Source organism: Enterobacter sp. CPE_E1241, from assembly GCF_045618265.1.
GTDB lineage: Bacteria > Pseudomonadota > Gammaproteobacteria > Enterobacterales > Enterobacteriaceae > Enterobacter > Enterobacter adelaidei.
Genome location: NZ_JBIWYV010000001.1, coordinates 1540448 through 1598118 on the forward strand (window position 1 = coordinate 1540448; position 57671 = coordinate 1598118).

A 57671-nucleotide genomic window follows, 5' to 3' on the forward strand; every position below is an offset into this window, starting at 1 on the left:
GTCTGCGCGTCAAAATTGAAAAAGATGCTGCAGAGCCAGATATCATCCTGACGGTGTGGGGGAAAGGGTACAAATTTGCCGTCGAAAAAGCGGAGCCCCACGCATGATAAGCCACTTAACCTTGAGCCAGCGCCTGTCACTTCTTTTTAGCGCCACGCTTGTTTTATGCATGTTTGTGGCATGTGGCGTGCAGCTTTATAGCAGTAAGCAGTACGGCGATGCCATGGTGCAACGTCTGTCAGCGGGGTTGGCGCAGCAGATAGTGAACAGTGAACCGCTTCTGGATAACCAGGGTAAAGCAAACACTGAGAATCTCAAATCGCTGTTCGATCGTCTGATGACGCTTAATCCCAGCGTTGAACTCTATGTGGTGTCGCCTCAGGGACATATTGTGGCAGATGCGGCCCCGATCGGGCACATGAAGCGTCAAACGATCGACCTTACCCCGTTAAACAACTATTTATCCGGGGCTGCTTTCCCTGTGTATGGCGATGATCCACGAAGTCTGGATCAACGTAAGGTGTTCAGCGTGGCGCCGATCCTCCTGAACGGCAATCTGCACTCCTACTTGTATATTATTCTCCAGGGCGAAGACCTGAATGCACTGGCGAACACCGCGTGGCACAAGGCCCTGACCGACGCTATCATAGGATCGCTTTTACTGGCATTACTCTTTGGCGCGCTGGCCTGGTGGTTGGTCAAAAAATGGGTTACCCGTCCAGTGGAACAGTTAACCAGCGAGGTAAATGACCTTGAGCAGGACAGCATCAGCGCCATAAAAAGTCTGGCCGCCCGGCCGGTCAATCTGGCTCCTGAAAACGAAGTTGAACTGCTTCGTAACACGTTTATCGAATTATCGCGCAAGATTGCCTCACAATGGGATCAACTGGCTGACGGTGACCGCCAGCGCAGGGAGTTTATCGCCAATATCTCTCACGATCTTCGCACGCCGCTGACTTCGCTGCTGGGGTATCTCGAAACCCTCTCGCTTAAGTCCGCCACGTTGAGTGCCGAGGAGCAGAATCAATACCTGGCTATCGCACTGCGTCAGGGACAGAAAGTGCGCCATCTCTCTCAACAGCTGTTTGAACTGGCGCGCCTTGAGCATGGGGGGATTAAACCGCAGCGCGAACGTTTTGCCATGGCTGAATTGATTTCAGATGTGGCGCAAAAATTCGAGCTGACCACACAGACAAGGCAGTTGCGAATGCATATAGACGTCCCTGGCCCGCTGCCGCTGGTGTATGCCGATGTGTCGATGATTGAGCGGGTGGTCACGAATTTGCTGGATAATGCCGTTCGCCATACCCCGGCAGGAGGCGAGATTTTGCTTAAGGTCTGGCAGGAGAATGGGCTTCTGCAGGTTGAGGTGGCGGACAGTGGCTCAGGTATCGAGCGTGCATTGCGTGACGATCTGTTTCAGCGTCCTTCTGCGTTAAACCCGCAGGCATCGCGGGAGAATCGCGGCGGATTAGGCTTGCTGATTGTGAAGCGAATGCTGGAGCTGCATGGGGGAGGGATCAGGCTGATGGATTCGGTGAGCGGGGCACGTTTCCGGTTCTTTGTGCCGTTGTAAGAAATTGCCGGGTAAGGCGAAACCATCACCCGGCAACAATACTTACTGCGGGAACCACTGATCGCTGATTTTCTGATAGGTGCCGTCCGCTTTAATTGCTTTCAGGGCGCCGTTCAGTTTTTCCAGCAACGCTTTGTTATCCGGACGTACTGCAATGCCCAGACCGGTACCGAAGTACTGTGGATCGGTCACTTTCTCGGTTGCGGTACCCAGCTGCGGGTTAGTTTTCAGCCACTCGTTCACCACGGCAGTGTCACCAAACACGCCATCAATACGGCCATTTTTCAGGTCGATAATCGCGTTCTGGTAGCTGTCGTAGGCCACGGTTTTCACTTCAGGATGTTTGTCCTGCAGGTATTTCTGGTGCGTGGTGCCGTTTTCCATCCCAATGCGTTTGCCTTTCAGCTCGTCAAAGGATTTATAAGCACCTTTCTTCGCAATCACCACCGCCGAGTTGGCGTAGTACGGGTCGGTGAACGCGACCTGCTTGCTGCGTTCAGGCGTGATGTCCATCCCGGAGATCACCGCGTCGTATTTTTTGAACTTCAGCGACGGGATCAGGCTGTCAAAAGCATGGTTAGTAAAGGTGCAGTCGGCCTGCATTTGTTTGCACAGCGCTTTTGCCAGATCGATATCGAAACCGACGATCTGGTTGCTGGCATCCAGCGATTCAAACGGCGGATAGGTGGCGGACACGCCGAAATTGATTTTATCCGCAGCGGATGCGCCAGCGGCGAAGGTTGCGAGTAATGCGGCCAGAACTAACTTTTTCATTGTAATGCTCCCGTCTGTCTTATTTATGCGCCGTGTCTGCGGCCTGGATGTACAATGCCAGTTAATGAATTTGTATGCAATAAAAATGATTAAATATTATTTCTGTTGTAAAAAAAAGCGGATAACCCATCAGGTTACCCGCTCCATGAATACCGTTTTATGCATTCGCGTGGTTAATTTCTGCGCTCAAATGCCAGCGCTTTACGCTCAATCAGACGCATCATCAGCGTCAACAGACCGTTAACCACCAGATACACCACGCCTGCGGCACCAAATACCATCACGTCATAAGTGCGTCCGTACAACAACTGTCCATGACCCATCACTTCCATCAGGGTGATGGTGTAGGCCAGAGAGGTACTCTTGAACACCAGCACCACTTCGTTGGAGTAGGAGGAGAGCGCGCGCTTAAAGGCGTACGGCAGCAAAATCGCCAGCGTGTCTTTCTTGCTCATGCCCAGCGCCCCGCACGACTGCCATTGCCCTTCAGGAATAGCGCGGATAGCCCCGTAGAACAGTTGGGTGGTGTAGGCAGCACTGTTCAGCGAAAGAGCAATCAGGGCACACAGCCACGGCTCAGAGAGCAGGTGCCAGATAACCGGATAGTTCTGCAGCGACGGGAACTGGCCGGGCCCGTAGTAAATCAGGAAGATCTGCACCAGCAGCGGCGTACCGGTAAACAGGGTGATGTAGCCGCGCACAATCCACACCAGCACCGGCGTTTTCAGCGTCAGGATGATGGTGAAGATAAGGGCCAGGATCAGCGCCACGATGATGGACGCCACGGTCAGCGTCAGGCTGGTGTGCAGCCCTTTCATCAACTCGGGAAAATATTCAAGCATCAGCCTGGTCTCCGTTCAAAGCGCGTCGCACGCAGGTCAATACGCTTGAGGATGTACTGACTGAGCAACGTAATCACCAGGTAGATAGCTGCCGCCACAATGTACCAGGTAAACGGCTCCTGAGTACGGGTGGCGATGCTTTTGGTTTGCAACATCAAATCATTTACGCTTATCAGGCTCACCAGAGCGGTATCTTTCAGCAGCACCAGCCACTGGTTACCGAGCCCCGGCAGGGCATGACGCCACATTTGCGGCATCACCAGACGGAAGAAGATGGCTGACTTCGACAAGCCTAACGCCTGACCGGATTCCCATTGCCCCTGCGGTACCGCTTTCAGCGCACCGCGCAGCGTTTGCGACGCGTAGGCGGAGTAGAGCAGAGAGAGGGCAATGACGCCGCACAGGAACGGGCTAACGTCAAAATTCTCAATTTGCATCTGCACCGGGATCTGCGCAACGCCAAGATTAATGGTGAAGCCGTCCGACAGCATTAACAGCAGCTGTGAGGAACCGAAATAGATAAAGAGGACCACCAGGATTTCCGGTAGTCCACGCAGCACGGTGACCAACGCGGAGCCTGCCCAGGCGACGGGGAACCATTTTGCTGATTCCCACACAGCGAAGAACATCGCCAGCACAAGGCCGATAATCAGTGCGCAAACGGCAAGGCCGACGGTCATCCCGGCGGCGCTTGCTAAAGGAAAAATTTCATTCATCAGGAATTACTTCTGGAACCATTTTTTGTAGATGGTTTCGTAGGTGCCGTCTTTCTTCACTTTTTCCAGCGCAGCGTTAAATTTCTGCTGCAGCTCAGTGTTGCCCTGACGAACGGCAATCCCCAGACCGGTGCCGAAGTAATCCTTATCGGTCACTTTGTCGCCCACTGGTGCCAGCTTGTCGTTGGCTTTCAGCCACTCGGTCACGACAGCGGTATCACCGAAGACGCCGTCAATACGGCCATTCTGCAGATCCAGCTTCGCGTTCTGGTAGCTGTCATACGGAACAGTGGTGATTTCCGGATGTTTATCCATGATGAATTTCTGGTGCGTGGTGCCGTTCTGTACACCGACTTTCTTGCCTTTCAGCTGATCAACAGAGGTGAACTTCCCTTTCTGACCAATGAACAGGGCGGAGTTGTCGTAGTAAGGGGTGGTAAACAGCACCTGTTTTTCACGCTCAGGGGTGATGTCCATACCGGCCATGACGGCGTCGATACGGCGGAACTTCAGGCTTGGGATCAGGCTGTCGAACGCCTGGTTGCTGAAGGTACAGGTTGCGTCGATCTCTTTACACAGGGCGTTTGCCAGATCCACATCGAAGCCCACAATCTTGTTGCTGGCATCCATGGACTCAAACGGAGGGTAGGAGGCTTCCGTGGCGAAACGAATGGTCTGGGCTGCGGTAGCGGAAAGGGTAACGCCAGCAAGCAGCACGGCAAGTAATACTTTTTTCATTATATTTCCCCTGACACAATCAATGAGATAAATAGTTTTTGAAGGCATCGGTTTGCGGGTTAGAGAAACAGCTCGCATCACCTTGCTCAACGATATAACCGTTTTCCATGTACACCACGCGGCTGGCGGTTTTGCGCGCCACTTCCACTTCGTGGGTTACGATGACCTGAGTAATATTGGTTTCCGCCAGCTCACGAATGATGCTGACGATCTGGGCGGTGATTTCCGGGTCCAGCGCCGCCGTCGGCTCATCAAACAGCAGTACCGCAGGCTCCATCATCAGCGCACGAGCAATCGCCACACGCTGTTGTTGCCCACCAGAAAGGTGCAGCGGATAGCGGTCGCTGTATGGCTTAAGACGCAGACGCTCCAGCAGTTTTTCGGCACGCGCAATCGCCTGATCTTTGCTTAACCCCAGCACACGGCACGGGGCTTCAATCAGGTTTTGCAGCACGGTCAGATGCGGCCAGAGATTGTATTGCTGGAAGACCATGCCGACGTTTTGACGCAGCTCGCGAATCGCTTTATCTGACGGGGTCTTCGCGAAATCAAAATGGTTACCGGCGATTGCCAGCGTACCTGAACGTGGCATTTCAAGCAGATTAAGGACACGCAGAAGGGAGCTTTTACCTGCACCGCTTGGGCCAAGCAAAACCAGCGTTTCGCCTTCCGGGCAGTTCAGCGTGATGTCAAACAGCGCCTGGTGTGCGCCGTAGAAGCAGTTAATGCCGTTTAGTTTAATACTCATCGGGGCAGTCTTTACTCATCCAGGCAATCTATAGCAATTGAGGCCGCAGATAGTACCGTTGACAGAATAGTTATGCAATATTTCTGCGTTAAAAGTTAAATATAACCCGTATTTCCTCTTAAACATAGCACAAAATAGCGAACGGCAAGGTCGGCGAGTATAAATGTCGGCATTCCGAATGAAATGCCGCACATTTTTCGGGGGTTACAATTTTGTATCGGATGGTTTAACGGTTTTCAATCGACTGACGCAGCGTGCCTGCCGGGGCATGAACGCTGCCGCCGACGTAGCGTACGTCGTCCACCGCCCAGCATTGACCCTCACGGATCATCAGCACTTCATCCTGCCAGGTCTGAGTACCCTGAGTCAGCTTCACGCGCAGCGGAATGTTTCGCGCATCCGTGTTCGGAATAGTTGACGCGCTGGCCACTTCGGCGCTGTCAGGCAGCGTGGCGCGGCTGGAGAACGGATCGGATTTCAACAGCGCGTTGTGCTGCGGATCGCGGGTGGCGTCGTTCAGCAATTTTGCCAGCCCATCGCTCAGATACGGGCGCAGGCCGGTGAGATCGTTGCTGCGGTGCTGAATGCGATAATCATAGAACTGCTGCGCCACGGTGTCCGGGCCGCCATCAATACAGGGGCCGCTGCGGGTACCGATATCCTTAAAGGCTGGCGTGACCGTGGTGGTACAGGCGCTGAGCACCAGCGCGCAGGGCACGAAAAGTGTTAAAGCAGAATAGCGCATGTTGATTTCCTTATTTATTAACTATCCTTTCAATCATAGCGTAACGAACCGATAATGCTGTGCCTAAGGCATTGAACGCTAAAGAAGGAGATAAAATATGCAGTTTTCAACAACGCCAACCCTGGAAGGGCAGACCATTACCGAGTACTGCGGTGTGGTCACCGGTGAAGCGATTCTCGGTGCCAACATCTTCCGTGACTTTTTTGCCGGCATCCGCGATATCGTAGGTGGACGCTCTGGCGCATACGAAAAAGAGCTGCGCAAAGCGCGCGAGATCGCCTTTAAAGAGCTCGGCGAGCAGGCGGAAGCCCTCGGCGCGGATGCGGTCGTGGGGATTGATATCGACTACGAAACGGTCGGTAAAGATGCCAGCATGCTGATGGTGAGCGTAAGCGGTACGGCGGTGAAAACTCTTCGATGACGCGTTCGCTTACGGCGCTCCTGCTGGCGCTGTTGCTGGCAGGGTGCTCCGCTGAAAAAGGGATTATTGATAAAGGTGCCTACGAGCTGGATACCCGGCATCAGGCGCAGGCGGCTTACCCGCGCATCAAGGTGCTGGTGATCCACTACACCGCGGATGATTTTGACAGCTCGCTCGCCACGCTAACGGATAAAAACGTCAGCTCTCACTATTTGATCCCTGCAAAGCCACCGGCACCGGAAGGAAAACCGCGCATCTGGCAACTGGTGCCCGAGAGCGAGCTGGCCTGGCATGCAGGCATTAGCTTCTGGCGGGGTACTAACCGTATCAATGATACATCTGTCGGCATTGAGCTGGAAAACCGTGGCTGGCAAAAGAGGTCTGGCGTTAAGCACTTTACTCCTTTTGAACCTGCGCAGATCGCGGCGCTGGTGCCGCTCGCCAAAGACATTATTGCCCGCTACAACATCAGACCTGAAAATGTCGTGGCCCATTCGGATATCGCGCCGCAGCGTAAAGATGACCCCGGTCCGTTGTTTCCGTGGCGGCAACTGGCTCAGCAAGGCATCGGCGCATGGCCCGATCCCGCACGTGTTGCGTTCTATATGAACGGGCGTCCGCGCTATCAACAGGTGGATACTCCCGCGTTACTCGATCTCCTTGCGCGTTATGGCTATGAAGTACCGGCAGACAGTACGCCGGCGCAGCAAAAACGCATCATCATGGTCTTCCAGATGCATTTCCGACCCGATCTGTGGAACGGAGTCGCGGATATCGAAACGATGGCCATTGCAGAAGCACTTTTAGAGAAATACGGGCAGGGGTAATCCTTCGGATTGCCCCCGAATGCGCCTGTTTATGCTGAATTGCTTGAGATTAATCTTAAGTACAAACTTAATTCATTTTTAGTTAATTGACTTAAAATTATCCGGATTTAAGATAGACACATAGCTTGCTAAGTAATGCAGCAAATAAATATAACGTACTCGCCCTTTATTTTCTCCTTGAGAATATCATCAGGAAAATATTAAAAGGTTAAGGTTTTATACCTTAGTCTTGCTTTTTAAATTTCACATCTTAAATCGGGTATAATAATGTTAAGCATCTATGCGAAAAAATTACGTCCGCAGCATGAAATGGAAACCATTATCTCTGCAACGTCAGGTTTTGAAGAAAGAACCTTAAAGAAATGGCAAAAAATATCGACCTCTGATTCACAGTATATTCATATTATCGTCAGCGGCGAAGTTGAGTTCCGCCGTGAATCCGACGAGCTGTGTATGTTCACTGTGACGGGCCAGTGCATTTTTGGTCTCTCTGCCATGTACTACAACGCAACGCACATGTATGGCCTCGTTCGTGCCAATACCGTGGTGCGCTCAATTAAAAAAGAGGTTTTCGCCCAGCTAATGACTGAAAACAATTTATGGCCGGAACTGACTAAAGTCCTCTCCTGGTACATTTGTATGCTGAGCAAACGAGACGATGTGTTGGTTGCCCGCAGTGCCTATTCAGTCGTACGCGAATTCCTGTACGAAATTAATGAACTGATTATTCATCATCAACGTGATATTAATGTTTATGATTATATTCAGGAGTACACCAATCTGGCGCGTAGTACCATCATTAAAATCCTCTCCGACCTGAAAAAAGGTCAGTATATTGTCGTGGAAAAGGGGCGTCTCCTTAATATGGCAACATTGCCTGAGAAATATTAATTATTCCAGCCGATCGCCTTTCTGACTCAAAGGCGATCGGATGTCTGCTTTATGTAATACACCAGACTGTGAATTCTCCTGCGTTTCGTCAACTGGCGGCGCGGGAATTTTTCCGTGCGAGTAATCCTGTTCTTGTTCTTTTAACGCCTGCTTAAACAACTCGGTTAACGATGAATTATTTGTGTCTGTGCTGGCGGGCGAAACATCGTGAGCTTCAGTTCCGGGTAACGTATCCCGCGACGTATCGTGCGGTTCCGTACCCTGAGGTGCCTGCTGCCAGTCGGCATCATCGCTGTTAATGGGAAGATCCTGCATGGCAGGAATATCATGGTGTACTGGCGCAGGTTTCGGCTCCGGATGCGGGAACGGTTTACTCACATACACATAGTGCATATCTGAAATCTGCGTCTCGGGTTTTACGACGCTGACTTTTTTTGCCAGTTCCGCTGCGGGATGACGCAGGTTCCAGTAGGTATGCGTGTACAGTCCCGCCATCAGCATGGCACACAGACTCACCATCCATACGACGGTGTTGGTGAATATTGTTCTCAGGTGGGGGAAACGATACGAAAACCAGACCGCCTCCCCGGTTGTGTAGCTGCGCTGAGCCGCAAGACAGATGGTAGACATCAGGAACGCCCCTCCTGCGTTTGAGTGGTCTGAATCAATACGCTCGGCGTGGTATTGGTTACGCGCATCAACTGCATCAACGTCTCTTCCCCGGGAATACCATCCACATGCAGATGCATTTTTTGCTGGAACTCGCGGGTGCGTTTCATCATTTCCGCCGTCCAGGTTTGAGAGTGGGTTTCCGGTTGGGCAAGGGCCTGACTCAACTGCTGGTCAAGCCAGGTCATATCTTTACTGTCGCTGGCGGCGCCGATCGCGTCTTTACCTTCCGGCGTCAGGCTGTGCAGTTGGGTGTAGTTTCCGGTCGCGTGTTGGTTAAACCAGTTGCGGCTCACCTGCCAGGTGCGGTTGTTCATCAGCAGGTCGATTGAGGTCTCTCCGACGCGGGCGACCACAGCATAGTTAAGGTGGTTACCCGTTTTCAGTTCACTGATCCACGGATAGCCCTCCTGTGCCAGCACCTCCGGTGAGGCATTTCCCTGTTTACACATCAGGTTCACCTTCGCGGCGTTTTGACACAGAGCATCGTCCGCCGAGGCGTCATAACCCCACATCAGGTAGAGCTGATGCATGGCATCTGACGGGGTGATCATTTCGTTATCGATAACCGGCACGACAGGCGTCTGAACTTTTGGTGTCTGATGCTGCCAGCTCACCGGAACCGGCAGTTGAACCGGAAGGCGTGCCGTCATCGCTGAGCTGAAATACCAGCCGCAGGCAGCGAACAGCACAGACGCGAATAATCCCACGGTAGCCAGGTACTTACCGCATTTTTTCCCTGGCAGGACTTCTCCCGCGGCCAGGCGTAAATGACGTGGGCTGACCTGGCTTGCACGCTCGGTCCAGGCGGCAAGCATCGCGAGGTGCGCCAGTTCATTCAGCTTGCTGATATTCCCTTTGGTCAGGGCATGCATTTTACGCACGCGGGCCGGGGTTAACGGTGAGTTCTCGCATCCCTGTTCGTCACACTGCGCCTGCACGTAGTTGAGATATTCCCGGCAGGTGAGGGAGCGCAACGTGTGATGGGTGTGCGTATATTCCCGCAACACAGATTGCTGCATCAGGACAGCTTCCTGAGCTGCTGCGCCCATCAGCACGATGGAAAGAGCAAACTCCAGCTCCTGGGCGCGCGTGAGCAACAGAGCCAGCACCTCCCGGCAGGTGTCTTTCATGGCTTCGGTGTGGGTGAGCACCAGCACTTTCGACCTGGTTTTACCGCCTTGCCACTGGTGCAACACCGCATCCACCGCCTGAACCCTGTTCTTGTTCTCTTTCGTTCCCGGGTTGAGCTTATACAGCAGGCTACTGGCACTCAGTTTTGGGAACGCGTTGATGGCAAGAACATTAGGGTTAGCAGATTTCAGGGCATCGCTGAACTGGCCCAGCAGCGGGAGATCGTCAGAAAAGAGCCCCGTAATTCCCGCCAGCTGGGTTTTCTCTTTCAGCAGGTTGAAAACGTCCTGATGATAAGGCACCAGAAAATCCCCGGATAAACGAGTGATCTTCCGAAAGGGCGGATTTTTAAAATTAAAGTGGCTCTGATACATAACGACTTACCGTCTCTGATTGAATAGCAACAGGACGAGAAAGTAAAGCAACGCCACCGAGGGGGCAATTTATACACAGGGTAAAAATATCCTGCTGTCGATACCTAACATCTGAAATTTATACGGTCAATATGTTTTTTCATGAAAGTTAGCGGCAAAGCCAGTGGTCGTATTTATCGCGAGGTATTACGCTTTCCACACATATTAGTGCAGCGTGATGCTGCTTATTTTCGCTTTGCTAAAGGCCAGATGAAAAATGAGGTTCTCATATCTGTCTCGGTGGATAACGCCTTGCATTATGTTTGTGCTGTTAATTTTTTGCGGCCAGCAAGGGTATCGGACGTTTAAAGATTATAAAAAAGTGACGAATAAGTTGGTTAATTCTGATGTGCAGCCAGCGAAAAATCCTCGTGAAGAAAAGACATTCACACTTTTCGCCGCTGCTGTACGTCAGGATAACTTACCTGCGGCAGTCAAAGCCCCTCTGGCTGCGGAAATTGAAGGCATCGTACGCAGTGATGATACCTGGCTTTCCTTCGCCGTCATCAAAACACCCGGTGGTCAAAAGAGTTACCGCGAAGGTGAGCCACTGGCCGGATTTAACGATGCCTATATTCAGGAAATTAACAAAGATAATGTGGTGGTTAATTACGAAGGTGCTACGCAGGTACTGGCTTTAAATAAACCTGATTATTTTAAGGGCGGCGTTGACAACGGCCCGGTAACCCATTCGACGAAAGATGCAGGTGCGGACAATGTGCATCTGGATGATTATCTGGTGTTAAAACCAATAATCGAAAAGGGGCAACTGGAAGGCTATAACATTAATCCAAAGGATGCTTCCACCTTCTACAGCCATTCAGGGTTGAAAAAAGGGGATGTGGCAGTAGAAGTGAACTCAGTCGATATGACCGATCAAGCAAAGGCAAAAAGTATTATTGCCAGTTGGTCGAAAATGAAAGAAGCGGAGGTCGTCGTCAGACGTCACGCTCACCTTGAAAATATTCGGGTTAATGTTCTAAACAATTAACAAGTGTACAGACATGAAGAAATTTCCCTGGGCGTGCGTGGCGCTGACCGCATTGTCGTTATATTCGAGTTCGCTGCTTGCAGCCAACTTTAGCGCGAGCTTTAAAAATACCGATATCCGCGAGTTTATTGATACGGTTGGCCGCAATCTTAATAAAACCATTCTCGTCGACCCGTCCGTTCAGGGCACGGTGTCGGTCAGAACCTACAACGTGCTGACGGAAGATGAGTATTACCAGTTCTTTCTGAGCGTGCTGGATTTGTACGGGCTGTCGGTGATCCCGATGGACAACGGCATGGTCAAAGTGGTGCGTTCAAGCGTAGCCCGCACCGCCGGTGCACCGCTGGCAGACAGCAAAAATCCGGGCAAGGGTGATGAGATCATCACTCGCGTGGTGCGCATGGAAAATGTGCCAGTACGTGAACTGGCTCCGCTGCTGCGTCAGCTCAACGATGCCACCGGCATCGGGAACGTGGTCCATTTCGAGCCCTCCAACGTGCTGCTGTTAACCGGTAAAGCCTCTGTGGTGAACCGCCTGGTGGATCTGGTTCAGCGCGTGGATAAAGACGGGGTTCAGCGTCGTGAGATTGTGCCGCTGCGCTTTGCGTCCGCGAAGGAGCTCTCAGACATGTTGAACAATCTCAACAACGAAGAGCAGAAAGGGCAAAACGCGCCGCAACTGGCTACCAAAGTGGTGGCGGATGACGAAACGAATAGTCTGGTGATCAGCGGTTCGGAAGATGCGCGGATGCGTACCCGTTCCCTCATTCATCAACTGGATCGCGAGCAGAACAACGAGGGCAACACCCGCGTCTTCTATCTCAAGTATGCCAGTGCCACGAAAGTGGTTCCGGTGCTTACCGGTATTGGCGAACAGCTGAAAGATAAAGCGGGCACGCCTAAGGCGAAAACCGCTACTGCGAAAAGCGATCTGAATATTACCGCTGATGAGGCAACCAACTCGCTGGTGATCACCGCGCAGCCTAACGTGATGAACTCTCTGGAGAAGGTGATCGACAAGCTCGACATCCGCCGTCCGCAGGTACTGGTAGAAGCGATCATTGCTGAGGTGCAGGACGGTAACGGACTGGACCTCGGCGTGCAGTGGACCAGTAAGCACGGTGGTGTGCAGTTCGGCTCCACCGGGCTGCCCATCAGCCAGGTGAAAAATGGCGTGATGAAAGGGGCGAGTTTCACCGGCCTGGCGACAGGATTCTTTAACGGTGATTTCGGGGCCCTGATGACCGCGCTCTCAACCGATGGCAAAAATGACATTCTTTCGACCCCAAGCGTGGTCACGCTGGATAACAAAGAAGCGTCGTTCAACGTGGGTCAGGATGTGCCGGTGCTTTCCGGTTCGCAGACCACCAGTGGTGACAACGTCTTTAACTCTGTTGAGCGTAAGACGGTCGGTACCAAGCTGAAGATTGTGCCGCAAATCAACGACGGGGACATGATCCATCTGAAGATCGAGCAGGAAGTGTCCAGCGTCGACAACAGTGCAACGGAAGACGCCAGCCTCGGCCCAACCTTCAACACCCGTACCATCAACAACGAAGTGATGGTGCACAGTGGGCAGACGGTGGTGCTTGGCGGACTGATGGAAAACGTCACCAAACAGTCGGTTTCCAAAGTGCCGCTGCTCGGCGATATCCCGCTGGTCGGTCAGCTGTTCCGTTACACCTCGCAGGATACGTCCAAACGCAACCTGATGGTATTCATCCATACCACCGTCCTGCGTGACGACGATAACTACAGTGCGGCGTCGAAAGAGAAATATGACCAAATCCGCGCTCGTCAGCAGCAGCGCGTGGAGGAGAAAAAGCTCGGTATCGTTGAGCCAACCGATAATGCGGTGTTGCCTGCATTGCCCTCTGCCTCCCGCAACCCGTTTAAAGAGTAAGGGAGGCATAACGTGGACGAGCTGGGTAAAACTCTGTGTAGCAGCAGCTACGCGAAAGATAATGGCGTTTTATTTTACAACAATGATGTCTATATCCGTGATGATACCCCGGCTTTTGCTCTGCTGGAGGTACACCGGGTGCTGGGGCGCGCGTTCGTTCCGGTAACCCTGACGTCTGACGCCTTCGATGAGATGCTGGCTAAAATCTGGCAGCAGAGCAGCGGCGTGTCTCAGCAACTGGTGGACGATATGGATGCGGATATCGATCTGATGGCGTTAACCGAGGAGATCCCGGATAACGAAGATCTGCTCGATAACGACGAAAACTCCCCGGTGATCCGCCTGATCAACGCCATTCTCGGCGAGGCGGTCAAGGACGGTGCGTCAGATATTCATATCGAAACTTTTGAGCGCACGCTGAGTATTCGCTTCCGCGTCGACGGCGTACTACGCCCGGTGTTGCAACCCGCGCGTAAACTCGCGCCGCTGCTGGTGTCGCGTATTAAAGTCATGTCAAAACTCGACATCGCCGAGAAGCGCCTGCCGCAGGATGGCCGTATCTCCCTGCGCATTGGTCGTAAGGCGATTGACGTGCGTGTGTCGACCATTCCATCTCAGTATGGCGAGCGCGTGGTGATGCGTCTGCTCGATAAAAGCAATCTCAAGCCCGACATCAACAAGCTGGGGCTGATTGATGAAGAGCTGGAGAAGTTAAAAGGGCTGATTGACCGTCCGCACGGCATTATCCTGGTCACCGGGCCAACGGGTTCCGGTAAAAGTACCACCCTGTACGCCATTCTGTCGGCGCTGAACGGCCATGAACGCAATATTCTGACCGTTGAAGATCCGATTGAATACGAGCTGGAAGGGGTGGGGCAGACGCAGGTTAACCCGCGCGTGGACATGACCTTTGCCCGCGGACTGCGCGCAATTCTGCGTCAGGACCCGGACGTGGTGATGATTGGGGAAATTCGTGATGGTGAGACCGCGCAAATTGCGGTGCAGGCGTCGCTGACCGGTCACCTGGTCATGTCTACGCTGCACACCAACAGTGCCGCAGGGGCGATTACCCGTCTGCGGGATATGGGGCTGGAGTCCTTTTTAATCGGTTCATCGTTACTCGGTGTCATTGCCCAGCGTCTGGTGCGTCGGTTGTGTTCTCACTGCCGAACCACCAGTCCGCTGGATGACAATGAAAAGGCGTTGTTCAGTTTTATGGAGACGCCACCCAAAACGATCTATCGCGCGGTAGGGTGCGAGCACTGCCGCCAGAGCGGCTATCAGGGCCGGGCCGGTATTCATGAATTTCTGGTGGTGGACAGCACTATGCGCCGCGCGATTCATGAAGATAAAGATGAAATGTCCATCGAGACACAGCTCTTTAAGCAGGCCTACAGCCTGCGTGAAAACGGACTGTTGAAAGTGATCGGCGGCGTAACGTCTCTCGAAGAGGTGATGCGGGTGACCGCCGAGCGTGGAGGGGATGCGTAATGGCCTTCTACGCCTGGACGGCAACGGATGTCGCGGGCAAAACCGTGCGTGGCGCGTTGCAGGCCGAAGGGCAGAAGCAGGTTCGCCAGATGTTGCGCGAGCAAAAGCTGATGCCCGTCAGCATTACCGAGACCCGTGAAGCAGCGTCAGCCGGAAAAACGAAAACGGGGACAAAGCTCTCCACCCCGGTGCTGTCGATGTTTACCCGCCAGCTCTCCACGCTGGTCAACGCCGCGCTGCCGCTGGAGAGCGCGCTGAAAGCAATCTCGAAGCAGACGGAAGACAAAAAGCTGGCGGCGATGGTGGTGGAGATCCGCGAGAAGGTAGTGGAGGGACACACGCTCTTTGACGCCTTCAGCCAGTTTCCGCGCACCTTCGACAAACTCTACTGCACGCTGGTGATGGCTGGTGAAAAGACCGGCCACCTGGGCGATGTGCTGGAGAAGCTGGCCGAGTACAACGAGCAGCGTCAGAAGATGAAAAGCAAGCTGACGCAGGCGATGGTCTACCCCATCACCCTGACGGTGGTGGCCATCGCGGTCATCAGCATTCTGCTGGTGGCGGTGGTGCCGCAGGTGATTGAACAGTTCACCCACATGAAGCAGCAACTGCCGATCACCACCCGGACGCTGATTGCGGTGAGTGATTTCCTGCAGGCCTACGGCATCTACATTGTCGGCGTGCTGGGCGGTGGATTCGTCAGCTTTAAGGCCTGGCTCAGACATACCAAAAACCGTTTCAAATGGAACCACTGGCTGGTCAACGGATCGCCAGTTAAAAAGCTGGTGTGCGCCATTAACAGCGCCCGTTATATCCGTACCTTAAGTATTCTTCAGGCCAGCAGCGTGCCGTTACTGGAAGGGATGTATATCGCGATGGACGGCATTGAAAACCTCTATGCCCGGCAGGTGCTGGAGCAGGCAGCAGATACCGTGCGCCAGGGGGCGTCGCTGTATGCCGCGCTGGAACAGGCGAAATTATTCCCGCCGACCATGCTGTATATGATTGCCTCCGGCGAAGAGAGCGGCGAATTGGGCAATTTAATGGATCGCGCGGCGGAAAACCAGGAATCAGCATTACAGCATCGAATTACGTTAACGCTGTCGGTATTTGAACCGGCACTGGTGGTATCCATGGCAACGATTGTTTTATTCATCGTGCTGTCAATATTACAACCGCTTCTGCAACTTAATAATATGGTAGGTTAAAACATGGCTATGAAAAGAAAACACCTGGCACGCCAGGCGGGGTTTACTTTGCTCGAATTAATGGTGGTTATTGTTATTCTCGGCGTGTTAGCGAGTATGGTGGTGCCAAACTTAATGGGAAATAAAGAAAAGGCCGATACCCAAAAAGCGACAAGCGATATTGTCGCGCTCGAAGGCTCCCTGGATATGTATAAGCTGGATAACCACCGTTATCCGACAACGGAACAGGGTTTGCAGGCGCTGGTGACTAAACCTGAAATCGCACCCATCCCGAACGGCTACCGTGCTGACGGCTATATTCGTCGCCTGCCGCAGGACCCATGGGGCGGAGAGTATATTCTGGTGAGCCCGGGCGAACACGGTGCGGTCGATGTCTTCTCGGCAGGGCCTGACGGTGAAGCCAATACCGCCGATGATATTACGAACTGGTCTCTGGATAAGAAAGAGAAATAATGAAAAATCAACGCGGCTTTACGTTGCTGGAAATTATTCTGGCGCTGGTGATATTTGCCAGTTGCGCCATGATGGTGGTGTCAACAATACCTTCGCGCAGCGGTGCGGATATATTTGGCCAGCAATTAAAAGCCCTCGTTGATTATGGTTCAGACCGTGCGGTGATGGACGGAAATATCGTCGGGCTGGTGCTAACCACGGATAACTATCAGCTGGTGACGCTCGACGATAAAAACGGCGAGCGGCACTGGGTACCGTTATCCGCAGGTCGTATTACCACCAAAGGCGATTTCCCTGAGGAGATGCACGTTTCGCTCTCGCCGCAGCGCCTTGCCGCCACGGTCGCCTCCGAGCCGCAGGTGCTCTTTTTGCCGGATGGTGAAATCAGCCGCTTCACGCTGACGCTGCAAAGCTACGACAAACAGCACCATTTTCGCGTGGTGTCGCAAGGTGCGGCCCCGGTATCGGTAGAAAACGATGACTAAAGGCAACGCTAAGCAAAAGGGCATGACGCTGCTGGAGGTGATGGTCGCGCTGGTCATCTTCTCGACTGCCGCACTGGCGCTGATGAACTCGGTCTCCCTGAACGTGCGTTTCACCCATGGTCTGGCCGACACATTGCAGGCGAGCTGGGTGGCCGAGAACCAGCTGGCGGAAGCGCAGCTCGCGAAAACCGACTTCCCGGATGCTGAGCAGCAGGGAACGGAAATCATGGGCGGACGCAGCTGGAACTGGCGCAAGCAGCGGGTCAAAACCGCCGACAACAGCTGGGCTAACGCCATCCGCGTGTATGCGGAAGGCGACGACAGCCAGCCGGTAATCTCACTGCAAATCATTGGGCCGGGAGAGAGCAAGTGAAGAAAACCCGACGCCAGCGCGGATTTACCCTGCTGGAGATCATGATTGCGCTGACCATCTTTGCGGTGATCAGCACCCTGGCCTGGCAAATTCTGGACGGCGCGATGCGGACCAGTTCGGCCACCGATGCCAGCGCGGCGAAGCTCAATCAGCTTCAGCGGGCCTGGAACCTGATGGAGCGTGATTTCTACCAGCTTCAGGCGCGCGCCCCGCGTAACGAGCCGGATCGGTTTCGTCAGGTTGGTGATGTGCTTGAACTGACCACCCTGAACGGCGTGAGCGGAACGGTACAACTGGAGCGCGTGCGCTGGCGGCTGGAAGAGGGGCGCCTGTATCGCGACGTCTGGCCGGTGATTGACGGCCCGGCGGACGCCAAACCCGACGAGGTGCCGATTGTCAGCGAGGTGAAATCCCTGCAGTGGCGTTTTTACCGTCAGGGCTGGCAGAAAAGCTGGAGCGACCCGGCGCATCTGCCGGACGGCGTAGAACTGACGCTGACCATGGAAAACGGTGATACCTGGCGCTGGGTGTTTACGACCCCGGGCGATCTGCCGGAAGCTGCGTCGCCTGTGTCGCCAGCGGCACCGGAAGCAACATCATGAGTGTATTACGCAAACAGAAAGGGGTGGCCCTGCTGGTGGTGTTGATCCTGCTGGTCATGATGTCGGCGCTGGCCGCTAAAATCAGCCAGCAATTTTGCCGCAACCTGCAAAAAACGCATTACCAGGTGAGCCAGCAGCAGCTGCGCTGGGCGATGCAGGCGCAGGAGAAGGTGGTGAAAGACCGGCTGCAAGCCGACGCCAGCGGCGAGAGTAAAGCCCTCACGCTTGAGGGCGACTGGCATCAACCGCTGGAAACACGCGGGGAAGACTATACGGTCGTCAGCCAGATAGAAGACGCGCAGGACTGTTTTAACGTTAATAACCTGCTGGCCGCTGAGAAAATTGCGCAAGGGCAAAATGTGCCTGTCACACCGGAAAAATCGCGTAAAGAGCAGATTGTTGAACAGCTTCTGACAGAGAGTGGCCTGAGTCACAACACGGCAGAAGAGGTGTATCAACAGCTGGTGGACTATCTCGATGGCGATACGACGACGGCCAAAGAGGGTACCGAGACCGATGCCTGGGCTGGCGTGGTGCCCGCCCGACAACCGGCGAACCAGATGATGCGCACGATTGCGGAGATCACGCTGCTGCCGGCATTTCCGGCAACGGCATACCCGAAGGTGAACAAACTGTTATGCGCATTACCGGACTCCGCCAGCAAGGTGGATGTGAACACGCTGAAACCGGCGCAGGCGGCCTTACTGGCCGCAATGTTCCCCGGAAAAATGACCGAAGATGACGCCCTGCGCCTGATTGAATCGCGCCCTGAAACTGGCTGGGAAAATATGGAAGCGTTCAGCAAAGCGCTGGAACGGGCCTTCCCACAGCTAAAGGACGATCTCCCGCAGGTGGCTGAGTTCCTCTCAACCAATAGCCGGTATTTCCGCGTCAATTATACCGGCAATACCGATGAATTAACGCTTCGCGTGGTGAGCCAGCTTCAGGTCAACAGTGAGGCTGGCGAGATCGTGACGTGGCAACGTCGTTACCGAATGATTGAATAAGAAAAGTTGAACGCTATGAAACAGGTACTTTTTGTTCGTCCCGACAGCCGCGAGGACGGGAAAATAATGTGGTGTCTCTCCGGCAGCGAACAGGTTGAGGTAGTGGATAACCTGGACGCACTGGTGGAGCATCCTCTGGCAGCCCGTGTTTGTCTGCTGCTGCCCGCGAGCAACATGATCTTCCGCCATTTTACGCTGCCGAAGAAAGTCGCCTCGCAGGCGACGGCGTTCTCGTGGATGGCAGAAGAGACGCTGATGGGTGATGTGGACAACCTTCACTGGACGGTGCTTAACAAAAAGGGTGCCGAGGTTGACGCCGTAGCCATCGACGCCGATTGTCTGCGCGGGTGGTTAACCCGCTGCCAGGAGGCCGGTTTGAAGGTCATACAGGCGCTGCCGGATGCCTGGCTGCTGCCCGCAACGGCAGGCGGAAGCACGCTTGTCGCCATGGACAATGGTTACTGGCTGCGTTCATCGCCGCATGCCGCCTGCGAAATAGCGCCGGGCCTGTTGCCCCTTTTACTGCAGAAAGCGGGAGAGGGGGAGGTGTGCTGTTACGGGGAAACGCCTGCCGATGTTGACGTCGATGTCGTGCAACCCTGGCAGCATCCACTGGTGTTGATCCAGCCGCAGTGGCAAACCTGCCGCGTCACGCTCCTGCATGGGCAGTTCAGCGCGAAAGCGAGCACGGGTAAAGCCGCGAAGAGCATCAAAACGGCGATGGCCGCAGCGGGCCTGCTCTCTCTTGGCCTGTTACTGGGCCCGCGGATCGCCATGGCATGGATGCTGGTGCAACAGGAAAATCAGGTTCAGCAGGAGATCCTTCAGGTTTATCAGCATCATTTCCCCAGTATGCGTCAGCAGACCAATATCAAATATCACTTTGGTCAAAACATGAAAAAGCAGAGTAAAGGGATATTTCTGCAACTGGACGAACTGGAAAAAGCCAGACAGGCCGTACCGGGAATGGAGATCTCTCTGCTCGAATACGATGCCCGGCAAAACTCGCTGACGCTGAGCGTCAGTTCGCAAAGCCAAACTGCATTGCAGACGTTTGTAAATCAGGCGGGTGAAAATTTTGATTTCACCCTGCAGCCTGTTTCTACTTCTGCTCCTTATACCGCTATGATCGCCGGGAAATATAAATGAAAGCGCGAATCGCACAGCTCAAGTCTCGTTATCAGCATTACAGCGCCAGAGAAAAAAACATCCTGAAAATATGTGCTATTACCGTATTGGGGGGCGCTATATATTATGCAGGTGTTATTCCTCTGGATAATATGATTCAAAATAGTAAAGCCACGCTCACCAGACAAAAAGAGACGCTGAACTGGATGCGCAGCGAAATAAATAAAAACCACCTTCCGGTTCAGGTTGTTAAAACAAACAATCCGCGCACGGTGGTGGAAAACAGCGCACATGAAATTAATCTCTCTCTGACCGATGTGCGTCAGGATGGACAAACATTATCGTTCGTGGTTAGTCGCGTTAACGTCTACGAATTAAAAAGCTGGCTGCGGGAAATTAACCAGACATCCGGTGTCAGACTGCAAAAAATGAACCTCACACCGGTCGATCACCTCAGCGATGTGAAAGCAGAAATACAGCTCACCTGGAGCAAAACCGCATGAATACTTTCGCGCTGATGCGGGACACCTGGCCTGTGGGGTTCCCGGCAATGAGTGCGATATTGGGCAGCATTGTGGGGAGTTTTCTTGGCGTCGTCGCCGAGCGCGTACCTGGCATGGTGATGGAAGAGGAAGGCAGTGGCAATTTGCTGTTCCCAGCCTCGCACTGCCCGGTATGCCAGCACACGCTTGCCGCCTGGGAGAATATCCCGCTGGTCAGCTGGCTTGTTTTACGCGGACGCTGTCGAAGCTGCCACACCGCCATCCCATTGCGGATATTTTTAATCGAACTTTTTTCTGCACTTTTTTTTGGTATTACAGCCTGGTGTATGCCGGACGTACAGGCATTGTTTTCCCTTTGGCTGCTGGCCGCTTTTTTATTGCCGCTGACCATGATCGACTGGCGGTATCAACTGCTGCCGGATTGCCTGACCCAGCCGCTGCTCTGGACGGGATTGCTGCTCCATGCTTTTGACCACCGGTTGCCCTTACGGGATGCGTTGTTCGGTGCCGTGGCGGGTTACCTGTCGCTCTGGTTACTTTATTGGGCGTTTCGCCTGACAACCGGGCGGGAAGGTCTGGGGTACGGCGATTTTAAGCTGCTGGCGGCCTTAGGGGCCTGGTGCGGCTGGCAGTCGTTGCCTGTACTTGAATTAGTGGCAGCGTTGAGCGGTATTGTCGGCTATTTCACGTTATTTAATTTAAATAAAAATAACCTCACGATTTCTTTCGGGCCGTATCTCTCATTTGCTGGAATAGTGGTGTTTATTAGTCAGCAGTTTGCTTTCATTTTTTAAATATTCAGGTCAAGTTTTTTTATAAATTTTTTTGACGGTGGAAGAGAAGGACGTCTCTTTGCGCCCAGTGTATCGTAAGGGATATAAGCTACACGGAATTGGGGCTTGTATCTTTTTATGGAGGAATACAACGCAGCAAAAACGTTTTTTTTTCTCGGTTTTCAGATTGGTTAAATACGCATTACGCAAAAAGCTCCATGTTCTCAAGGAAGACATGGATGATTAACGTTACGAATAAATTTATCAGGAAATAAAAATGAAATTTATGAAGCCTAAATATCTGGCGCTCTTTATTGCGGCGGCAACCAGCTCCGCATTTGCTGCAGCACCAGGTACACCGACGATCGGCTACGGTAATGACAAATTTGCCCTTGTTGAAGTCGATCAGGCAGCACAGGATTACAACAGCCTTGTCAAAGTACATAAAGACGGCGTGGATGTAAAAGTGGAGTGGAACGTCTGGAGCGGTGATGCACCGACGTCCGCGAAGGTGCTGCTGGACGGCCAAACCGTCTGGACCGGTGCGGGCAGCGCATCAGGTTCTGCCACCTTCAAGGTGAAAAAAGGCGGACGTTACCAGGAGCAGGTAGAGCTTTGTAACACCAGTGGTTGTAGCAAAAGCGCCAGCAAGCTGATTATTGTCGCGGATACCGACGGTAGCCACTTGCTTCCTCTCAATACTACCATGAAGGAAAACAACAAGACCTTTGCTCAGCATACTGACAAAGTGGTGGGGGCTTACTTCCCGGAATGGGACGTCTATGACCGTAACTTCCAGGTCGATAAAATCCCGGCGGCTAACCTGAACCATATTCTGTATGGCTTCATTCCAATCTGTGGCGGTGACGGCATCAACGACAGCCTGAAAACCATCGAAGGGGGTAACAGCTTCCAGGCGTTGCAACGTGCCTGTAACGGTCGTCCGGATTATACCGTTGCCATTCACGATCCGTGGGCGGCGCTGCAAAAACCACAGGCCGGCGTTTCTGGTTGGGATGACCCCTACAAAGGTAACTTTGGTCAGTTGATGGCGCTGAAAAAAGCACATCCTGGGCTGAAAGTACTGCCATCTATCGGTGGCTGGACCCTCTCCGATCCGTTCTTCCAGATGAACAACCCTGCTATTCGCTCCCGCTTCGTGGCATCGGTGAAAGAGTTCCTGCAAACCTGGAAATTCTTTGACGGTGTGGATATCGACTGGGAATTCCCGGGCGGCGGCGGTGAGAACACGGCACTGGGTAATCCGCAGCAGGATAAAGCGACGTATACCGCGCTGATGCATGATTTGCGCACGATGCTGAACGAACTCTCCAGCGAAACTGGCCGTACTTATGAACTGACCACCGCGATCGGTTCCGGCAAAGATAAGATCGAAGACGTGGATTACACCACCACACAGCAGTATCTCGATCACATCTTCCTGATGAGCTATGACTTCTACGGCGGCTGGAGCAATACAGAGTTGGGTCACCAGGCTGCGCTGAAAGCACCTGCATGGCGTCCGGACACAAACTACACCACCGAAAACGGCGTTAACGCACTGCTGCAGCAGGGCGTACAGCCTGGCAAGATTGTGGTGGGAACCGCCATGTACGGCCGCGGCTGGACGGGGGTTCATGGTTACACCGGCAACAATCCGTTCACTGGCACCGCCACCGGCAAGGTGAAAGGGACCTGGGAACCGGGCGTGGTTGACTACCGTCAGATTGTGAATGAGTACAAAGGCAAGCCGGGTTGGGAATACGGTTACGACGCAGACGCGGAAGCACCGTACGTCTTCAATAAATCCACTGGCGACCTGATCACTTATGAAGATGCGCGTTCTGCTGCCGCAAAAGGCAAGTATGTTATGGCGAATCAGCTGGGCGGTCTGTTCTCCTGGTCCATTGACTCAGATAACGGCGACATTCTGAACGCCATGAATGAAAGCCTGCTGGGCGGTAGTTCAACCCCGGTTGAACCTGTTGTCACCAACCATGCGCCGATTGCGTCCTCGACCGATCTTAACGTCTCTGGACCGGCGACCGTAACGCTCGACGGGTCTGCTTCCAGCGATCCGGATGGCGATGCAATCACCTATAAGTGGACCCAGATTTCTGGCCCATCGGTGACGCTCACCAACAGCACCAAAGCGAAAGCCACCTTCAACGTGGCTGCGGTGACCAGCGATCAGACGATGGCATTCCGCCTGACCGTGACTGACGCGAAAGGACTGAGCAACGCGATTGATGTGCAGGTTGTAAACAAAGCACCAAAAGCGAACCAGGCACCGGTTGTGAACCCAATGGAAGCAGTGACGCTGCAGGCAGGTGAAACCTATGCGCTGCACGCGCAGGCCGCGGATCCAGACGGTGATGCACTGACCTACGCCTGGAGCGTTCCGGCGGATATGCACGCGACCGGGACTGATACGGCGAACGTGAATATCACTGCGCCAGATGTGACCTCCGCCTCGACTTACACCCTGAGTGTCGTCGTAAGCGATGGTAAAACCAGCGTGCAGTCTAACGTGCAGGTCACGGTGAATCCTAAACCTGCTGACGTCACCCCGCCTGCTGATGAAGTGACCCCTCCGTCTGATGAAGTGACACCTCCTTCGGATGAAGGCACGGCAACCGGTAGCTGCGACGCGCCAGTCGATGCTAACGCCAGCAAATATGCCGCATGGGATGCCAGCAAAATATACAACAATGGCGACACCGTGAGTGCCGACCACCTGGTGTGGAAAGCGAAATACTGGACGCAAGGTAACAAACCTGGCTTCGGTGTGGATGCCTGGGAACTGGTGAGCAACGTGAAGATGAACTGGCGTTCTGACCTGGTCTACAACGGCGGTGAAACCACCACTTACCAGGGTAACGTTTACCGTGCCAAATGGTGGACCCGTGGCGATAACCCGGCTATTAGCGACGTATGGGTGAAAGAAGGCGCATCAACAGATTGCAAATAATCTAACCCGATAATCACTCCCCCTCACGAAGGGGGAGTGATGAAAAATTCATTTTACAGGATGTTGGTAGGGAGAAATAACCGAAACTGTCAGCAGGTAAAAATGAAAAAGATCATTTTGTTGTTATTAATAATAAGCCAAAGCGCACTGGCAAACTGTTGGGATAACGCGGCACGTTATTATCATGTCGACCCGTATTTATTGTATGCCATAGCCAATGTCGAATCCGGTATGAATCCGTATGCGGTGGGACAAAATCATGATGGCACGCGTGATGTTGGGTTGATGCAAATTAACAGCTCACATTTTACGGAACTGGAGACCAGAGGTATTGATGAACGCAGACTGATGACTGAGCCCTGTACCTCCATCATGGTCGGTGCTTCCATTCTGTCCGGAATGATTAAGGTCTATGGCTATAACTGGGAGGCTGTCGGCGCGTATAACGCAGGTTTAAAAAAAGAGAATTATCCACAGCGTATGATCTATGCCCATAAAGTCTGGAAAAAATATCAGCAATTAAAATTAGCTGCACAATATTAATGTTTTTTATTTTTGAAGAATTCCTCAGGGTGTTCTTCGAAAAGAAAAAACAGCTGTCTGTGGTTTATGTATTAATGGATTAATACATAAACCGGGATTTTAATTTTAACTTCAATTAACAGGAATCGGAAATGAACAAAAGGACGTTACTAAGTGTGCTCGTTGCCGGAGCATGCGTAGCTCCCTTTATGGCACAGGCTGCCTCGCTGCAAGCGACCACCAGTGAGCCATACACCATGAAAGCCAGCGACCTGGCGAAGAAAGAAAAAGAGCTGACCAGTTTCCCGCTGATGGCCTCAGTGAAAGAGACCATTCAGACGCTGGATAATGCGCAGGTTGAACTGATTGAGCCAGGCCGTGCAGCGAACCCGGAAAACGTGAAGCGCGTTGAAGGTATTGTTAAGGCCAGCGACTGGGAATATCTCTTCCCGCTGCGTGCGCAGGCGTACACCTATAGCAACTTCCTGAAAGCGGTCGGTAAATTCCCGGCGCTGTGTAAGACCTATAAGGATGGTCGTGACAGCGACGCCATCTGCCGCAAAGAGCTGGCAACCATGTTTGCGCACTTCGCTCAGGAGACCGGCGGCCATGAAAGCTGGCGTCCGGAAGCCGAATGGCGTCAGGCGCTGGTTCACGTACGTGAAATGGGCTGGAGCGAAGGGCAGAAGGGGGGCTATAACGGCGAATGTAACCCGGACGTCTGGCAGGGTCAGACCTGGCCGTGCGGTAAAGATAAAGACGGCGATTTCCTGAGCTACTTCGGTCGCGGCGCGAAACAGTTGTCTTACAACTACAACTATGGCCCGTTCTCTGAAGCGATGTACGGTGACGTGCGTACGCTGCTCGATAAACCCGAGCTGGTGGCGGATACCTGGCTGAACCTGGCGAGTGCGATCTTCTTCTTCGCCTATCCGCAGCCACCAAAACCCAGCATGCTGCAAGTTATTGACGGCACATGGCAGCCGAACGATCACGATAAAGCCAACGGTCTGGTACCGGGCTTCGGCGTGACCACCCAGATCATCAACGGCGGCGTAGAATGCGGCGGCCCGACTGAAATTGCCCAGTCGCAAAACCGTATCAAGTACTACAAAGAGTTTGCGAACTACCTGAAGGTTCCGGTTCCGGCGAATGAAGTGCTGGGCTGCGCCAACATGAAGCAGTTCGATGAAGGTGGTGCTGGCGCGCTGAAGATTTACTGGGAGCAGGACTGGGGATGGAGCGCGGATACACCAAGCGGTCAGACGTACTCTTGCCAGCTGGTGGGCTACCAGACGCCATACAGCGCGTTCAAAGAGGGCGACTACAGCAAATGCGTACAGCACTTCTTTAACGTGAATATCGTTAACGATGACGGCTCAACAACCACGCCGGATGAAACCCCGGTAGCACCAGCGCCATCGGAAGAGGAAACCCCGGCTCCGGCGCCCGTTCCGGATGAAACGCCTGCAGAACCGACGGCTGTCAATCACGCACCGGTCGCGCATATTGCCGGCCCAATCGGTGCGGTTGACGCAGGTGCGCAGGTTTCTCTGAGCGCCGAAGGTTCGACAGATGCTGATGGTAACAAGCTGACTTACACCTGGCGCTCTCAGGATGGTCAGACTGTGACGGGTCAGGATAAAGCGGTTGTGACCTTCAGAGCCCCAGAAGCGGCGACGGCGCAGCAGGTTGAAATTAGCCTCACGGTTAGCGACGGTGAACTGAGCAGCACAACCTCTTATCTGCTGAACGTGAAGGCGAAAGCGATTCCGTCTCAGGACGAAGGGACATCCGGATCTTACGCCGCGTGGAGTGCGAACAGTAAGTACAAAGCAGGTGATATCGTGAACAACCACGGTAAACTCTTCCAGTGCAAACCGTTCCCGTACAGCGGCTGGTGTAACACGGCTCCGGCGTACTATGAACCCGGCGCAGGTCTGGCATGGTCTGACGCCTGGACGGCGCTGTAAAACCAAACGGCAACCGAAAGGTTGCCGTTTTCGTGTTTGCACTGTGCTGTTGTAGGCCCGGTAAGGCGAAGCCGCCACCGGGCAAAAAGGCTAGCGATGAAGCTTCCCGTGGTCCCGCAACCACGCCGCCGTGCGCACAATCCCTTCATCCAGCGTCACGATCGGTTTATACCCCAGCTCGTTCTCTGCGCGGGTAATATCCAGCGTGAAATCAAAGTTAAGCTTGGATACCCCATAGTGCGTCAGCGCGGGTTCTTTGGCCGATTTACTGCCAAAACGCTCCATGCTGCGGGCGATCATGTCCAGCATCGGGTAGGGCACGGAACGGATACGGCAGTTGATCTGCAGTTCATCAATCAGCCGTTGCACAATGCTGCGTAACGAACACGGCTCGCCGTTGGTGATGTTGTAGGCACGGCCGGAAATCAGCTTATCGCAGTCCGGCTGACTTGCCAGCCACATGGCGTGAACCGCATTTTCATAGTAGGTCATATCCACCAGCGCATCGCCGCCGCGCGGCAGCAGCACGCTGCCGTAGTGGTGCATCATCTGCGCCAGACGCGGAATAAACACCTTGTCGTGCGGCCCGAACAGGCTCTGCGGACGCAGTACCGTAAAACGGGTATGCGGGTTTGACTGCGCCAGCAGGTCAATCACCTCTTCGCTGGCCGCCTTGCTGCGGGCAAACTCACAGGCAAAACGTGCGGGGCGGAAATCTTCCTGCACGTCACGATGGTGGTGATAATCGAAATAGAGCGATGGGGAGGAGATATGGATAAAGTTACGCACGCCCCAGGCAACGGCCCATTCGCCCAGACGGCGGGTTGCCCGCACGTTAGCGAGGTCAAAGGCTTCCTGGGTTCCCCACGGAGAGGTGAAACTGGAGCAGTGCCACAGCGTGTCGATACCGGCGAGCATCACTTTCGCCTGAGAGGAGACCAGCTCCGTCAGGTCAGCATGGACAAACTCTGCGCCCATTTTTTGCAGCAGTTTTCCCATCGCTTCGTTGCGACCGGTAGCCCTGACGCTGATGCCTTTGTTGCGCAGAAATTCGACCGCATTTCGGCCTAAGCCGCTGGTCGCCCCGGTAACCAGTACCTTCATATCAATCCACTGTGTTGAAAAAGAATTTCGTGCGCATTCTTTCGTGAATTACGGCGGGTTGCAATGGGAAAGGTGAAAGAAAGAGAGTTTTATTTAGAACTTTTCCGTCTTTTGTTCTGCCAGTTGCGCAATCCGCTTCGCCATTCCCCGGAAGATAAACAGATGGGCGGGGATCATGAACAACCAGTAGAACAGACCCGGCATCCCGTGCGGATGCCACCAGGCGCGGACATCCAGTTCGCGATGGTCGCCTTTGTCTTTCAGCGTAAAGCAGAGTCGACCCAGCCCCGGAGCTTTCATACCGAACAGCAGTGCCAGCTGCTTTTCCGGCTCGACAATGATGACCTTCCAGCTGTCGACCGCATCGCCCACTTCAAGGTAAGGACGAGCAGGGCGGCCTTTTGCCAGCCTGTGTCCCACCAGCAGATCCATTGCTCCACGCGTTTGCCAGAGAATATTGCCGAAGAAATAACGTTCTTTGCCGCCAATCTGGTTCACCACGTCCCACAGCGCCGCCAGGCTTGCCTGCGTTTTTACCGTGCAGCCGGCCTGTTTGGGATAATAACCATACTCCGGTCGCCAGCGGGCAAACGCCTGGGCGTCGTAACCCCAGTCGCTGGAGTTCACCAGTTGCTCTTCTTCTTTCAGCGTATTGCGCACGGCATCATCAAAGCGGATCAGGTTCTGGGGAATGAGTGCCCGCAGCTCGCGATCGTCCGCCAGTAAATCATGTTTGAGTCCCTGGATCAGCGCTTTGGCGGTCGTCGGCGGCACAGAGGTAATCACATTCAAAAACCACACCGAAATCCAGCGGGTTGGAAAGGGGATAGGGATCAGCCAGCGTTTACGGCCGCTGACGCGCATGAAATGTTCAAACTGCTCCTGATAGCTCAGCACTTCCGGGCCTGCCGCCTCCAGCACGCGGTGTTGCTCCGCCGGGTGGTCCAGCAGCGCCACCAGATAATGCAGTAAATTCTCCAGCGCAATCGGCGTGGTGCGCGAACGGACCCAGCGCGGCGGCGTGAGTACCGGCAGGTTGTAGACCATATCGCGCATCACTTCGAAGGCGGCGGAGCCCGCGCCGACGATAATTCCGGCGCGCAGTTCGGTAACAGGGATAGTGGCGCCGCGCAGGGTTTCCGCCGTCAGCTGGCGGGCACGCAGATGATCGGATTGCTCATGTTCGGGCGCCTGGAGCGAGCTTAAAAAAATGACCTGCTTCACCGGCGTTTGCAGCAGGGCATCGCGGACGTTCATCGCCACCTGACGCTCGTGGGCGATAAAATCTCCGCCTTCACCCATGCTGTGCACCAGGTAGTAAAGCGTGTCGACCCCTTCCAGCAGCGCGGGAAGTTCCTTCGGCCAGTTGAGGTCAACATTATGGCACGTGACGCGAGGCAAACTGAGTTTTTGCAGACGTTCGGTGTTGCGTGCCGCGGCCAGCACCTGATGCCCCTGCTGGCTTAATACAGTGGTGAGATGCTGACCGATATACCCGCTGGCGCCGAGCACCAGAATGCGTTGCGGCACGTGATGCTCCTTATCGCTGTAAAAACGCCTGCCAGTGTTTCACCACCTCTGACAGCTGTTCGCGGCTCACGTCGAGATGCATGACCAGACGCACGACAGGTGAGGCGTTGATCAGCACGCCACGGGCTTTCATTAATTCACCCAGCACGGCAGCGTGTTCGTCACCCACGCGAACGAACAGCATGTTGGTGTCGTGGCGCATTACGTCGGCGCCAATCTCACGCAGCTGCGCCGCCATCCACGCGGCGTTGTCGTGATCGTCCTTCAGGCGCGCCACGTTGTTTTTCAGGGCATACAGCCCGGCCGCCGCCAGAATACCCGCCTGACGCATGCCGCCGCCGGTCATTTTGCGCCAGCGGTTGGCACGCTTGATGTAGTCCGCATTGCCCACCAGCAGGGAGCCTACAGGCGTGCCCAGCCCTTTAGAGAGGCAAATGGTGAACGAATCACAATATTGCGCGATCTCTTTTAGCTCGCAACCGTACGCCACCACGGCGTTAAAGATGCGTGCGCCATCCACGTGCAGGCCAAGTTTGCGCTCGCGAGTGAATTCCCACGCCGCCTTCAGATACTCACGCGGCAAAACTTTACCGTTATGGGTGTTTTCCAGACTGAGCAGTTTTGTGCGCGCAAAATGAATATCGTCAGCTTTGATTTTCGCCGCGACTTTATCGAGCGGCAGGGAGCCGTCCGGCGCGGCGTCAATCGGCTGTGGCTGAATGCTGCCGAGCACGGCTGCACCGCCTGCTTCATACAGATAGTTATGCGCGCCCTGGCCCACGATGTACTCTTCGCCGCGCTCGCAGTGGCTGAGCAGCGCCACCAGGTTGGCCTGCGTACCGGTGGGCAGGAACAGAGCGGCCTCTTTCCCGCTGAGCTCTGCGGCATAGCGCTGCAGCTCGTTAACCGTCGGATCGTCACCATAGACGTCGTCCCCGACCGGAGCGGCCATCATCTCTTCGAGCATGGCGCGGCTCGGACGGGTTACGGTATCACTGCGTAAATCAATCATGGCATGTCCTTATATTTAAAAGGCGATGCCAGATGTTTTACCTGAGCCAGTTCGTTTTTGCCAGTTCGATCACCTCATCGCCGCGGCCGCTGATGATGGCGCGCAGCATGTAGAGGCTAAAGCCTTTGGCTTGTTCCAGTTTGATTTGCGGTGGGATCGCCAGCTCTTCTTTGGCGACCACCACGTCCACCAGTACCGGGCCGTCAATGGAAAAGGCGCGCTGCAGGGCTTCATCCACCTCTGACGCTTTTTCCACGCGAATACCGGTGATGCCGCAGGCCTCGGCGATACGCGCGAAGTTAGTGTCGTGCAGCTCCGTGCCGTCCGTGAGGTAGCCGCCGGCCTTCATCTCCATCGCCACGAAGCCCAGCACGCTATTGTTGAAAACCACGATTTTAAGCGGGAGCTTCATCTGCACCACCGACAGGAAATCGCCCATCAGCATGCTGAACCCGCCATCGCCGCACATCGCCACGACCTGGCGTTCCGGAGCGGTGGCTTTCGCCCCTAGCGCCTGCGGCATGGCGTTGGCCATCGATCCGTGGTTGAACGAGCCGAGCAGGCGACGTTTCCCGTTCATTTTCAGATAGCGCGCGGCCCAGACGGTTGGGGTACCCACGTCGCAGGTAAAGATGGCGTCGTCGTCAGCAAAATGGCTGATCTGCTGCGCCAGATACTGCGGATGGATGGCTTTGTCGCTCGGTTTGGCGAGGTCGTCCAGCCCCTTGCGCGCATCGCGATAGTCGTTTAGCGCTTTATCGAGAAATTTGCGATCGGTTTTCTCTTCGAGAAGAGGCAGCAGGGCGGCAAGAGTGGATTTGATATCGCCCACCAGCGCCATATCGACCTTGCTGTGCGCGCCGATACTGGCGGGGTTGATATCAATCTGAATGATTTTAGCGTCCGTCGGGTAGAACGGACGATAAGGGAATTGCGTGCCGAGCAAAATGAGTGTGTCGGCATTCATCATCGTGTGGAAACCGCTGGAAAAGCCGATTAAGCCGGTCATACCCACATCATAGGGGTTATCGTACTCAATATGCTCTTTGCCGCGCAGGGCGTGGACGATCGGCGCTTTGAGCTTACCGGCGAACTCAAGTAATTCTTTATGTGCGCCTGCACAGCCGCTGCCGCACATCAGGGCAATATTGCTGGAATAGCGCAGCAGTTGCGCCAGTTTTTTTAGCTCTTCTTCGGCTGGCGTCACCACTGGCTGTGGTGCATGATACCAGTGGCTGCTGGCGGTTTCTGGTGCGGCCTTGAGCGCGACGTCGCCAGGTAACACGACCACGGAAACACCCCGATTCAGTACAGCTTTGCGCATGGCAATCGCCAGGACCTGAGGGATCTGCTCGGGTGTCGAAACGAGCTCGCAATAGTGGCTACATTCACGGAACAGCTCCTGCGGATGCGTCTCCTGAAAATAGCCGCTGCCGATTTCTGTAGACGGAATATGAGCGGCAATCGCCAGCACCGGCACGTGGTTACGGTGGCAATCAAACAGACCGTTGATTAAATGCAGGTTTCCCGGCCCACACGATCCGGCGCAGACGGCCAGTTCCCCCGTGAGCTGGGCTTCGGCACCGGCGGCAAAGGCGGCGACCTCCTCATGACGGGTCGGCATCCATTCAATGGTTTTCATCTTGTTGAGACTGTCGCTCAGTCCGTTAAGTGAATCGCCGGTGACACCCCAGATGCGTTTTACGCCTGCTTGTTCCAGGGTTTTCGCTATGTATGCAGCCACGGTTTGTTTCATGGTTGTCCGTCTCCTTTTTGTGATATCGCTTACAAGCTTAGAAGAAAGTCTCCGTATTGCCCGCCGCATCCCCCCAATTAAAAGGTGCTGTTCACGCGCAATTATTCGGCATAATCTGGTGATACCTCAGTGAAAACAGGAATCATTTCAAATGGTTAAATCATTGTTAATTGCTGTTAATGAAAAGCTATCGTGCGACGATCTTGGCAAACTCTTGTTACGACTTGCCGTGGGTGGGCTAATGCTGTTTCACGGCTTGCATAAGTTGTTTGGTGGTGTGGGATTCATCAGCGGCATGCTGGTGGAAAAAGGGTTGCCGGGGTTTATCGCCTATGGCGTTTTGATTGGCGAAGTCGTGGCACCGATCCTGATTATTATTGGGCTCTTTACGCGCCCGGCCGCGCTGGTGCTGGCATTTACGATGATTGTGGCGTGGCTGATGGTGGGAATGGGGGAAACGCTCGCGCTCGATAAGGTAGGCGCATGGGCAATTGAAAGCCTGGTGTACTTCTTTATCGGCTCGCTGGCGGTGGCGTGTCTAGGGGCAGGGCGGTTTGCGGTAGGGAAAGGTCCTGCGTGGCGGTGAGGATAACAAAAGCCCGGTGGCGCTAGCGCTTACCGGGCCTGTGATCGAACGTTTACCGTTTATGCCAGAACCAAATCACCCTGCGGATGACACGAGCAGGCCAACACATAACCTTCTGCAATTTCCGCGTCGGACAGCGTCATAGAACTGGTGACGCTGTACTCCCCGGAGACCACTTTCGTTTTACAGCAGCCGCACACGCCTGCACGACAGGCTGCCACTACGGGGATCTTATTGCTTTCGAGCGCCTCCAGCAGCGTAGTGCCCACACGGCCAAAGAAAGTCTGTGCAGGCTGCAGTTTGCTGAATTTAATCCCGCTGGTAGCCGCTTCTGCCACGGGGGTAAAGAACTGCTCTTTGAAGAAGCGGGTCACGCCGAGCGCTTTCACTTCTTCTTCCACGATGGCCATATACGGCGCCGGGCCGCAGGTCATCACGGTACGATTTGCGATATCAGGCACGCTTTGCAGCAGCTCGCGGCTCAGACGACCGGGCACAAAACCATGGGTTGCGTTATGTTCCGCCACCAGCGTCACCGGATAATCACGCCACTCCTCGGCAAAAATCACATCGTCCGGGGAACGGACGCTGAAGATCGCCTGCACGTCGGCCTGCGGGCGGTTCTTCGCCAGCCAGCGACGCATCGACATAATCGGTGTTACGCCACAACCCGCTGCCAGCAGCAGGAATTTATCGTCTGTTTTGTCGTCACAGGTGAAATCCCCCTGCGCGTCAGACAGCCAGATGTAATCCCCGCGCTTCACGTCACGCGTCAGCCACTGGGAGCCCGCACCGTCGTCAATGCGGCGGACGGTGAGCGTAATGTATTCGCTCACGCCCGGCGTTGAGGATAGGGTATAGGCGCGCAGGGTGTCCGCCGAATTGCGAACGCTGACCAGCGCATACTGGCCTGCACGGTACGGATAGTAGTCATGGCACAGCAGTGACAGTGTCCATACATCCGGCGTCTCCTGATGAATGTGATGAACCTGCATCCGCCACGGACATTGTGAGGTTGGCATGGTCATGAATAACTCCTTACGCGCTCAGCAACTGCTTCATATCGTCTTCAACGTTGGTCACGGAACGCAGGCCGAATTTCTCGTTCAGCACGGCCAGCAGGTCCGGCGTCAGGAAGCCCGGCGCAGTGGGGCCGGTCACGATGTTGGTTACGCCCAGAGAGAGCAGGGTCAGCAGGATGACAATCGCTTTCTGCTCAAACCATGACAGCACCAGCGACAGCGGCAGATCGTTCACGCTGCAGCCTAGTTTCTCCGCCAGAGTAACCGCCAGGATGATCGCAGAGTAGGCATCATTACACTGTCCGGCATCCACCAGGCGCGGCAGACCTTCGATGTTACCGAAGTCCAGTTTGTTGAAGCGGTATTTACCGCAGGCCAGCGTCAGGATCAGACAGTCTTCCGGTACGCGGGTGGCGAAATCGGTGAAGTAGTTACGCTCGCCACGCGCGCCGTCACAGCCGCCGACGAGGAAGATATGGCGCAGTTTTTCACGGCTGACGAGATCGATCAGCGTATCTGCAGCCCCGAGCAGTGTTTCACGGCCAAAACCGACGGTAATCAGGTGCGGAATTTCACTGTACGGGAAGCCCGCCATCTGCTGCGCTTGCTTGATGACCGGACCGAAGTCATCGCCCTCAAGGTGGCTTACACCCGGCCAGCCGACGATGCTGCGGGTCCAGATGCGGTCGTCATACGCGCCCACGGTTGGGTCGATGATGCAGTTAGAGGTCATCACGATTGGGCCCGGGAAACGGGCAAACTCAACCTGCTGGTTCTGCCAGCCGCTGCCGTAGTTACCGATCAGATGTTTGAATTTACGCAGCTCTGGATACCCGTGAGCCGGCAGCATTTCACCGTGGGTATAGACGTTAACCCCCGTACCTTCGGTTTGCTTCAGGAGGTTATAAAGATCTTTCAGGTCATGACCGGAAATCAGGATGCATTTGCCTTCGGTTGCTTTGACATTGACCTGGGTGGGCGTTGGGTGGCCGTAGGTGCTGGTTTCACCGGCGTCCAGAATGCTCATCACTTTGAAGTTCATCTGGCCGATTTCCATTGAGCACTCAAGCAGCGCGTTCATATCTGCAGGCCAGGTGCCGAGCCACGCCATGATGTTGTGGTACTGGGCGTAGATGTCGTTGTCGTATTGACCGAGCACATGCGCGTGCTCCATATAGGCCGCGGCGCCTTTCAGACCGTACAGGCACAGCAGACGCAAGCCAAGGATATTCTCGCCAATGGCCGCCTTGTCTTTGTTTGGGGTGAACTCTGCCGCCTGACGCTGCAACTCGCCCAGATCGTCGCTCACCATCTGAAGTTCTGACATCGGATTTTCCACGCGGGCGTTAGCGTCCGCCTTCAGACACTGCGCTTTCAGCGCTTCACGCAGGGCAATGGCTTCGCGGGCGTAGCCGACAATGCGCGGAGAGTCGAAGTTAACGTTGGTTAGCGTGGAGAAGAAGGCGCGCGGTGCGAAGCTGTCGACGTAGTGGTCGATGATGCCATATTCACGTGCTTTGCACGCCCATGCGGAAAGGCCTTGCAGGGCCGCAATCAGCAGGTCCTGCAGGTCAGATGTTTCTGCGGTTTTGCCGCACATACCCTGTGCGTAAGAGCAGCCATTGCCTGCCGGGGTACGGATGGTTTGTTCACATTGCACACAAAACATAATCACACCTGTTAAAGTTATATTTGATATACATGTTTAAGGTTATGCCTGTGCCAGAACGGTGAAAAGGGCTTTTTGCTACAAAATAAAGGGAGATTGATTTAGCGCAATTTTGGCGGCAGGAACCCTACCGCCAAAGAAGTATCAGGCAGAAAAGAATGCCATCAGAACGGGAACCAGCAGGCTCAAAATAAAGCCGTGCACGATGGCGGCGGGCACCATCTCCAGTCCGCCAGAGCGTTGTAATACCGGCAGGGTAAAGTCCATTGACGTCGCGCCGCACAGACCCAGCGCCGTAGAGCGACTTCGGCGCACCAGACCCGGGATCAGCATAATGGCAATTAACTCCCGTGCCAGGTCGTTAAAGAAGGCGGCGCTACCAATCACCGGGCCGAACGATTCGGTCAGCAGAATCCCGGAGAGGGAATACCAACCGAAACCTGAGGCCATCGCGAGGCCTGTTTTCAGCGGCAGGTCGAGAATAAAAGCGTTAATCACGCCCGCCACCATGGAGCTGGCGACAACAATGACCGCGACCATCATTCCCCGACGGTTCAGAACAATTTGCCTAAGCGTCATGCCATTATTTCGCAGCTGAATACCGATCAGGAACAGCAGGAAGATCAGCGTATATTCACTGGCCTCTGTTGCGTGCTGTAAAAATGCCCAGCCGGTCAGCCCAAGAAGAAACCCGAGCACCACGACGCCGCACAGTTTTAATGATTCCAGAGCCATCGCAATTCGGGAAGGCAGCTTTTCCTGATGATGATGGTTTTTCCAGGGAACGGTACGTTCAAGCCAGAAGAGTGCGGCAATATTACACAGTAAAATAACCACCACGGTGACCACTGAATAATGCAGGATAGAAAGCAGATTGGTCGCCAGATTATCCAGGAAGGCCAGGCTGATCCCCATAAAGAAAAGAATGACGTATACAATCCAGCTGAGAAAACGGTTGATAAGACGTAATGCGGATTCCTGATGCAGCGGGATAAGGTAGCCCGCAATCAGGGGCAGCAGAATGATGAGGAGTCCTGAAAACATGAACAGCTGGTCCTTTTGAGTATCTGTTAAGCGCCAGTGACACTACCCAATAAAGGCTGTTCAGTAAAGCGGCAAAAAGAAAGCCGGGTGGCGACTGCGCCTTACCCGGCTTGAGTGTATGTGGGGTTATGCGGCCTGATGCCCTCACCCCAACCCTCTCCCACGGGAGAGGGAGAAAATCATTAATCGCGTTTTTCCAGCAGGGTGCGATACAGCACACCGCCCAGAATACCGCCGATGATTGGCATCACCCAGAATAGCCACAGCTGCTCAAGCGCCCAACCGCCCTGGAAAATGGCGACGGCGGTACTGCGTGCCGGGTTGACGGAGGTGTTAGTGACCGGAATAGAAATCAGGTGGATAAGCGTCAGCGCGAGACCAATGGCAATAGGGGCAAAGCCTGCTGGTGCGTGTTTGTCGGTTGCGCCGTGGATCACCAGCAGGAAGCCTGCGGTCAGCACAATTTCAATCACGATGGCAGACAGCATGGAGTAGCCGCCGGGTGAGTGTTCACCGAAGCCGTTAGAGGCAAACCCGCTGGCTGCCGCGTCGAAGCCGGCTTTACCGCTGGCAATCACGTAAAGCACAGCTGCCGCAATAATACCGCCCACTACCTGAGCGACGATGTAGCCAATGACTTCTTTCGCAGGGAAACGGCCGCCCGCCCATAAACCCAATGTCACCGCCGGGTTAAAATGGCCACCCGAAATATGCCCTACGGCAAAGGCCATGGTTAATACGGTTAAACCAAACGCCAGTGCGACACCGACAAAACCAATGCCTAATTCCGGGAATGCCGCAGCCAGAACGGCGCTACCGCAGCCACCAAATACCAGCCAGAATGTACCAAAGCATTCTGCTGCCAATTTTCTAAACATAACCACCTCAATAATAAATTTCCGCACGCTTTCCCGCGTACGGGATATATCGCCATAAAGGGATGACGACTCAAAGAGCCGTTATTCTAAAAACCAACAACACCCCTTCGCCACTTAAATAAATTCGATTAATTTGATTTAAGGCAATGTGATGTCAATCCTTGTTCAAATAAGCGGTAAATAGAGCATAGACCAATTCTCGCAAGGACGAATGTTATGCTGTCGTGACAGAACGCCGCCCGCTATACTGCTGATAACTTAAAGGAAAAAGTGGTCATTTCGCGGGGGATTTATGCTTCTCGAACGTGTGGAGATTGTCGGGTTTCGCGGGATTAACCGCCTGTCGCTGCAGCTGGAACAGAACAACGTCCTGATCGGCGAGAACGCCTGGGGTAAGTCCAGCCTGCTGGATGCGCTAACGTTGTTGCTTTCGCCCGAAGATGATTTGTATCACTTCGTCCACGATGATTTCTGGTTCCCACCGGGTGACATCACGGGCCGCGAGAAGCATCTGCATATCATTTTGACGTTCCGGGAATCTGAGCCAGGACGTCATCGCGTGCGTCGTTTCCGTCCGTTATCACCTTGCTGGGTGCCGTGCGATGACGATTTCCATCGTATTTTCTATCGGCTTGAAGGCGAGATGTCGGAAAACGAAGGGGTACTGACCCTGCGCGATTTTCTTGATGAGAAAGCCAACCCGATCCCCCTGGAGAATATCGACGATCTGGCGCGCCACCTGACCCGCCTGACGCCGGTACTACGCTTGCGTGATGCGCGCTTTATGCGGCGTATCCGTAACGGTACCGTACCGCATATGCCGGAAGTGGAAGTTACGGCCCGGGAGCTGGATTTCCTGGCCAGAGAGCTGGTTTCGCGTCCGCAAAATCTGACCGATGGGCAAATCCGTCAGGGATTGTCCGCGATGGTGCAACTTCTGGAACACTATTTTTCCGAACAGGGCACGTCGGAGTCGCGCCATCGTCTGATGCGCCGACGCTCTCATGATGAGCAACGAAGCTGGCGTTACCTCGATATTATTAACCGGATGATCGACCGGCCTGGAGGCCGTTCCCATCGGGTAATTTTGCTGGGGCTGTTTTCAACACTTCTGCAGGCGAAAGGAACCGTTCGTCTCGACCGGGACGCCCGCCCGCTGCTGCTGGTGGAAGATCCTGAGACCCGTCTGCATCCCATTATGCTCTCCGTGGCATGGCATCTGCTGAATCTGCTGCCGCTCCAGCGCATTACCACCACCAATTCCGGCGAGTTATTATCGCTGACGCCGGTTGAACACGTCTGCCGTCTGGTGCGTGAATCTTCGCGTGTTTCTGCTTACCGGCTCGGGCCTGGCGGTCTGAACGCGGAAGACGGGCGCCGTATTGCGTTTCATATTCGCTTTAATCGAGCATCGTCGCTTTTTGCCCGCTGTTGGCTGCTGGTGGAAGGGGAAACGGAAACCTGGGTCATCAACGAACTGGCGCGCCAGTGCGGCCACCATTTTGATGCCGAAGGCATTAAGGTGATTGAGTTTGCCCAGTCGGGATTAAAACCGTTGATAAAATTTGCCCGCCGGATGGGGATCGAGTGGCATGTCCTGGTAGACGGTGACGAAGCGGGTAAAAAATACGCCTCAACCGTGCGTAGCCTGCTGAATAATGAGCGAGAAGAAGAGCGCGACCATTTAACCATGCTACCTGCGATGGACATGGAGCATTTTATGTATCGTCAGGGTTTTGACGACGTATTCCACAGAATTGCGATGGTACCTGTAGATGTCCCGATGAACATGCGGCGCGTGATTGCCAAAGCCATTCATCGTTCGTCAAAACCGGATTTAGCCATTGAAGTGGCGACGGAGGCGGGGAAACGGGGCGTGGAATCAGTACCGACGCTGCTGCGCAAGATGTTCTCCCGCGTGCTGTGGCTGGCACGCGGGAAAGCGGATTAAGGTTGGGTTGCCTGGCTCACTTGCTGAATCAGGCTATCCAGCAGTTCGTAGCGGCGGCGATATTCGGAACGTTTTTTACTCGCGATCTCTTCCATCGGTTTACGTGGCATGACAAGCGGCAGCCTAAAGTTACCGTTATCCTGTTTTTCACCGCCGATGGAAACCCAGAAACTGTCGTAATCGGCCAGCAGTTTCCCCTCTTTTTTCTTGCGATAACGCCAGCTGCGATAAATGTGGGTGGCGTTACTGACGGCAAGAATCTGTTCTACCGGGAATGCGGTGCCGAGGGTCATTGCGGCTTCAACGAGCAGACGTTTCGGGAACAGGCCATGACAGGCTTTCGTTGCCCCCTGGATAAGCTCGTGCGGAACGTGTGCTTTTGCGCCCTGCAAACCGCCGATAAACATCGTCGATTTTCCTTCAAACTGGCACAACGTAAAGGTCATTTCTGCTAGCACCGTGTTCTGGCTGTCACAGAAAGCGAGGGTGGCTTCCCCCTCTTTATCCAGGAATGCATCTGCGCACAGACGAACGGTAAATTGCTGTTCATCTTTGCCGGTTAAGGTCAGCAGCGTGAAGCCCTGTTTAGAAAGATAACCATTCAGCAGCGTCGCAGGAAGCTGGCGGCTCATCGTCTGATAGTGCCAGTTGAGGGATTCCAGCGCGTGCTGACTATCCATATTCACCGTTAACCAGGGACGATGCAGCCGGCATGGTAGCCCAGGTTGTACCTGCAACATCTGCATCAGACGCGGTTGTTTTGCCAGACTCGTTAAAAGGCGCGCGGTGCTAACAGGTGACGCCAGCGAACGTAACATGAATTTACGTCGATAGGAGGGGTTCTTCCACGCAAGCCCTGGTGTGAGCTTACCAAAAGCCAGATTTTTGAAGAGCTGCCAGCCTGATTTAGGCTGAGGCAGGTTTGAAAAAGGTGTATCGACGATGGAAGACATGATAGATCCTGCTTCTTGTTGAAGAACCTCATTTCAACAGGCAAACGTTCAACATCTCGTAAACAAATTGTGACGATTTCGAGAAACAGGGGTTTCGTTGAGGTATCGTTTAGATAAAATCAACACTGATAATTGCCAGAACATTTATTTGGAATATTTATGAACCTCAAGGGAAAACGCAGAACGCTGTTTCTGCTGCTGGCGGTCGTGGTTTTGGTCGGCGGATACTGGCTCTGGCAGGTGCTTAATGCGCCGGTGCCGCAGTATCAGACACTGATTGTTCGTCCGGGTGAACTGCAGCAAAACGTCCTCGCAACGGGCAAACTTGACGCCCTGCGCAAGGTTGATGTCGGTGCTCAGGTCAGCGGCCAGTTGAAAACGTTGTCGGTAGAGATTGGCGACAAGGTGAAAAAAGGTCAGTTGCTTGGGGTAATCGACCCTGAACAGGCTGAGAACCAGATCCGTGAGGTGGAAGCGACGCTGATGGAACTGCGGGCGCAGCGTGCACAGGCACTGGCAGAGCGTAACCTCGCGCAGGTGACGCTCATCCGCCAGCAGGCGCTTGCCAAAACTCAGGCTATTTCGAAACAAGATTTAGATACTGCCACCACAGAACTGGCGGTCAAGCAGGCGCAGATTGGCACGATTGATGCACAAATCAAGCGCAATCAGGCCTCGCTGGATACAGCGAAAACCAACCTCGATTACACGCAAATTGTTGCCCCGATGGCCGGGGAAGTCACCCAGATCACGACGCTTCAGGGCCAGACGGTCATTGCGGCACAGCAGGCGCCAAACATTCTGACCCTGGCAGACATGAGCACCATGCTGGTGAAAGCCCAGGTCTCAGAGGCGGATGTGATCCATCTTAAACCGGGGCAGAATGCCTGGTTTACGGTGCTTGGCGATCCGCAGACGCGCTATGAAGGCGTGCTGAAAGATATTCTGCCGACGCCGGAAAAGGTCAACGACGCCATTTTCTACTATGCCCGTTTTGAGGTGCCCAACCCGCAGGGCGTTCTGCGTCTGGACATGACCGCACAGGTGCATATTCAGCTCACCGGCGTGAAAAACGTGCTGACCATTCCACTCTCCGCGCTGGGTGAATCCACTGGCGAGGGCCGTTATAAGGTGAAGGTACTGCGCAATGGCGAAACTCGCGATCGAGAAGTGGTGATCGGCGCGCGTAACGATACTGACGTGGTGGTGACGAAAGGGCTGGAAGAGGGTGAGGAGGTTGTCACCAGCGAAAGCCTGCCAGGAGCGCCTAAATGACGGCGCTGCTTGAGCTGAACGACATTCGTCGCAGCTACCCGTCGGGCGACGGCCCGGTGGAGGTGCTGAAGGGGATCTCGTTACGCGTCGAGGCTGGCGAGATGGTGGCGATTGTCGGGGCGTCCGGTTCCGGTAAATCGACGCTGATGAATATTCTCGGTTGCCTGGATAAACCCACCAGCGGTACCTATCGCGTGGCGGGAACGGATGTCTCCACGCTTGATGGTGACGCGCTGGCAAAACTGCGGCGCGAACACTTTGGTTTTATCTTCCAGCGTTATCACCTGCTTTCTCATTTAAGTGCGGCACAGAACGTGGAAGTGCCCGCGGTCTATGCGGGCGTGGAGCGTAAGAAGCGTCTGGAGCGGGCGCAAGCGTTATTAACGCGTCTGGGGCTGGCAGAACGGGTGGAATATCAACCGTCTCAGCTTTCCGGCGGTCAGCAGCAGCGAGTCAGTATTGCCCGTGCGCTGATGAACGGTGGACAGGTGATCCTCGCGGATGAGCCGACCGGCGCGCTCGACAGCCATTCGGGTGAAGAGGTCATGGCGATCCTCCATCAGTTGCGCGATCAGGGGCACACGGTGATTATCGTGACGCATGACCCACAGGTCGCGGCGCAGGCGGAGCGGATCGTTGAGATCCACGACGGCGAGCTGGTCAGCAACCCGCCACCGCGACAGACCAGAGCGGCAGCACCGAAAGAAGCCTTGCCTGCGTCAACCGGTTGGGGGCAATTTTCCAGTGGCTTTCGCGAAGCGCTGACCATGGCCTGGCTGGCGATGGCGGCCAACAAAATGCGCACCTTGCTGACGATGCTCGGCATTATCATTGGTATCGCCTCGGTGGTGTCGATTGTGGTGGTGGGCGATGCCGCCAAGCAGCTGGTGCTGGCCGATATTCGCGCCATCGGCACCAATACTATTGACGTCTATCCCGGCAAAGACTTTGGCGACGACGAGCCACAGTATCAGCAGGCGCTGAAATATAACGATCTGGAGGCTATTCAGAAGCAGCCGTGGGTGAACTCCGCCACGCCTGCGGTTTCGCAGAACCTGCGTCTGCGCGTGGGCAACGTTGACGTGGCCGCCAGCGCGAATGGCGTGAGTGGAGACTATTTCAACGTCTACGGCATGACCTTCAGTGAAGGCGCTACCTTCAACGCCGAGCAGCTGGCGGGCAGGGCACAGGTGGTGGTGCTGGACGCGAACTCACGCAGGCAACTCTTCCCCAATAAAACCAACGTGGTGGGTGAGGTGATCCTGGTAGGGAATATGCCTGCCACCGTCATTGGCGTAGCGGAAGAGAAGCAGTCGATGTTTGGCAGCAGTAAGATCCTGCGCGTCTGGCTGCCCTATACCACCATCTCAGGGCGGATCATGGGGCAATCCTGGCTCAACTCCATCACCGTGCGCGTGAAGGAAGGCTACGACAGTGCCCGGGCCGAGCAGCAGCTGGAACAGCTGCTCACGTTACGTCACGGAAAGAAAGATTTCTTTACCTGGAATATGGACGGCCTCTTGAAAACAGCTGAAAAGACCACACGTACTCTTCAGCTGTTCCTGACGCTGGTGGCAGTGATCTCGCTGGTGGTGGGTGGCATTGGGGTGATGAATATCATGCTGGTGTCGGTGACCGAACGCACGCGGGAGATTGGCATCCGTATGGCGGTCGGGGCCCGGGCCAGCGACGTGCTACAGCAGTTTTTGATTGAAGCGGTGCTGGTGTGTCTGGTCGGCGGTGCAATGGGCATTGCGCTCTCGATGATGATTGCATTTACGCTCCAGCTCTTTTTACCCGGCTGGGAGATCGGTTTCTCACCACTGGCTATTCTTACCGCATTTTTGTGTTCGACATTTACCGGCATTTTGTTTGGCTGGTTGCCGGCCCGCAACGCGGCGCGGCTGGATCCGGTTGATGCGCTGGCCCGCGAATAGGCTGAAAATAAAAATGCCAGCCGATCGGGCTGGCATTTTGACTGCGGGATGTACACAATAAAACAGAGAGCTATGCAACCGTCTCTGCTTCAATGGGTACGATAAGGCTTGCATGATTGCCTTTTGGTCCCTGGTGTACATCGAACCGGACGGACTGCCCGGCTTTGAGCGTTCTGTAACCATCCATCTGAATGGTGGAATAGTGAGCGAAGATATCCTCGCCGCCGCCTTCGGGGCAGATGAATCCAAACCCTTTGGCGTTGTTGAACCACTTAACAGTACCCATTTCCATGCTTCGACATCCTTCGTAAATCTTATAAATTAAGATGGAATGAACCGGTGGTGGAGTGGGGGCTGTTCAAAACCTCGCCATCTCACGCTTGTACAATTTAGAGAAACGAAAGAAGTCGTCAAGCGTTTGGGGCTGGAGATGGGACAATAATCAACCAAAGTTTGAAGCAGTTAACGCTATTGCAACAGTTTGTGACAGACATCGCGGATGACAGTAATAGATGATTGTTATCTAACATCTGAGGTAGATTCAAAGTGGTTATGCATAATGGGTAAGACCAACGATTGGCTGGATTTTGACCAGCTGGCGGAAGACAAAGTGCGCGACGCGCTAAAACCGCCATCTATGTATAAAGTTATGTTAATGAACGATGATTACACGCCGATGGAATTTGTTATTGACGTGCTACAAAAGTTCTTTTCTTATGATGTAGAACGTGCAACGCAACTGATGCTTACCGTTCATTATCGTGGTAAAGCGATCTGCGGCATCTTTACTGCTGAAGTCGCGGAAACCAAAGTGGCGATGGTGAACGACTACGCGAGGGAGAACGAGCATCCGTTGCTGTGTACGCTGGAAAAGGCCTGATAAGGCATAAAATTGGGGGAGGTGCCTATGCTCAATCAAGAACTGGAACTCAGTTTAAACATGGCTTTCGCCAGAGCGCGTGAGCACCGACATGAGTTTATGACCGTCGAGCATTTACTGCTCGCACTGCTTAGCAACCCATCTGCCCGCGAAGCGCTGGAAGCCTGCTCCGTGGATCTGGTGGCGCTACGTCAGGAACTCGAAGCCTTCATCGAACAAACCACACCGGTGCTGCCAGCCAGTGAAGAAGAGCGCGACACGCAGCCGACGCTCAGCTTCCAGCGTGTATTGCAGCGCGCGGTTTTCCATGTCCAGTCTTCCGGACGTAGCGAAGTGACTGGCGCAAACGTCTTAGTCGCCATCTTCAGCGAGCAGGAGTCACAGGCTGCCTACCTGCTGCGCAAACACGAAGTCAGCCGCCTCGATGTGGTTAACTTTATTTCTCACGGAACGCGCAAAGACGAGCCTAACCAGGCATCGGATTCCAGCAATCAGGTCAATAACAATAATGAAGAGCAAGCAGGCGGGGAGGATCGTATGGAAAACTTCACCACCAACCTTAACCAGCTTGCTCGCGTTGGCGGTATCGACCCGCTGATTGGCCGCGATAAAGAGCTGGAGCGAGCGATCCAGGTGCTGTGCCGTCGTCGCAAGAACAACCCGCTGCTGGTGGGGGAATCTGGCGTGGGTAAAACCGCGATTGCCGAAGGCCTGGCCTGGCGTATCGTGCAGGGCGACGTGCCGGAAGTGATTGCCGACTGCACCATCTACTCGCTGGATATCGGCTCGCTGCTGGCGGGCACGAAATACCGCGGTGATTTTGAAAAACGCTTCAAGGCGCTGTTAAAGCAGCTGGAGCAGGACACCAACAGCATTCTGTTTATTGATGAAATCCATACCATCATCGGTGCAGGTGCGGCCTCCGGTGGTCAGGTTGATGCCGCGAACCTGATCAAACCGCTGCTCTCCAGCGGCAAGATCCGCGTGATTGGCTCCACCACCTACCAGGAGTTCAGCAACATCTTTGAGAAAGACCGTGCGCTGGCGCGCCGCTTCCAGAAAATCGACGTGACCGAACCGTCCGTCGAGGAGACGGTGCAGATCATCAATGGCCTGAAGCCGAAGTACGAAGCGCACCACGACGTGCGTTACACCGCGAAAGCGGTACGTGCGGCGGTGGAGCTGGCGGTGAAATACATCAACGACCGTCATCTGCCGGATAAGGCGATTGACGTGATTGATGAGGCAGGGGCGCGTGCGCGCCTGATGCCGGCCAGCAAGCGTAAGAAAACCGTTAACGTGGCGGATATTGAGTCCGTGGTGGCTCGTATCGCGCGTATCCCTGAGAAGAGCGTTTCTCAGAGCGACCGCGACACGCTGCGCACCCTCGGCAATCGCCTGAAAATGCTGGTCTTTGGTCAGGATAAAGCCATTGAGGCCTTAACCGAAGCGATCAAGATGGCACGCGCTGGGCTGGGACATGACCACAAGCCAGTCGGTTCCTTCCTGTTCGCCGGTCCAACCGGTGTCGGGAAAACCGAGGTGACGGTACAGCTCTCCAAAGCCCTGGGCATTGAGCTGCTGCGTTTTGATATGTCCGAGTATATGGAGCGTCACACCGTCAGCCGTTTGATTGGTGCGCCTCCGGGCTATGTGGGCTTTGACCAGGGCGGTCTGCTGACCGACGCGGTGATCAAGCATCCGCACGCGGTACTGCTGCTTGATGAAATCGAGAAAGCGCACCCGGACGTGTTCAACATCCTGCTCCAGGTGATGGACAACGGGACGCTGACCGACAATAACGGGCGCAAGGCGGACTTCCGCAACGTGGTGCTGGTGATGACCACCAACGCCGGTGTGCGTGAAACCGAGCGTAAATCCATCGGCCTGATCCACCAGGATAACAGCACCGATGCTATGGAAGAGATCAAAAAGATCTTTACGCCGGAATTCCGTAACCGTCTGGACAACATTATCTGGTTCGATCACTTGTCTACCGAGGTGATCCATCAGGTAGTGGATAAGTTCATCGTCGAACTACAGGTTCAACTGGATCAGAAAGGCGTGTCGCTGGAAGTGAGCCAGGAGGCCCGCAACTGGCTGGCTGAGAAAGGCTATGACCGTGCGATGGGCGCTCGTCCAATGGCGCGTGTGATTCAGGACAACCTGAAGAAACCGCTGGCGAACGAACTGCTGTTTGGCTCGCTGGTGGATGGCGGCCAGGTGACGGTGGCGCTGGATCAGGCGAAGAATGAGCTGACGTATGATTTCCAGAGCGCGGCGAAGCACAAGCCGGAAGCGGCTCACTGAGTGAGTTGAACGTTAATGTTAAAAACCGGGCTTTTGCCCGGTTTTTTTATGCCTACCAAGGTAAAAGCAAAACGACAACAGTGTTGTCGTTTTTAGTGTTTTCTCCCTCTCCCTGTGGGAGAGGGTTGGGGTGAGGGCAACAGACCGCAGAGGAATTTTGCGAGGCGCTTTCCAGTTTCCTTCGAAGTCAGTTGCTGGATAAAACCACAGTAATAAAATGGCGTCGCACCTGCAAAATCAGGTGCCGGGATTGGCGTCCTGATTACACACATATGGAAAGATGTTGCTAACGCAACGTCACTGGTTTCGTTCACTCTTTTTTTAGCTGCGGTATAATCCGTATCTTCAAATATGGTGGGCTGAACCGGGGCTTCTTTTGAAGCGCCGATTTTCCATATGGTCGGTACGCCAAACCGGTTCAGTCTGCCACCCGAAGTTGGCGTTTCTGGTGGTAGTTTTCAGCTCTTAATATGGAAATTATGAATATGGAAAACCAGTCTATCTCCCAACTCTACAGCGAACTCTCCCTCAACCCCGATCTCCCAACCCTTGCAGAGCGCTGCAAATTGCTCACCGAAATCCTCCTCGATTGCACATCACTCCCACAAACGCAGCCCATCTGTCGCTGCCTTGGGGCGTATCTGGAAGAAATGAAATCCGGCCTTACAGAGTCAATGCGTGATTTTCAGGTGGTGGAATTTGAGGACGAAGCGGAACAACCGAGACAAAAAGAGTGGCTGCTTGAAGGCACCGAAGCACAGTGTGATTACTGTCGGGCGTTAAACCACATACTGCTGGTATCGCATTTTGACCGCGATATGTTGCCGCACCTCACGGGATTACTCCATGACATGGCTCATTCTATGGCGGGGGATTTAATCGCTCCTGTACAACCGTGGATGACAATACATCTTCCGACGCAGCATAACTAAAGCCATAAATAAAAAAGGCCGGGATTATCCCGACCTTTTAAATATTCATCTGCCATTACAGGCGAAAACAATTAGCGACTACGGAAGACAATGCGGCCTTTGCTCAGGTCGTACGGGGTCAGTTCAACAGTCACTTTGTCGCCCGTCAAAATGCGGATGTAGTTTTTGCGCATTTTACCGGAGATGTGCGCAGTTACCACGTGACCGTTTTCCAGTTCTACGCGAAACATGGTATTAGGCAACGTATCAAGTACGGTACCCTGCATTTCAATATTGTCTTCTTTGGCCATCTAATCCTCTGGGGTATCACTACCAAGTTTTGAACCGGCAAGATAATGCCGAAATTCATCAATTAAGTAAAGAATTGCGCGATTAAAACGCAGCAAAACAGTTTCGGCGCATTGCCCAAGCGTCACGGTACAACCGAACAGGAAGCGCATTCGTAAAGGGGAGACGACAGGATAAACGTCAGGACGTTATCTGAAGCGAGGGTCCCAAACGGCGGCGGGGCAACAGGCAGAAGCTACTCTGCGGCATAATTATAACACCCTCACAAAAAATATGCGGAAAACATTTAGGCATTGGGCAGAAAGAGCGTTCTCGGTATCCAGAAGTCGCGCGGGAGCTTCTCCTGACGGCTGGCATCCAGTTGTTCGATGTACTGGCGTCGCGGAATTTCAACAGCACCCAGGGAGGCCGTATGCTCGTTGAGTACCTGACAATCGATCAGGCGTCCGCCGCGTTGGGCAAACGCCTGGCAGAAGACCAGCAGCGCCGTTTTCGAGGCATTCACCGCGCGGGAGAACATGGATTCGCCGCAAAAAAGCGTCCCTTGCGCGACGCCATACATGCCGCCGACGAGCTCACTACCTTCCCATACCTCGATGGAATGGGCATAACCCAGTTCATGGAGCTGGTGGTAAGCGGTAATGATATCGCGCGTTATCCATGTCCCTTCATAGCGGTCTTCAGCACAGCCTTCAATCACCTGACCAAAGGCGTGATTCAGGGTCACCCGATACGGTGATTTAGCGTGGAAACGCTTCATGCTGCGGCTCAGGTGAAACTGCGCAGGCCACAGTACGGCACGCGGATCGGGAGACCACCATAAAATCGGGTCACCGGGGGAAAACCAGGGAAAAATACCTCGCTGGTAGGCCATCAATAGTCGTGCAGGACTGAGATCGCCACCAAGAGCCAGCAACCCATTGGGTTCACGTAGCGCCCCCTCCGGAGAAGGGAACGCAATATTATGACGAGAAAGCTGGACCAGGCGCATGACAGCAGAACTCCAATACGCGAGTGAGGATCGGTACAAATATAGTCTACAGACGCTGTTTAAACTGGTAGTAGCGACCCTGTTTCGCCAACAGTTCTGTGTGACTACCTTGCTCAATAATGTGTCCGTTGTCCATCACAATTATCTGATCAAAACTCGCCAGTCCGCGCAGGCGGTGCGTGACCATCAGCACGGTTTTACCGGTCATGACATTGGCCAGCAAATCAAGGATTTGGCTCTCGGTTGTGGCGTCCAGACCTTCCGTCGGTTCGTCCAGCAACATCAGCGGCGCATCGTGCAGCAGCGCGCGGGCAATCGCCAGACGGCGCAGCTCACCGCCGGAGAGCTGACGGCCACCTTCACCCAGCCAGCTGTTTAGCCCTGCATCTTCAAGCAACTTATGCAGTCCAACCTGTTCCAGCATGGCGCTCAGTTCTTCATCAGAGGCCTCTGGTGATGCCAGCAGCAGGTTATCGCGCAGTGTGGCGCTAAACAGATGCACGCGCTGCGGAACCACACTGACAGTTTTGCGCAGAGACTGTTCGCTGAAATCTGTCAGCAACGTATCATTGAAACGAATCTGACCGTGTTGCGGGTCCCAGGCGCGGGTCAGCAACTGTAACAGCGTCGATTTGCCACAGCCGGTACGGCCGAGTACGGCAATGCGCTGGCCAGCGTTTACCGCGAGATTCACACCTTCCAGTGCGTTCTGCGCCTGCTTGTCGTAAGCGAAAGTGACATTATCAAGCGTGAGCGCAACGTTCTCTGGCACCGCGGTCTGTGCGTCACTGAATGTGACTTCAGGTTCTTGCTCGGCGATCTGGGTGATGCGCAGGGCGGAGGCGATTACCTGTCCCAAATGCTGGAAAGCGCCTGTCACCGGTGCCAGCGCTTCAAATGCGGCCAGAGCACAGAACACGAAGAGGGCAATCAGAGGACCTGGCTGCGTATTATCGCCGATACCACCGGATGCCAGCCATAGCATAGCGATTACTGCCACGCCGCCGATTAACATCATCAGCGCCTGAGAGAAGGCCGTCAGTTCCGACTGGCGGCGCTGGGCTTCATGCCAGTTCAGCTCCGTACTTTCCATCTGCGCGCGGTAGCGCTTGCTGGCACCAAAAATGGTCAACTCGGCCTGCCCCTGAAGCCAGGAGGTCAGTTGCTGGCGGTAGTCCCCGCGCAGGCGCGTCAGGTTTTCCCCGGTGGATTTCCCGGCGCGGTAAAACAGCGGTGGCAAAATAATGAGCGTGAGCAACATGATCCCACCCAGCGTCAGCGCAACGGGAACATCCAGAACGGACAGTCCCAGCGTGACCACTACAATCACCACAAACGCGCCCACGATCGGGGATATCACGCGCAGGTACAGGTGATCCAGCGTGTCGACATCCGCTACGACACGGTTAAGTAACTCACCCTGACGAAAACGCGCCAGCCCGGCAGGGGAGAGGGGCTGGAGTTTGCTGAAGGTGTAGATACGCAGGTGCTGCAGCACGCGGAAAGTGGCGTCGTGGCTGACCAGCCGCTCGAAATAGCGTCCGGCAGTACGGGTGATGGCGGTACCGCGAACACCGGCCGCCGGAAGCATATAGTTGAAGCTGTACAACCCGGCAACGCCCGCAACGGCAGAGGCCGACAGGAACCAGCCGGAAAGGGTGAGCAGGCCGATACTGGCGAGCAGCGTCACAATCGCCAGCACAATCCCCAGTGTCAGCATCCATTTGTGGCGTTTATAGAGCGCAAGATAAGGCAGCAGAGCACGCATCAGATGTCCTCCTGACGATTTGCCAGCAGGGCGGCAAACGGTCCCTGCGCGGTAACGAGAGAGGCGTAATCGCCTTGCTCAACAATACGGCCGTTCTCCATAACCCAGATCTGGTCCCAGTCGGCAATACCTTCCAGCTGATGGGTGACCATCAGGGTGGTTTGCTGCAGAGAGGCGTCATTCAGGGCATCCATTACGCGCTGCTCGCTGTGTGCATCCAGGCTGGCTGCGGGCTCATCAAGCAGCATCAGCTGGCACGGGTTAAGCAGCGCACGGGCAACCGCCACACGCTGCGCCTGTCCGACGGACAGCCCGGCAGACTGGTCGCCGACCACGGTATCAACTCCCTGCGGAAGTTGCGGCAGAAATTCGCTGACCCAGGCGCGGTCGAGAACCGATTGCAGCTCGTCTTCTCGGGCATCCGGGCGCGCCAGCAGCACGTTTTCACGCAGCGTAGAGGCTGGAAGCTGCGGATTTTGGCCTACCCAACTCAGCTGTTTACGCCAGGCGTCAGGATCGAGGTTGCGCAGTTCCGTTTTGTTGATCCGCAGTGAACCTGTGTAGGCCATAAAACCGGATAGCGCATTCAGCAACGAACTTTTCCCGGAACCGCTGGTGCCGACGAGCACTACGCGTTGTCCGGCAGGTAAGGTAAAGTTCAGCGGACCCGCGAGCACTTTGCCTTCGGGTGACAAAATGGAAAAGTCCTGCGCTTCAATGGTCACGGGATCTTTAGCATTCAGCGTAATGTCACCCCGTTCCGGGTGCGCCAGCGGCGTTTCCAGGAATGTTTTCAGGCTGTCGGCCGCGCCAACCGCCTGTGCTTTAGCGTGATAGAAGGTCCCCAGGTCGCGAAGCGGCTGGAAAAACTCCGGGGCCAGGATCAGTGCCAGGAAACCGGCAGAAAGGGTCACCACCGTGCCGTAATGGCCAAAATCCAACGCGCCGAGGTAGGAGAAGCCGAAATAGACCGCCACGAGGGCAATCGACAGCGAGGTGAAGAATTCCAGTACGCCTGAGGACAGGAACGCCAGACGTAACACTTCCATGGTGCGCTGACGGAAGTCCTGCGATGCCTGGCGAATGTTTTCGGTTTCCGCTTCACCGCGGCCAAAAATGCGCAATGTTTCCATGCCGCGCAGACGGTCGAGGAAATGGCCGCTTAAGCGACCCAATGCCAGGAAGTTACGACGGTTAGCGTCCGCAGCCCCCATGCCGACCAGCGCCATAAACAGCGGGATCAGCGGGGCGGTGCCCATCAGAATCAGCGCGGCCATCCAGTTCACCGGGAAGATGGCGAGCACAATAAGCAGCGGAACAAAGACGGCAAGAGCCATTTGCGGCAGGTAGCGCGCATAGTAGTCGTGCATATCGTCAATCTGCTCAAGAATCAGCGTCGCCCAGCTACCGGCCGGTTTACCCTGGATCCACGCGGGTCCGGCTTCCTGAAGGCGATCGAGCACCTGACGGCGGATCTCGTAGCGGATATGCTGTCCGGCGTGAAACCCGACACGCTCACGTAGCCATACCACCCAGGCTCGCAGGATAAAAATCAGGATCAGAACAATAAAGGGCAGCAGGAGCGCTTCGCGTGGAATGTTCTCCATGATCATATGATTAAGAATGCGGGCCAGCAGCCATGCCTGGGCAACAATCAACAGACCACTGACGAACCCAAGAATACGGGAGATCGTAAGCCAGCGGCGGGAAAGAACGCTTTGCTGTTTCAGCCAGCGTGTTAACTCTTGTTGACGGGTTTTTTCCATTGCGTACTTTGCAGGTGACGTTATTAGAAATTGGGCAGCGCAATGTTACAACGGTGAGACAATAAAGGCGACTTATCGCCGCCTTTATTTACGTTTGTTACTGACTTGTAAAGATTATTTACCTTGTTCAGCCAGTCCATCGAGGTAGCGTTCAGCGTCCAGCGCGGCCATACAGCCGGTGCCCGCTGAGGTAATCGCCTGACGATAAATATGGTCCATCACGTCACCAGCGGCGAACACGCCCGGGATGCTGGTCTGGGTCGCGTTGCCGTGAATACCAGACTGCACTTTGATGTAGCCGTTTTCCAGCTCTAGTTGACCGTCAAAGATCGCGGTGTTCGGGCTGTGGCCGATAGCCACAAACAGACCCGCCACTTCCAGCGTTTCAACATTATCGGTGTTCTGGGTATCACGGATACGCAGACCCGCAACGCCCATCTGATCGCCCGTCACCTCTTCCAGGGTGCGGTTGGTATGCAGCACGATGTTGCCGCTTGCCACTTTATCCATCAGACGTTTGATCAGGATTTTTTCTGCGCGGAAGGTGTCGCGACGGTGGATCAGATGCACCTCAGAGGCAATGTTCGCCAGGTAGAGCGCTTCTTCCACTGCGGTGTTACCGCCGCCAATGACCGCGACTTTCTGATTGCGGTAGAAGAAACCGTCGCAGGTAGCGCATGCAGAAACGCCGCGGCCTTTGAACGCTTCTTCGGATGGCAGACCGAGGTAACGGGCAGAGGCACCGGTGGCGATGATCAGCGCGTCACAGGTGTATTCGCCGCTGTCGCCCGTCAGGCGGAACGGACGGTTCTGCAGATCGACCTTATTGATGTGGTCGAACAGAATTTCGGTTTCGAATTTAGCGGCATGCTCGTGCATACGCTCCATCAGCAGCGGCCCGGTCAGGTCGTGCGGGTCGCCTGGCCAGTTTTCCACTTCGGTGGTGGTGGTCAGCTGACCGCCTTTTTCCATGCCGGTAATTAACACCGGTTGCAGGTTAGCGCGTGCAGCATAGACCGCCGCGGTATATCCCGCAGGTCCAGAACCAAGGATTAGCAGCTTACTGTGTTTAGCCGTGCCCATGAGATCCCCATTGTTGTTGGCAGACATTTGGCAGGATTGTAGGGAATTTGTTGCCGTAAAAAAAGAGCGCAGCAATTTTGATATCAATCTGTGTAATAGCCGCTGACGATGAATGGCGCGCGATAACATCGCGCTTTCCCTTGAAAAACGGTCGTTTGTAAGGCAATAAAATGAGGATTCATACCCTGCCTTAATGAATATCCGGCATGTTGTACTAAAAAACGATGTTTTGCTTTGACAATCCCCTGCGCTTTTGCGAAAACATTCAAGGAAGAAAAAAAACCGCGTTAACCGTGTGCCGCATAGGCATGCATGTAAATGCCATTTTTACCGGGTCAGTGAAATCTACGCATGGCGTGGACAGACGCCATACGTGATGTCGGTGACTGCCTTCGGGCAACGGTCTTCTTACCAACAGAACCCGAATCCGCATCGCGTCTAATACAAAACCAGGCGATGTGATGACTAACGGGTACAGGCTCTGAACAGTGATGTGCACAGGGTCCAGGCAGGAGTAGGGAAGGAATACAGAGAGACAATAATAATGGTAGATAGCAAGAAGCGCCCTGGCAAAGATCTCGACCGTATCGATCGTAACATTCTTAATGAATTGCAAAAGGATGGGCGTATTTCCAACGTCGAGCTTTCAAAACGTGTGGGACTTTCCCCGACGCCATGCCTTGAGCGTGTGCGCCGACTGGAAAGACAGGGTTTCATTCAGGGCTATACTGCTCTGCTGAACCCGCATTATCTGGATGCCTCACTTCTGGTATTTGTTGAGATTACTCTGAATCGTGGTGCGCCGGATGTGTTTGAGCAATTTAACGCTGCTGTACAAAAACTTGAAGAAATTCAAGAGTGTCACCTGGTGTCCGGTGATTTCGACTACCTGTTGAAAACCCGTGTGCCGGATATGTCCGCCTACCGTAAGCTGCTGGGTGAGACCCTGCTGCGTCTGCCGGGCGTGAACGACACCCGTACTTATGTGGTGATGGAAGAGGTCAAACAGAGCAATCGTCTGGTTATTAAGACGCGCTAACACGGAACAGGTGCAAAATCAGCGTAGTTTGATTACACTCCTGTTAATCCATACAGCAACAGTGCCGGGGAGTCCCGGCGCTGTTGTCCGTTTTAGCAAACAGGCAGGATATGCCTGATACCTGGAGAGCCTTTCTTGAGCCAGGAATACACTGAAGACAAAGAAGTCACACTATCGAAGCTAAGCAGCGGACGTCGTCTCCTCGAGGCTTTGCTGATTATTATTGCCCTTTTTGCCGTCTGGCTGATGGCAGCCTTACTCAGTTTCAACCCCTCAGATCCCAGCTGGTCACAAACTGCATGGCATGAGCCTATCCATAATTTAGGCGGTGTCCCCGGAGCCTGGCTTGCGGACACGCTGTTTTTCATTTTCGGTGTGATGGCCTACACCCTTCCCGTCATTATCATTGGCGGATGCTGGTTTGCGTGGCGTCATCGTCAGAACGATGATTACATCGACTATTTCGCGGTTTCGCTGCGCCTGATTGGCGCGCTGGCACTGATCCTGACCTCATGCGGTCTGGCGGCCATTAATGCCGATGATATCTGGTACTTTGCCTCTGGCGGAGTGATCGGCAGTTTGTTGAGTTCTGCACTGCAACCGATGCTCCACAGCAGCGGCGGCACGCTGGCGCTGCTGTGCATCTGGGCTGCCGGGCTGACGTTGTTTACCGGCTGGTCCTGGGTGAGCATTGCCGAGAAAATCGGCAGTTTTATCCTCACCATTCTGACCTTCGCCAGCAACCGTACCCGTCGTGACGATACGTGGGTGGATGAAGACGAGTATGAAGACGAAGATGAGGATGAAGCGCCTGTGCAACGTCGCGAATCCCGTCGCGCCCGTATCCTGCGTGGGGCATTGGCGCGTCGCCAGCGCGTAGCTGAAAAATTTGCCAACCCGCTTGGACGTAAAACCGATGCCGCACTCTTCTCTGGTAAGCGTATGGATGAAGACGAGCAGGTTGAGTATCGCGCAGCAGGTAACGCCGTCGATCCTGATGATGTGCTTTTCTCCGGGAGCCGTGCCACGCCGGGTGACTTTGACGAATACGATCCGCTGCTAAATGGCCAAACCGTTACCGCGCCGGTTGCCGCAGCCGCAGCAGCAACGACCGCTGCGCAGGCGTATGCCGCACCTGTCGAAGCCGTGATGCCATCTGCACCGGTTCCACCGCCGGAATCCGTTATTCAGCAGCCTCAGGTTGACTGGCAGACAGCACCCGGTGTTCACACACCGGAGCCCGTTATCGCCCCTGAACCGGAAAGCTATATCCCTGTGCATCAGGAGCAGTGGCAGGAGCCTTATCAGCCGCCGCAACCTGAATATGAACCGCAGCAATATGAACAGCCTGTGGCCCAGCCGTATCAGGAGTATGTGCCTGAGCCGGTTGAATCTGTGCAGCCTTATGTAGCGCCACAGCCTGAACCTGAAGTGGTGGAAGAGGTGAAACCCTCTCGTCCACCAATGTATTATTTTGAAGAGGTTGAAGAGCGTCGTGCTCGTGAACGCGAGCAGCTGGCAGCCTGGTATCAGCCTGTGCCTGAACCGGTGCAGGAGCCGGTTACCAAAGCACCTTCTTTCTCTGTTCCGCCGGTTGACCCAACACCTGCTGTTGCTCCTGTTACGGAAAGCGTTAAGCAGGCAACTGCGGCGGCGGCCGTGGCTGCACCTGTCTTCAGTCTGGCAACAGGTGGGACACCACGTCCTCAGGTGAAAGAGGGTATTGGCCCACAATTGCCTCGTCCTAATCGTGTCCGTGTGCCTACTCGTCGTGAGCTTGCTTCTTACGGTATCAAGCTGCCTTCCCAGCGTATGGCCGAAGAAAAAGCGCGTGAACCAGAGTACGAAGATGACGCCGATGAAATGCAGCAGGACGAGCTGGCTCGCCAGTTCGCAGCGCAACAGAATCAACGTTACGGTGAGGAATACCAGCACGATGAACCGATTCTGGAAGATGAAGATGACGCGGCGGAAGCCGAATTAGCGCGCCAGTTTGCCGCAACGCAGCAGCAACGCTATTCCGGTGAACAACCTGCTGGTGCGAACCCGTTCTCGCTGTCTGATTTTGAATTCTCGCCAATGAAGGATCTGGTGGATGATGGTCCGAGCGAGCCTTTATTTACCCCGAGCGTGATGCCGGAAGCCGAGCCAGTGCGTCAGCAGCCAGCTCCGCAGGCTTATACGCAGCCGCAACAGGCGCAACAGCCTCCGCAATTCCAGCAACCTGCGCCTCAGGCGCAGGAAAGCCTGATTCACCCGCTGCTGATGCGTAATGGTGACAGCCGTCCATTGCAACGTCCAAGTACGCCGTTACCGTCGCTGGACCTGTTAACGCCGCCGCCGTCTGAAGTTGAGCCGGTCGATACGTTTGCGCTGGAGCAGATGGCGCGTCTGGTGGAAGCTCGTCTGGCCGACTTCCGTATCAAGGCGGACGTGGTGAACTACTCTCCTGGCCCGGTTATTACCCGTTTTGAACTGAATCTGGCGCCGGGTGTTAAAGCCGCGCGTATTTCGAACCTGTCCCGCGACCTGGCGCGTTCGCTGTCGACCGTTGCGGTACGTGTGGTGGAAGTGATTCCCGGCAAACCTTACGTTGGCCTTGAGCTGCCGAACAAAAAACGTCAAACCGTTTACCTGCGCGAAGTGCTGGATAACACCAAATTCCGCGATAACCCATCCCCGCTGACCGTGGTGCTGGGTAAAGATATCGCTGGCGATCCGGTGGTGGCTGATCTCGCCAAAATGCCTCACCTGCTTGTAGCGGGTACCACCGGTTCCGGTAAGTCCGTCGGCGTGAACGCCATGATCCTCAGCATGCTTTATAAAGCGCAGCCGGAAGACGTGCGTTTCATCATGATCGACCCGAAAATGCTCGAACTGTCGGTCTACGAAGGCATTCCGCATCTGCTGACCGAAGTGGTCACCGACATGAAAGACGCCGCCAATGCCCTGCGCTGGAGCGTCAATGAGATGGAACGCCGCTACAAGCTGATGTCTGCGCTGGGCGTGCGAAACCTGGC

Annotated in this window: 52 protein-coding genes (2 of these 52 running past the window's edge); 29 read left to right on the forward strand and 23 right to left on the reverse strand. The window is 54.5% G+C overall.

Annotated elements, in window-relative coordinates; genetic code table 11:
- Together ACJ9Y9_RS07425 and ACJ9Y9_RS07430 are read left to right on the forward strand one after the other, a co-directional pair.
- Positions 1-107, forward strand: partial view of a response regulator transcription factor gene (locus tag ACJ9Y9_RS07425; RefSeq protein ID WP_028019303.1) — the 3' portion only. It extends 616 nt beyond the left edge of the window; the window shows 107 of its 723 coding nt (coding positions 617-723); its start codon lies beyond the left edge, outside the window; it ends in the stop codon at positions 105-107.
- Positions 104-1576: an ATP-binding protein gene (locus ACJ9Y9_RS07430; RefSeq protein ID WP_028019302.1), complete on the forward strand. Its 1473-nt coding sequence runs from the start codon at positions 104-106 to the stop codon at positions 1574-1576. The genes ACJ9Y9_RS07425 and ACJ9Y9_RS07430 overlap by 4 nt, the downstream gene beginning before the upstream one ends.
- Before the next feature lie 42 nt (positions 1577-1618).
- Here ACJ9Y9_RS07430 and artJ read toward each other — a convergent pair whose 3' ends face one another.
- The 6 genes from artJ to ACJ9Y9_RS07460 all read right to left on the reverse strand — a co-directional run bounded on the left by artJ (position 1619) and on the right by ACJ9Y9_RS07460 (position 6139).
- A complete protein-coding gene (gene artJ, locus ACJ9Y9_RS07435) occupies positions 1619-2350 on the reverse strand; it encodes an arginine ABC transporter substrate-binding protein ArtJ (protein ID WP_028019301.1) in 732 nt (243 codons plus the stop codon).
- Positions 2351-2523: 173 nt separating this feature from the next.
- Positions 2524-3192 carry an arginine ABC transporter permease ArtM gene (gene artM, locus ACJ9Y9_RS07440; RefSeq protein WP_028019300.1) on the reverse strand — a complete coding sequence of 223 codons (669 nt, stop codon included), beginning with the start codon at positions 3190-3192 and terminating at the stop codon, positions 2524-2526.
- Positions 3192-3908, reverse strand: coding sequence for an arginine ABC transporter permease ArtQ (gene artQ, locus ACJ9Y9_RS07445; protein ID WP_028019299.1), 717 nt, complete (start codon positions 3906-3908; stop codon positions 3192-3194). The genes artM and artQ overlap by 1 nt, the downstream gene beginning before the upstream one ends.
- Positions 3909-3914: 6 nt before the next feature.
- Complete coding sequence (artI, locus tag ACJ9Y9_RS07450; protein ID WP_028019298.1) at positions 3915-4646, reverse strand: arginine ABC transporter substrate-binding protein ArtI; 732 nt, start codon at positions 4644-4646, stop codon at positions 3915-3917.
- Between the two features lie 19 nt (positions 4647-4665).
- Positions 4666-5394: an arginine ABC transporter ATP-binding protein ArtP gene (gene artP / locus ACJ9Y9_RS07455; protein ID WP_028019297.1), complete on the reverse strand. Its 729-nt coding sequence runs from the start codon at positions 5392-5394 to the stop codon at positions 4666-4668.
- A gap of 226 nt (positions 5395-5620) precedes the next feature.
- Positions 5621-6139, reverse strand: coding sequence for a lipoprotein (locus ACJ9Y9_RS07460; RefSeq protein ID WP_028019296.1), 519 nt, complete (start codon positions 6137-6139; stop codon positions 5621-5623).
- 97 nt (positions 6140-6236) lie between these two features.
- Between ACJ9Y9_RS07460 and ACJ9Y9_RS07465 the strand changes: the two genes are divergently transcribed.
- The 3 genes from ACJ9Y9_RS07465 to ACJ9Y9_RS07475 all read left to right on the forward strand — a co-directional run bounded on the left by ACJ9Y9_RS07465 (position 6237) and on the right by ACJ9Y9_RS07475 (position 8278).
- Positions 6237-6560, forward strand: coding sequence for a heavy metal-binding domain-containing protein (locus ACJ9Y9_RS07465; protein WP_023310944.1), 324 nt, complete (start codon positions 6237-6239; stop codon positions 6558-6560).
- A complete protein-coding gene (locus ACJ9Y9_RS07470; protein WP_028019295.1) occupies positions 6557-7387 on the forward strand; it encodes an N-acetylmuramoyl-L-alanine amidase in 831 nt (276 codons plus the stop codon). The genes ACJ9Y9_RS07465 and ACJ9Y9_RS07470 overlap by 4 nt, the downstream gene beginning before the upstream one ends.
- A gap of 267 nt (positions 7388-7654) precedes the next feature.
- On the forward strand, positions 7655-8278 hold the full coding sequence (locus ACJ9Y9_RS07475) for a helix-turn-helix domain-containing protein (RefSeq protein ID WP_028019294.1): 624 nt from the start codon (positions 7655-7657) through the stop codon (positions 8276-8278).
- On the opposite strand, the gene ACJ9Y9_RS07480 is transcribed toward ACJ9Y9_RS07475, so the two are convergent.
- Together ACJ9Y9_RS07480 and ACJ9Y9_RS07485 are read right to left on the reverse strand one after the other, a co-directional pair.
- The gene (locus ACJ9Y9_RS07480; protein ID WP_028019293.1) at positions 8279-8908 is read right to left on the reverse strand and encodes a hypothetical protein; all 630 of its coding nucleotides are present in this window, start codon (positions 8906-8908) and stop codon (positions 8279-8281) included.
- On the reverse strand, positions 8908-10455 hold the full coding sequence (locus ACJ9Y9_RS07485) for a peptidoglycan-binding domain-containing protein (RefSeq protein ID WP_028019292.1): 1548 nt from the start codon (positions 10453-10455) through the stop codon (positions 8908-8910). Before ACJ9Y9_RS07485 ends, ACJ9Y9_RS07480 begins: the two co-directional genes overlap by 1 nt.
- 298 nt (positions 10456-10753) lie before the next feature.
- Between ACJ9Y9_RS07485 and gspC the strand changes: the two genes are divergently transcribed.
- The 15 genes from gspC (at position 10754) to ACJ9Y9_RS07560 (ending at position 26877) form a co-directional block, all read left to right on the forward strand.
- Positions 10754-11485 (forward strand): type II secretion system protein GspC, encoded by a 732-nt coding sequence (gene gspC / locus ACJ9Y9_RS07490; RefSeq protein ID WP_028019291.1) that lies wholly within the window; start codon positions 10754-10756, stop codon positions 11483-11485.
- Positions 11486-11498: 13 nt separating this feature from the next.
- Positions 11499-13388: a type II secretion system secretin GspD gene (gspD, locus tag ACJ9Y9_RS07495; protein ID WP_028019290.1), complete on the forward strand. Its 1890-nt coding sequence runs from the start codon at positions 11499-11501 to the stop codon at positions 13386-13388.
- A gap of 12 nt (positions 13389-13400) precedes the next feature.
- Positions 13401-14879, forward strand: coding sequence for a type II secretion system ATPase GspE (gene gspE / locus ACJ9Y9_RS07500; RefSeq protein ID WP_028019289.1), 1479 nt, complete (start codon positions 13401-13403; stop codon positions 14877-14879).
- Positions 14879-16087, forward strand: coding sequence for a type II secretion system inner membrane protein GspF (gene gspF, locus ACJ9Y9_RS07505; protein WP_028019288.1), 1209 nt, complete (start codon positions 14879-14881; stop codon positions 16085-16087). The genes gspE and gspF overlap by 1 nt, the downstream gene beginning before the upstream one ends.
- A gap of 3 nt (positions 16088-16090) precedes the next feature.
- Complete coding sequence (gspG, locus tag ACJ9Y9_RS07510) at positions 16091-16540, forward strand: type II secretion system major pseudopilin GspG (protein ID WP_028019287.1); 450 nt, start codon at positions 16091-16093, stop codon at positions 16538-16540.
- A complete protein-coding gene (gspH, locus tag ACJ9Y9_RS07515; protein ID WP_028019286.1) occupies positions 16540-17025 on the forward strand; it encodes a type II secretion system minor pseudopilin GspH in 486 nt (161 codons plus the stop codon). Before gspG ends, gspH begins: the two co-directional genes overlap by 1 nt.
- The gene (gene gspI / locus ACJ9Y9_RS07520; protein ID WP_028019285.1) at positions 17018-17398 is read left to right on the forward strand and encodes a type II secretion system minor pseudopilin GspI; all 381 of its coding nucleotides are present in this window, start codon (positions 17018-17020) and stop codon (positions 17396-17398) included. Before gspH ends, gspI begins: the two co-directional genes overlap by 8 nt.
- Positions 17395-18000, forward strand: coding sequence for a type II secretion system minor pseudopilin GspJ (gene gspJ / locus ACJ9Y9_RS07525; RefSeq protein WP_028019284.1), 606 nt, complete (start codon positions 17395-17397; stop codon positions 17998-18000). Before gspI ends, gspJ begins: the two co-directional genes overlap by 4 nt.
- Positions 17997-19007: a type II secretion system minor pseudopilin GspK gene (gspK, locus tag ACJ9Y9_RS07530; protein ID WP_028019283.1), complete on the forward strand. Its 1011-nt coding sequence runs from the start codon at positions 17997-17999 to the stop codon at positions 19005-19007. Before gspJ ends, gspK begins: the two co-directional genes overlap by 4 nt.
- Before the next feature lie 15 nt (positions 19008-19022).
- Positions 19023-20156, forward strand: coding sequence for a type II secretion system protein GspL (gspL, locus tag ACJ9Y9_RS07535; protein ID WP_028019282.1), 1134 nt, complete (start codon positions 19023-19025; stop codon positions 20154-20156).
- Positions 20153-20638 (forward strand): type II secretion system protein GspM, encoded by a 486-nt coding sequence (gene gspM / locus ACJ9Y9_RS07540; RefSeq protein ID WP_028019281.1) that lies wholly within the window; start codon positions 20153-20155, stop codon positions 20636-20638. The genes gspL and gspM overlap by 4 nt, the downstream gene beginning before the upstream one ends.
- A complete protein-coding gene (locus ACJ9Y9_RS07545) occupies positions 20635-21432 on the forward strand; it encodes an A24 family peptidase (protein ID WP_028019280.1) in 798 nt (265 codons plus the stop codon). The genes gspM and ACJ9Y9_RS07545 overlap by 4 nt, the downstream gene beginning before the upstream one ends.
- A gap of 256 nt (positions 21433-21688) precedes the next feature.
- Positions 21689-24382 (forward strand): glycosyl hydrolase family 18 protein, encoded by a 2694-nt coding sequence (locus ACJ9Y9_RS07550; RefSeq protein ID WP_407226079.1) that lies wholly within the window; start codon positions 21689-21691, stop codon positions 24380-24382.
- 102 nt (positions 24383-24484) lie between these two features.
- Complete coding sequence (gene iagB, locus ACJ9Y9_RS07555) at positions 24485-24925, forward strand: type III secretion system invasion protein IagB (protein WP_028019278.1); 441 nt, start codon at positions 24485-24487, stop codon at positions 24923-24925.
- Between the two features lie 131 nt (positions 24926-25056).
- Positions 25057-26877 carry a chitinase gene (locus tag ACJ9Y9_RS07560; protein ID WP_028019277.1) on the forward strand — a complete coding sequence of 607 codons (1821 nt, stop codon included), beginning with the start codon at positions 25057-25059 and terminating at the stop codon, positions 26875-26877.
- A gap of 90 nt (positions 26878-26967) precedes the next feature.
- On the opposite strand, the gene ACJ9Y9_RS07565 is transcribed toward ACJ9Y9_RS07560, so the two are convergent.
- From ACJ9Y9_RS07565 to poxB, 4 genes are all read right to left on the reverse strand, one after another.
- Entirely contained in the window at positions 26968-27981 is a 1014-nt protein-coding gene (locus ACJ9Y9_RS07565) for an NAD(P)-dependent oxidoreductase (protein ID WP_028019276.1), read from the reverse strand.
- 93 nt (positions 27982-28074) lie between these two features.
- Positions 28075-29511 carry an SDR family oxidoreductase gene (locus ACJ9Y9_RS07570; protein WP_028019275.1) on the reverse strand — a complete coding sequence of 479 codons (1437 nt, stop codon included), beginning with the start codon at positions 29509-29511 and terminating at the stop codon, positions 28075-28077.
- A 10-nt stretch (positions 29512-29521) separates the two neighbouring features.
- A complete protein-coding gene (ltaE, locus tag ACJ9Y9_RS07575; protein ID WP_028019274.1) occupies positions 29522-30523 on the reverse strand; it encodes a low-specificity L-threonine aldolase in 1002 nt (333 codons plus the stop codon).
- A gap of 37 nt (positions 30524-30560) precedes the next feature.
- Positions 30561-32279 (reverse strand): ubiquinone-dependent pyruvate dehydrogenase, encoded by a 1719-nt coding sequence (gene poxB, locus ACJ9Y9_RS07580; protein ID WP_028019273.1) that lies wholly within the window; start codon positions 32277-32279, stop codon positions 30561-30563.
- A 151-nt stretch (positions 32280-32430) separates the two neighbouring features.
- Between poxB and ACJ9Y9_RS07585 the strand changes: the two genes are divergently transcribed.
- Positions 32431-32865: a DoxX family protein gene (locus ACJ9Y9_RS07585; protein ID WP_028019272.1), complete on the forward strand. Its 435-nt coding sequence runs from the start codon at positions 32431-32433 to the stop codon at positions 32863-32865.
- A 59-nt stretch (positions 32866-32924) separates the two neighbouring features.
- Here ACJ9Y9_RS07585 and hcr read toward each other — a convergent pair whose 3' ends face one another.
- From hcr to aqpZ, 4 genes are all read right to left on the reverse strand, one after another.
- Positions 32925-33893 carry an NADH oxidoreductase gene (hcr, locus tag ACJ9Y9_RS07590; protein WP_028019271.1) on the reverse strand — a complete coding sequence of 323 codons (969 nt, stop codon included), beginning with the start codon at positions 33891-33893 and terminating at the stop codon, positions 32925-32927.
- A gap of 10 nt (positions 33894-33903) precedes the next feature.
- Positions 33904-35556: a hydroxylamine reductase gene (hcp, locus tag ACJ9Y9_RS07595; RefSeq protein ID WP_028019270.1), complete on the reverse strand. Its 1653-nt coding sequence runs from the start codon at positions 35554-35556 to the stop codon at positions 33904-33906.
- Between the two features lie 144 nt (positions 35557-35700).
- Positions 35701-36600 carry a lysine exporter LysO family protein gene (locus ACJ9Y9_RS07600; RefSeq protein WP_028019269.1) on the reverse strand — a complete coding sequence of 300 codons (900 nt, stop codon included), beginning with the start codon at positions 36598-36600 and terminating at the stop codon, positions 35701-35703.
- A 182-nt stretch (positions 36601-36782) separates the two neighbouring features.
- Complete coding sequence (aqpZ, locus tag ACJ9Y9_RS07605; protein ID WP_025204573.1) at positions 36783-37478, reverse strand: aquaporin Z; 696 nt, start codon at positions 37476-37478, stop codon at positions 36783-36785.
- A 292-nt stretch (positions 37479-37770) separates the two neighbouring features.
- Here aqpZ and ACJ9Y9_RS07610 point away from each other — a divergent pair, with 292 nt between their 5' ends.
- A complete protein-coding gene (locus tag ACJ9Y9_RS07610; protein WP_028019268.1) occupies positions 37771-39429 on the forward strand; it encodes an ATP-dependent endonuclease in 1659 nt (552 codons plus the stop codon).
- Here ACJ9Y9_RS07610 and ACJ9Y9_RS07615 read toward each other — a convergent pair.
- Positions 39426-40382, reverse strand: coding sequence for a VirK/YbjX family protein (locus ACJ9Y9_RS07615; RefSeq protein ID WP_028019267.1), 957 nt, complete (start codon positions 40380-40382; stop codon positions 39426-39428). The two genes, ACJ9Y9_RS07610 and ACJ9Y9_RS07615, sit on opposite strands and share 4 nt — an antisense overlap.
- Before the next feature lie 159 nt (positions 40383-40541).
- On the opposite strand from ACJ9Y9_RS07615, the gene macA reads away from it, so the two are divergent.
- Complete coding sequence (gene macA / locus ACJ9Y9_RS07620) at positions 40542-41657, forward strand: macrolide transporter subunit MacA (protein WP_028019266.1); 1116 nt, start codon at positions 40542-40544, stop codon at positions 41655-41657.
- The gene (gene macB, locus ACJ9Y9_RS07625; protein WP_028019265.1) at positions 41654-43594 is read left to right on the forward strand and encodes a macrolide ABC transporter ATP-binding protein/permease MacB; all 1941 of its coding nucleotides are present in this window, start codon (positions 41654-41656) and stop codon (positions 43592-43594) included. Before macA ends, macB begins: the two co-directional genes overlap by 4 nt.
- Before the next feature lie 70 nt (positions 43595-43664).
- Here the strand turns inward: macB and cspD are convergent, their stop codons facing one another.
- Positions 43665-43886: a cold shock-like protein CspD gene (gene cspD, locus ACJ9Y9_RS07630; protein ID WP_008499993.1), complete on the reverse strand. Its 222-nt coding sequence runs from the start codon at positions 43884-43886 to the stop codon at positions 43665-43667.
- 267 nt (positions 43887-44153) lie between these two features.
- Between cspD and clpS the strand changes: the two genes are divergently transcribed.
- The 3 genes from clpS (at position 44154) to ACJ9Y9_RS07645 (ending at position 47716) form a co-directional block, all read left to right on the forward strand.
- Positions 44154-44474, forward strand: coding sequence for an ATP-dependent Clp protease adapter ClpS (gene clpS, locus ACJ9Y9_RS07635; protein WP_006174393.1), 321 nt, complete (start codon positions 44154-44156; stop codon positions 44472-44474).
- Between the two features lie 27 nt (positions 44475-44501).
- Complete coding sequence (gene clpA / locus ACJ9Y9_RS07640) at positions 44502-46784, forward strand: ATP-dependent Clp protease ATP-binding subunit ClpA (RefSeq protein ID WP_028019264.1); 2283 nt, start codon at positions 44502-44504, stop codon at positions 46782-46784.
- Positions 46785-47254: 470 nt separating this feature from the next.
- Positions 47255-47716, forward strand: coding sequence for a hypothetical protein (locus ACJ9Y9_RS07645; RefSeq protein ID WP_028019263.1), 462 nt, complete (start codon positions 47255-47257; stop codon positions 47714-47716).
- A 71-nt stretch (positions 47717-47787) separates the two neighbouring features.
- Here ACJ9Y9_RS07645 and infA read toward each other — a convergent pair whose 3' ends face one another.
- The 5 genes from infA to trxB form a co-directional block, all read right to left on the reverse strand.
- Positions 47788-48006, reverse strand: coding sequence for a translation initiation factor IF-1 (gene infA, locus ACJ9Y9_RS07650; protein ID WP_002211347.1), 219 nt, complete (start codon positions 48004-48006; stop codon positions 47788-47790).
- Between the two features lie 284 nt (positions 48007-48290).
- Positions 48291-48995 carry a leucyl/phenylalanyl-tRNA--protein transferase gene (aat, locus tag ACJ9Y9_RS07655; RefSeq protein ID WP_028019262.1) on the reverse strand — a complete coding sequence of 235 codons (705 nt, stop codon included), beginning with the start codon at positions 48993-48995 and terminating at the stop codon, positions 48291-48293.
- 46 nt (positions 48996-49041) lie between these two features.
- Positions 49042-50763, reverse strand: a complete 1722-nt coding sequence (gene cydC, locus ACJ9Y9_RS07660) for a heme ABC transporter ATP-binding protein/permease CydC (protein ID WP_028019261.1) — start codon at positions 50761-50763, stop codon at positions 49042-49044.
- Positions 50763-52529 (reverse strand): heme ABC transporter permease/ATP-binding protein CydD, encoded by a 1767-nt coding sequence (gene cydD, locus ACJ9Y9_RS07665; RefSeq protein ID WP_028019260.1) that lies wholly within the window; start codon positions 52527-52529, stop codon positions 50763-50765. The genes cydC and cydD overlap by 1 nt, the downstream gene beginning before the upstream one ends.
- Before the next feature lie 114 nt (positions 52530-52643).
- On the reverse strand, positions 52644-53612 hold the full coding sequence (gene trxB / locus ACJ9Y9_RS07670) for a thioredoxin-disulfide reductase (protein ID WP_049005462.1): 969 nt from the start codon (positions 53610-53612) through the stop codon (positions 52644-52646).
- Between the two features lie 544 nt (positions 53613-54156).
- Here trxB and lrp point away from each other — a divergent pair.
- Positions 54157-54651: a leucine-responsive transcriptional regulator Lrp gene (gene lrp, locus ACJ9Y9_RS07675; protein ID WP_000228469.1), complete on the forward strand. Its 495-nt coding sequence runs from the start codon at positions 54157-54159 to the stop codon at positions 54649-54651.
- A gap of 135 nt (positions 54652-54786) precedes the next feature.
- Positions 54787-57671 carry the 5' portion of a DNA translocase FtsK 4TM domain-containing protein gene (locus ACJ9Y9_RS07680; RefSeq protein ID WP_028019258.1) on the forward strand. Its footprint extends 763 nt past the window's final position, so the window shows 2885 of its 3648 coding nt (coding positions 1-2885); it begins with the start codon at positions 54787-54789; its stop codon lies off the right edge, out of view.

What these genes read in the sequence shown, in the direction of transcription:
- ACJ9Y9_RS07430 (WP_028019302.1), top strand. Translation starts at nt 104, where the DNA reads ATGATAAGCCACTTAACCTTGAGCCAGCGCCTGTCACTTCTTTTTAGC.
- artJ (WP_028019301.1), bottom strand. Translation starts at nt 2,350, where the DNA reads ATGAAAAAGTTAGTTCTGGCCGCATTACTCGCAACCTTCGCCGCTGGC.
- artM (WP_028019300.1), bottom strand. Translation starts at nt 3,192, where the DNA reads ATGCTTGAATATTTTCCCGAGTTGATGAAAGGGCTGCACACCAGCCTG.
- artQ (WP_028019299.1), bottom strand. Translation starts at nt 3,908, where the DNA reads ATGAATGAAATTTTTCCTTTAGCAAGCGCCGCCGGGATGACCGTCGGC.
- artI (WP_028019298.1), bottom strand. Translation starts at nt 4,646, where the DNA reads ATGAAAAAAGTATTACTTGCCGTGCTGCTTGCTGGCGTTACCCTTTCC.
- artP (WP_028019297.1), bottom strand. Translation starts at nt 5,394, where the DNA reads ATGAGTATTAAACTAAACGGCATTAACTGCTTCTACGGCGCACACCAG.
- ACJ9Y9_RS07460 (WP_028019296.1), bottom strand. Translation starts at nt 6,139, where the DNA reads ATGCGCTATTCTGCTTTAACACTTTTCGTGCCCTGCGCGCTGGTGCTC.
- ACJ9Y9_RS07465 (WP_023310944.1), top strand. Translation starts at nt 6,237, where the DNA reads ATGCAGTTTTCAACAACGCCAACCCTGGAAGGGCAGACCATTACCGAG.
- ACJ9Y9_RS07470 (WP_028019295.1), top strand. Translation starts at nt 6,557, where the DNA reads ATGACGCGTTCGCTTACGGCGCTCCTGCTGGCGCTGTTGCTGGCAGGG.
- ACJ9Y9_RS07475 (WP_028019294.1), top strand. Translation starts at nt 7,655, where the DNA reads ATGTTAAGCATCTATGCGAAAAAATTACGTCCGCAGCATGAAATGGAA.
- ACJ9Y9_RS07480 (WP_028019293.1), bottom strand. Translation starts at nt 8,908, where the DNA reads ATGTCTACCATCTGTCTTGCGGCTCAGCGCAGCTACACAACCGGGGAG.
- ACJ9Y9_RS07485 (WP_028019292.1), bottom strand. Translation starts at nt 10,455, where the DNA reads ATGTATCAGAGCCACTTTAATTTTAAAAATCCGCCCTTTCGGAAGATC.
- gspC (WP_028019291.1), top strand. Translation starts at nt 10,754, where the DNA reads ATGTTTGTGCTGTTAATTTTTTGCGGCCAGCAAGGGTATCGGACGTTT.
- gspD (WP_028019290.1), top strand. Translation starts at nt 11,499, where the DNA reads ATGAAGAAATTTCCCTGGGCGTGCGTGGCGCTGACCGCATTGTCGTTA.
- gspF (WP_028019288.1), top strand. Translation starts at nt 14,879, where the DNA reads ATGGCCTTCTACGCCTGGACGGCAACGGATGTCGCGGGCAAAACCGTG.
- gspG (WP_028019287.1), top strand. Translation starts at nt 16,091, where the DNA reads ATGGCTATGAAAAGAAAACACCTGGCACGCCAGGCGGGGTTTACTTTG.
- gspH (WP_028019286.1), top strand. Translation starts at nt 16,540, where the DNA reads ATGAAAAATCAACGCGGCTTTACGTTGCTGGAAATTATTCTGGCGCTG.
- gspI (WP_028019285.1), top strand. Translation starts at nt 17,018, where the DNA reads ATGACTAAAGGCAACGCTAAGCAAAAGGGCATGACGCTGCTGGAGGTG.
- gspK (WP_028019283.1), top strand. Translation starts at nt 17,997, where the DNA reads ATGAGTGTATTACGCAAACAGAAAGGGGTGGCCCTGCTGGTGGTGTTG.
- gspL (WP_028019282.1), top strand. Translation starts at nt 19,023, where the DNA reads ATGAAACAGGTACTTTTTGTTCGTCCCGACAGCCGCGAGGACGGGAAA.
- gspM (WP_028019281.1), top strand. Translation starts at nt 20,153, where the DNA reads ATGAAAGCGCGAATCGCACAGCTCAAGTCTCGTTATCAGCATTACAGC.
- ACJ9Y9_RS07545 (WP_028019280.1), top strand. Translation starts at nt 20,635, where the DNA reads ATGAATACTTTCGCGCTGATGCGGGACACCTGGCCTGTGGGGTTCCCG.
- ACJ9Y9_RS07550 (WP_407226079.1), top strand. Translation starts at nt 21,689, where the DNA reads ATGAAATTTATGAAGCCTAAATATCTGGCGCTCTTTATTGCGGCGGCA.
- iagB (WP_028019278.1), top strand. Translation starts at nt 24,485, where the DNA reads ATGAAAAAGATCATTTTGTTGTTATTAATAATAAGCCAAAGCGCACTG.
- ACJ9Y9_RS07560 (WP_028019277.1), top strand. Translation starts at nt 25,057, where the DNA reads ATGAACAAAAGGACGTTACTAAGTGTGCTCGTTGCCGGAGCATGCGTA.
- ACJ9Y9_RS07565 (WP_028019276.1), bottom strand. Translation starts at nt 27,981, where the DNA reads ATGAAGGTACTGGTTACCGGGGCGACCAGCGGCTTAGGCCGAAATGCG.
- ltaE (WP_028019274.1), bottom strand. Translation starts at nt 30,523, where the DNA reads ATGATTGATTTACGCAGTGATACCGTAACCCGTCCGAGCCGCGCCATG.
- poxB (WP_028019273.1), bottom strand. Translation starts at nt 32,279, where the DNA reads ATGAAACAAACCGTGGCTGCATACATAGCGAAAACCCTGGAACAAGCA.
- ACJ9Y9_RS07585 (WP_028019272.1), top strand. Translation starts at nt 32,431, where the DNA reads ATGGTTAAATCATTGTTAATTGCTGTTAATGAAAAGCTATCGTGCGAC.
- hcr (WP_028019271.1), bottom strand. Translation starts at nt 33,893, where the DNA reads ATGACCATGCCAACCTCACAATGTCCGTGGCGGATGCAGGTTCATCAC.
- hcp (WP_028019270.1), bottom strand. Translation starts at nt 35,556, where the DNA reads ATGTTTTGTGTGCAATGTGAACAAACCATCCGTACCCCGGCAGGCAAT.
- ACJ9Y9_RS07600 (WP_028019269.1), bottom strand. Translation starts at nt 36,600, where the DNA reads ATGTTTTCAGGACTCCTCATCATTCTGCTGCCCCTGATTGCGGGCTAC.
- aqpZ (WP_025204573.1), bottom strand. Translation starts at nt 37,478, where the DNA reads ATGTTTAGAAAATTGGCAGCAGAATGCTTTGGTACATTCTGGCTGGTA.
- ACJ9Y9_RS07610 (WP_028019268.1), top strand. Translation starts at nt 37,771, where the DNA reads ATGCTTCTCGAACGTGTGGAGATTGTCGGGTTTCGCGGGATTAACCGC.
- ACJ9Y9_RS07615 (WP_028019267.1), bottom strand. Translation starts at nt 40,382, where the DNA reads ATGTCTTCCATCGTCGATACACCTTTTTCAAACCTGCCTCAGCCTAAA.
- macA (WP_028019266.1), top strand. Translation starts at nt 40,542, where the DNA reads ATGAACCTCAAGGGAAAACGCAGAACGCTGTTTCTGCTGCTGGCGGTC.
- macB (WP_028019265.1), top strand. Translation starts at nt 41,654, where the DNA reads ATGACGGCGCTGCTTGAGCTGAACGACATTCGTCGCAGCTACCCGTCG.
- cspD (WP_008499993.1), bottom strand. Translation starts at nt 43,886, where the DNA reads ATGGAAATGGGTACTGTTAAGTGGTTCAACAACGCCAAAGGGTTTGGA.
- clpS (WP_006174393.1), top strand. Translation starts at nt 44,154, where the DNA reads ATGGGTAAGACCAACGATTGGCTGGATTTTGACCAGCTGGCGGAAGAC.
- clpA (WP_028019264.1), top strand. Translation starts at nt 44,502, where the DNA reads ATGCTCAATCAAGAACTGGAACTCAGTTTAAACATGGCTTTCGCCAGA.
- ACJ9Y9_RS07645 (WP_028019263.1), top strand. Translation starts at nt 47,255, where the DNA reads ATGGAAATTATGAATATGGAAAACCAGTCTATCTCCCAACTCTACAGC.
- infA (WP_002211347.1), bottom strand. Translation starts at nt 48,006, where the DNA reads ATGGCCAAAGAAGACAATATTGAAATGCAGGGTACCGTACTTGATACG.
- aat (WP_028019262.1), bottom strand. Translation starts at nt 48,995, where the DNA reads ATGCGCCTGGTCCAGCTTTCTCGTCATAATATTGCGTTCCCTTCTCCG.
- cydC (WP_028019261.1), bottom strand. Translation starts at nt 50,763, where the DNA reads ATGCGTGCTCTGCTGCCTTATCTTGCGCTCTATAAACGCCACAAATGG.
- cydD (WP_028019260.1), bottom strand. Translation starts at nt 52,529, where the DNA reads ATGGAAAAAACCCGTCAACAAGAGTTAACACGCTGGCTGAAACAGCAA.
- trxB (WP_049005462.1), bottom strand. Translation starts at nt 53,612, where the DNA reads ATGGGCACGGCTAAACACAGTAAGCTGCTAATCCTTGGTTCTGGACCT.
- lrp (WP_000228469.1), top strand. Translation starts at nt 54,157, where the DNA reads ATGGTAGATAGCAAGAAGCGCCCTGGCAAAGATCTCGACCGTATCGAT.